This window comes from Microlunatus sagamiharensis (genome assembly GCF_900105785.1).
Classification (GTDB): Bacteria; Actinomycetota; Actinomycetes; order Propionibacteriales; family Propionibacteriaceae; genus Microlunatus; species Microlunatus sagamiharensis.
On record NZ_LT629799.1, the window covers coordinates 57,334 to 113,615 of the forward strand.

56 protein-coding genes, 1 tRNA gene and 1 riboswitch (2 of these 58 only partly in view) are annotated in these 56,282 nt (G+C 71.4%); of the genes, 28 read left to right on the forward strand and 29 right to left on the reverse strand.

The features are described 5' to 3' along the window. The 3 genes from BLU42_RS00260 to BLU42_RS00270 all read right to left on the reverse strand — a co-directional run. Positions 1-1,347, reverse strand: partial view of a solute symporter family protein gene (locus tag BLU42_RS00260; RefSeq protein ID WP_091072072.1) — the 5' portion only. It extends 288 nt beyond the left edge of the window; the window shows 1,347 of its 1,635 coding nt (coding positions 1-1,347); its start codon is at positions 1,345-1,347; its stop codon lies beyond the left edge, outside the window. Continuing rightward, on the reverse strand, positions 1,344-1,709 hold the full coding sequence (locus BLU42_RS00265) for a DUF485 domain-containing protein (RefSeq protein WP_091072075.1): 366 nt from the start codon (positions 1,707-1,709) through the stop codon (positions 1,344-1,346). The genes BLU42_RS00260 and BLU42_RS00265 overlap by 4 nt, the downstream gene beginning before the upstream one ends. A 99-nt stretch (positions 1,710-1,808) precedes the next feature. Beyond that, a complete protein-coding gene (locus BLU42_RS00270; RefSeq protein WP_091072078.1) occupies positions 1,809-2,633 on the reverse strand; it encodes an alpha/beta fold hydrolase in 825 nt (274 codons plus the stop codon). Positions 2,634-2,714: 81 nt separating this feature from the next. On the opposite strand from BLU42_RS00270, the gene BLU42_RS00275 reads away from it, so the two are divergent. Next, positions 2,715-3,140 (forward strand): MarR family winged helix-turn-helix transcriptional regulator, encoded by a 426-nt coding sequence (locus BLU42_RS00275; protein WP_091072082.1) that lies wholly within the window; start codon positions 2,715-2,717, stop codon positions 3,138-3,140. Positions 3,141-3,167: 27 nt separating this feature from the next. Here the strand turns inward: BLU42_RS00275 and BLU42_RS00280 are convergent, their stop codons facing one another. Then, the gene (locus BLU42_RS00280) at positions 3,168-4,112 is read right to left on the reverse strand and encodes a DUF808 domain-containing protein (protein WP_091072085.1); all 945 of its coding nucleotides are present in this window, start codon (positions 4,110-4,112) and stop codon (positions 3,168-3,170) included. A gap of 159 nt (positions 4,113-4,271) precedes the next feature. Here BLU42_RS00280 and BLU42_RS20405 point away from each other — a divergent pair, with 159 nt between their 5' ends. Further along, the gene (locus BLU42_RS20405) at positions 4,272-4,436 is read left to right on the forward strand and encodes a hypothetical protein (protein WP_157719697.1); all 165 of its coding nucleotides are present in this window, start codon (positions 4,272-4,274) and stop codon (positions 4,434-4,436) included. Positions 4,437-4,476: 40 nt separating this feature from the next. Here BLU42_RS20405 and BLU42_RS00285 read toward each other — a convergent pair whose 3' ends face one another. Further along, on the reverse strand, positions 4,477-6,024 hold the full coding sequence (locus BLU42_RS00285) for a glycoside hydrolase family 31 protein (RefSeq protein WP_231918363.1): 1,548 nt from the start codon (positions 6,022-6,024) through the stop codon (positions 4,477-4,479). A gap of 178 nt (positions 6,025-6,202) precedes the next feature. Here BLU42_RS00285 and BLU42_RS00290 point away from each other — a divergent pair, with 178 nt between their 5' ends. Continuing rightward, positions 6,203-6,688 carry a mycothiol transferase gene (locus tag BLU42_RS00290; protein ID WP_091072088.1) on the forward strand — a complete coding sequence of 162 codons (486 nt, stop codon included), beginning with the start codon at positions 6,203-6,205 and terminating at the stop codon, positions 6,686-6,688. A 13-nt stretch (positions 6,689-6,701) separates the two neighbouring features. Here the strand turns inward: BLU42_RS00290 and BLU42_RS00295 are convergent, their stop codons facing one another. Together BLU42_RS00295 and BLU42_RS00300 are read right to left on the reverse strand one after the other, a co-directional pair. Beyond that, positions 6,702-7,013, reverse strand: a complete 312-nt coding sequence (locus BLU42_RS00295; protein WP_091072090.1) for an EthD family reductase — start codon at positions 7,011-7,013, stop codon at positions 6,702-6,704. Positions 7,014-7,043: 30 nt separating this feature from the next. Then, entirely contained in the window at positions 7,044-7,661 is a 618-nt protein-coding gene (locus BLU42_RS00300) for a TetR/AcrR family transcriptional regulator (RefSeq protein ID WP_091072092.1), read from the reverse strand. A gap of 99 nt (positions 7,662-7,760) precedes the next feature. Here BLU42_RS00300 and BLU42_RS20960 point away from each other — a divergent pair, with 99 nt between their 5' ends. Genes BLU42_RS20960 through BLU42_RS00310 form a run of 3 tightly spaced genes read left to right on the forward strand, consistent with a single transcriptional unit; the run spans position 7,761 to position 9,639 of the window. Then, the gene (locus BLU42_RS20960; protein WP_197680555.1) at positions 7,761-8,333 is read left to right on the forward strand and encodes a hypothetical protein; all 573 of its coding nucleotides are present in this window, start codon (positions 7,761-7,763) and stop codon (positions 8,331-8,333) included. Continuing rightward, complete coding sequence (locus tag BLU42_RS20965) at positions 8,330-8,983, forward strand: molybdopterin-dependent oxidoreductase (RefSeq protein WP_197680556.1); 654 nt, start codon at positions 8,330-8,332, stop codon at positions 8,981-8,983. The genes BLU42_RS20960 and BLU42_RS20965 overlap by 4 nt, the downstream gene beginning before the upstream one ends. After that, positions 8,980-9,639, forward strand: a complete 660-nt coding sequence (locus tag BLU42_RS00310) for a hypothetical protein (RefSeq protein ID WP_091072094.1) — start codon at positions 8,980-8,982, stop codon at positions 9,637-9,639. Before BLU42_RS20965 ends, BLU42_RS00310 begins: the two co-directional genes overlap by 4 nt. A 29-nt stretch (positions 9,640-9,668) precedes the next feature. Here BLU42_RS00310 and BLU42_RS00315 read toward each other — a convergent pair whose 3' ends face one another. After that, on the reverse strand, positions 9,669-9,980 hold the full coding sequence (locus tag BLU42_RS00315; protein ID WP_197680557.1) for a cupin domain-containing protein: 312 nt from the start codon (positions 9,978-9,980) through the stop codon (positions 9,669-9,671). A 138-nt stretch (positions 9,981-10,118) separates the two neighbouring features. On the opposite strand from BLU42_RS00315, the gene BLU42_RS00320 reads away from it, so the two are divergent. From BLU42_RS00320 to BLU42_RS00335, 4 genes are all read left to right on the forward strand, one after another. Continuing rightward, positions 10,119-10,751 carry a calcium-binding protein gene (locus BLU42_RS00320; RefSeq protein WP_091072096.1) on the forward strand — a complete coding sequence of 211 codons (633 nt, stop codon included), beginning with the start codon at positions 10,119-10,121 and terminating at the stop codon, positions 10,749-10,751. Between the two features lie 310 nt (positions 10,752-11,061). Further along, complete coding sequence (locus tag BLU42_RS00325; RefSeq protein WP_091072098.1) at positions 11,062-11,772, forward strand: hypothetical protein; 711 nt, start codon at positions 11,062-11,064, stop codon at positions 11,770-11,772. Positions 11,773-11,791: 19 nt separating this feature from the next. Continuing rightward, positions 11,792-12,451, forward strand: a complete 660-nt coding sequence (locus BLU42_RS00330) for a response regulator transcription factor (RefSeq protein ID WP_091072100.1) — start codon at positions 11,792-11,794, stop codon at positions 12,449-12,451. An 11-nt stretch (positions 12,452-12,462) separates the two neighbouring features. Further along, positions 12,463-13,875 carry a HAMP domain-containing sensor histidine kinase gene (locus tag BLU42_RS00335; RefSeq protein WP_172825721.1) on the forward strand — a complete coding sequence of 471 codons (1,413 nt, stop codon included), beginning with the start codon at positions 12,463-12,465 and terminating at the stop codon, positions 13,873-13,875. A gap of 21 nt (positions 13,876-13,896) precedes the next feature. Here BLU42_RS00335 and BLU42_RS20410 read toward each other — a convergent pair whose 3' ends face one another. The 4 genes from BLU42_RS20410 to manA form a co-directional block, all read right to left on the reverse strand. Continuing rightward, complete coding sequence (locus BLU42_RS20410) at positions 13,897-15,000, reverse strand: hypothetical protein (RefSeq protein WP_157719698.1); 1,104 nt, start codon at positions 14,998-15,000, stop codon at positions 13,897-13,899. A 209-nt stretch (positions 15,001-15,209) separates the two neighbouring features. Beyond that, entirely contained in the window at positions 15,210-16,784 is a 1,575-nt protein-coding gene (locus tag BLU42_RS20415; protein WP_157719699.1) for an ATP-binding protein, read from the reverse strand. Between the two features lie 77 nt (positions 16,785-16,861). Beyond that, positions 16,862-16,934 (reverse strand) — tRNA-Thr (locus BLU42_RS00340). A 45-nt stretch (positions 16,935-16,979) separates the two neighbouring features. Next, positions 16,980-18,170 carry a mannose-6-phosphate isomerase, class I gene (gene manA / locus BLU42_RS00345; RefSeq protein WP_091072106.1) on the reverse strand — a complete coding sequence of 397 codons (1,191 nt, stop codon included), beginning with the start codon at positions 18,168-18,170 and terminating at the stop codon, positions 16,980-16,982. A 101-nt stretch (positions 18,171-18,271) separates the two neighbouring features. Here manA and BLU42_RS00350 point away from each other — a divergent pair, with 101 nt between their 5' ends. The 6 genes from BLU42_RS00350 (at position 18,272) to BLU42_RS00375 (ending at position 26,137) form a co-directional block, all read left to right on the forward strand. Beyond that, a complete protein-coding gene (locus tag BLU42_RS00350) occupies positions 18,272-18,571 on the forward strand; it encodes a DUF3263 domain-containing protein (protein ID WP_091072109.1) in 300 nt (99 codons plus the stop codon). A gap of 55 nt (positions 18,572-18,626) precedes the next feature. Continuing rightward, complete coding sequence (locus BLU42_RS00355; RefSeq protein WP_091072113.1) at positions 18,627-19,214, forward strand: TetR/AcrR family transcriptional regulator; 588 nt, start codon at positions 18,627-18,629, stop codon at positions 19,212-19,214. Continuing rightward, positions 19,211-20,380 carry an SGNH/GDSL hydrolase family protein gene (locus tag BLU42_RS00360; RefSeq protein WP_091072115.1) on the forward strand — a complete coding sequence of 390 codons (1,170 nt, stop codon included), beginning with the start codon at positions 19,211-19,213 and terminating at the stop codon, positions 20,378-20,380. Before BLU42_RS00355 ends, BLU42_RS00360 begins: the two co-directional genes overlap by 4 nt. A 169-nt stretch (positions 20,381-20,549) precedes the next feature. Continuing rightward, positions 20,550-20,963 carry a YciI family protein gene (locus BLU42_RS00365; protein ID WP_091072118.1) on the forward strand — a complete coding sequence of 138 codons (414 nt, stop codon included), beginning with the start codon at positions 20,550-20,552 and terminating at the stop codon, positions 20,961-20,963. Next, positions 20,960-22,165, forward strand: a complete 1,206-nt coding sequence (locus tag BLU42_RS00370) for an RNA polymerase sigma factor (protein ID WP_231918364.1) — start codon at positions 20,960-20,962, stop codon at positions 22,163-22,165. Before BLU42_RS00365 ends, BLU42_RS00370 begins: the two co-directional genes overlap by 4 nt. A 165-nt stretch (positions 22,166-22,330) precedes the next feature. Further along, positions 22,331-26,137, forward strand: a complete 3,807-nt coding sequence (locus tag BLU42_RS00375) for an ExeM/NucH family extracellular endonuclease (RefSeq protein ID WP_091072121.1) — start codon at positions 22,331-22,333, stop codon at positions 26,135-26,137. Between the two features lie 92 nt (positions 26,138-26,229). Here BLU42_RS00375 and BLU42_RS00380 read toward each other — a convergent pair whose 3' ends face one another. The 5 genes from BLU42_RS00380 to BLU42_RS00400 form a co-directional block, all read right to left on the reverse strand. Then, positions 26,230-26,649, reverse strand: coding sequence for a hypothetical protein (locus BLU42_RS00380; protein WP_091072125.1), 420 nt, complete (start codon positions 26,647-26,649; stop codon positions 26,230-26,232). 51 nt (positions 26,650-26,700) lie between these two features. Next, on the reverse strand, positions 26,701-27,573 hold the full coding sequence (locus BLU42_RS00385) for a DUF350 domain-containing protein (RefSeq protein WP_091072128.1): 873 nt from the start codon (positions 27,571-27,573) through the stop codon (positions 26,701-26,703). 34 nt (positions 27,574-27,607) lie between these two features. Further along, on the reverse strand, positions 27,608-28,966 hold the full coding sequence (locus BLU42_RS00390; protein WP_091072132.1) for a glutathionylspermidine synthase family protein: 1,359 nt from the start codon (positions 28,964-28,966) through the stop codon (positions 27,608-27,610). Positions 28,967-29,129: 163 nt separating this feature from the next. Next, entirely contained in the window at positions 29,130-29,585 is a 456-nt protein-coding gene (locus BLU42_RS00395; protein ID WP_091072135.1) for a hypothetical protein, read from the reverse strand. A 91-nt stretch (positions 29,586-29,676) separates the two neighbouring features. Then, positions 29,677-30,180, reverse strand: a complete 504-nt coding sequence (locus BLU42_RS00400) for a hypothetical protein (RefSeq protein ID WP_231918365.1) — start codon at positions 30,178-30,180, stop codon at positions 29,677-29,679. A gap of 113 nt (positions 30,181-30,293) precedes the next feature. Beyond that, positions 30,294-30,408: riboswitch (SAM riboswitch) on the forward strand. 16 nt (positions 30,409-30,424) lie between these two features. Here BLU42_RS00400 and thrC point away from each other — a divergent pair. Further along, positions 30,425-31,711 carry a threonine synthase gene (gene thrC, locus BLU42_RS00405; RefSeq protein WP_091072138.1) on the forward strand — a complete coding sequence of 429 codons (1,287 nt, stop codon included), beginning with the start codon at positions 30,425-30,427 and terminating at the stop codon, positions 31,709-31,711. After that, positions 31,708-31,983, forward strand: a complete 276-nt coding sequence (locus tag BLU42_RS00410) for a MoaD/ThiS family protein (protein ID WP_091072142.1) — start codon at positions 31,708-31,710, stop codon at positions 31,981-31,983. The genes thrC and BLU42_RS00410 overlap by 4 nt, the downstream gene beginning before the upstream one ends. A gap of 45 nt (positions 31,984-32,028) precedes the next feature. Here the strand turns inward: BLU42_RS00410 and BLU42_RS00415 are convergent, their stop codons facing one another. Beyond that, positions 32,029-32,931, reverse strand: coding sequence for a GRP family sugar transporter (locus BLU42_RS00415; RefSeq protein ID WP_157719700.1), 903 nt, complete (start codon positions 32,929-32,931; stop codon positions 32,029-32,031). 128 nt (positions 32,932-33,059) lie between these two features. Here BLU42_RS00415 and BLU42_RS00420 point away from each other — a divergent pair, with 128 nt between their 5' ends. After that, positions 33,060-34,178 carry an ROK family protein gene (locus BLU42_RS00420; protein ID WP_091072148.1) on the forward strand — a complete coding sequence of 373 codons (1,119 nt, stop codon included), beginning with the start codon at positions 33,060-33,062 and terminating at the stop codon, positions 34,176-34,178. Between the two features lie 15 nt (positions 34,179-34,193). Here BLU42_RS00420 and BLU42_RS00425 read toward each other — a convergent pair whose 3' ends face one another. Beyond that, positions 34,194-34,988, reverse strand: a complete 795-nt coding sequence (locus BLU42_RS00425; RefSeq protein WP_091072152.1) for an oxygenase MpaB family protein — start codon at positions 34,986-34,988, stop codon at positions 34,194-34,196. Positions 34,989-35,062: 74 nt separating this feature from the next. Continuing rightward, positions 35,063-35,566 (reverse strand): pyridoxamine 5'-phosphate oxidase family protein, encoded by a 504-nt coding sequence (locus tag BLU42_RS00430; protein ID WP_091072156.1) that lies wholly within the window; start codon positions 35,564-35,566, stop codon positions 35,063-35,065. 204 nt (positions 35,567-35,770) lie between these two features. On the opposite strand from BLU42_RS00430, the gene BLU42_RS00435 reads away from it, so the two are divergent. Next, positions 35,771-37,834, forward strand: coding sequence for a RecQ family ATP-dependent DNA helicase (locus BLU42_RS00435; protein ID WP_091072158.1), 2,064 nt, complete (start codon positions 35,771-35,773; stop codon positions 37,832-37,834). A 63-nt stretch (positions 37,835-37,897) separates the two neighbouring features. Here BLU42_RS00435 and BLU42_RS00440 read toward each other — a convergent pair whose 3' ends face one another. Both BLU42_RS00440 and BLU42_RS00445 read right to left on the reverse strand, forming a co-directional pair. Then, positions 37,898-39,370 (reverse strand): glucose-6-phosphate dehydrogenase, encoded by a 1,473-nt coding sequence (locus BLU42_RS00440; protein WP_197680558.1) that lies wholly within the window; start codon positions 39,368-39,370, stop codon positions 37,898-37,900. 81 nt (positions 39,371-39,451) lie between these two features. Further along, positions 39,452-40,954 (reverse strand): MFS transporter, encoded by a 1,503-nt coding sequence (locus BLU42_RS00445; RefSeq protein WP_197680559.1) that lies wholly within the window; start codon positions 40,952-40,954, stop codon positions 39,452-39,454. Between the two features lie 33 nt (positions 40,955-40,987). Here BLU42_RS00445 and BLU42_RS00450 point away from each other — a divergent pair, with 33 nt between their 5' ends. Next, positions 40,988-41,434, forward strand: a complete 447-nt coding sequence (locus tag BLU42_RS00450; protein WP_091072163.1) for a DUF1810 domain-containing protein — start codon at positions 40,988-40,990, stop codon at positions 41,432-41,434. A 13-nt stretch (positions 41,435-41,447) separates the two neighbouring features. Here the strand turns inward: BLU42_RS00450 and BLU42_RS00455 are convergent, their stop codons facing one another. Both BLU42_RS00455 and BLU42_RS20970 read right to left on the reverse strand, forming a co-directional pair. Next, complete coding sequence (locus BLU42_RS00455) at positions 41,448-42,575, reverse strand: LLM class flavin-dependent oxidoreductase (protein ID WP_197680560.1); 1,128 nt, start codon at positions 42,573-42,575, stop codon at positions 41,448-41,450. 42 nt (positions 42,576-42,617) lie between these two features. Beyond that, on the reverse strand, positions 42,618-42,965 hold the full coding sequence (locus BLU42_RS20970) for an AAA family ATPase (protein ID WP_197680561.1): 348 nt from the start codon (positions 42,963-42,965) through the stop codon (positions 42,618-42,620). A gap of 70 nt (positions 42,966-43,035) precedes the next feature. On the opposite strand from BLU42_RS20970, the gene BLU42_RS00460 reads away from it, so the two are divergent. Beyond that, a complete protein-coding gene (locus tag BLU42_RS00460; protein WP_231918366.1) occupies positions 43,036-43,320 on the forward strand; it encodes a VOC family protein in 285 nt (94 codons plus the stop codon). A 109-nt stretch (positions 43,321-43,429) separates the two neighbouring features. On the opposite strand, the gene BLU42_RS00465 is transcribed toward BLU42_RS00460, so the two are convergent. Further along, entirely contained in the window at positions 43,430-43,690 is a 261-nt protein-coding gene (locus BLU42_RS00465) for a hypothetical protein (protein WP_091072167.1), read from the reverse strand. 73 nt (positions 43,691-43,763) lie between these two features. On the opposite strand from BLU42_RS00465, the gene BLU42_RS00470 reads away from it, so the two are divergent. Then, positions 43,764-44,564, forward strand: a complete 801-nt coding sequence (locus BLU42_RS00470; protein ID WP_091072171.1) for an HAD-IIA family hydrolase — start codon at positions 43,764-43,766, stop codon at positions 44,562-44,564. On the opposite strand, the gene BLU42_RS00475 is transcribed toward BLU42_RS00470, so the two are convergent. Next, positions 44,489-45,718: an MFS transporter gene (locus BLU42_RS00475; RefSeq protein WP_091072175.1), complete on the reverse strand. Its 1,230-nt coding sequence runs from the start codon at positions 45,716-45,718 to the stop codon at positions 44,489-44,491. The genes BLU42_RS00470 and BLU42_RS00475 overlap by 76 nt on opposite strands. 2 nt (positions 45,719-45,720) lie before the next feature. Further along, the gene (locus tag BLU42_RS00480; RefSeq protein ID WP_231918367.1) at positions 45,721-47,148 is read right to left on the reverse strand and encodes an MDR family MFS transporter; all 1,428 of its coding nucleotides are present in this window, start codon (positions 47,146-47,148) and stop codon (positions 45,721-45,723) included. A gap of 381 nt (positions 47,149-47,529) precedes the next feature. Between BLU42_RS00480 and groL the strand changes: the two genes are divergently transcribed. Then, positions 47,530-49,152: a chaperonin GroEL gene (gene groL, locus BLU42_RS00485; RefSeq protein WP_091072182.1), complete on the forward strand. Its 1,623-nt coding sequence runs from the start codon at positions 47,530-47,532 to the stop codon at positions 49,150-49,152. A 131-nt stretch (positions 49,153-49,283) separates the two neighbouring features. Here groL and BLU42_RS00490 read toward each other — a convergent pair whose 3' ends face one another. Continuing rightward, entirely contained in the window at positions 49,284-50,492 is a 1,209-nt protein-coding gene (locus BLU42_RS00490) for an MFS transporter (RefSeq protein WP_157719701.1), read from the reverse strand. 203 nt (positions 50,493-50,695) lie between these two features. Here BLU42_RS00490 and BLU42_RS00495 point away from each other — a divergent pair, with 203 nt between their 5' ends. After that, on the forward strand, positions 50,696-52,192 hold the full coding sequence (locus BLU42_RS00495; RefSeq protein ID WP_091072191.1) for a right-handed parallel beta-helix repeat-containing protein: 1,497 nt from the start codon (positions 50,696-50,698) through the stop codon (positions 52,190-52,192). 111 nt (positions 52,193-52,303) lie between these two features. On the opposite strand, the gene BLU42_RS00500 is transcribed toward BLU42_RS00495, so the two are convergent. Then, a complete protein-coding gene (locus BLU42_RS00500) occupies positions 52,304-53,056 on the reverse strand; it encodes a DeoR/GlpR family DNA-binding transcription regulator (protein ID WP_197680562.1) in 753 nt (250 codons plus the stop codon). Between the two features lie 229 nt (positions 53,057-53,285). On the opposite strand from BLU42_RS00500, the gene BLU42_RS00505 reads away from it, so the two are divergent. The 3 genes in view from BLU42_RS00505 to BLU42_RS00515 are tightly spaced (each overlapping or abutting the next) and all read left to right on the forward strand, a layout consistent with a single transcriptional unit that may run on beyond the window. Then, positions 53,286-54,626 (forward strand): ABC transporter substrate-binding protein, encoded by a 1,341-nt coding sequence (locus BLU42_RS00505; RefSeq protein ID WP_157719702.1) that lies wholly within the window; start codon positions 53,286-53,288, stop codon positions 54,624-54,626. Next, complete coding sequence (locus BLU42_RS00510; RefSeq protein ID WP_091072198.1) at positions 54,623-55,603, forward strand: carbohydrate ABC transporter permease; 981 nt, start codon at positions 54,623-54,625, stop codon at positions 55,601-55,603. Before BLU42_RS00505 ends, BLU42_RS00510 begins: the two co-directional genes overlap by 4 nt. After that, positions 55,600-56,282 carry the 5' portion of a carbohydrate ABC transporter permease gene (locus BLU42_RS00515; RefSeq protein ID WP_091072202.1) on the forward strand. The gene runs 208 nt beyond the window's last position, so 683 of the gene's 891 nt are visible here — the first part of the coding sequence; the start codon lies at positions 55,600-55,602; its stop codon lies beyond the right edge, outside the window. Before BLU42_RS00510 ends, BLU42_RS00515 begins: the two co-directional genes overlap by 4 nt.

Genomic DNA, 56,282 nt, shown 5'->3' on the forward strand with positions numbered 1-56,282 from the left:
GCGGCGCCAGAAGAGGTTGAAGAGCAGCGCGGGGAGGTTCGCCGACGCCGCAACCGCGAAGGCCAGGGCGACGAGGAAGGCGATGTTCAGCCGTTGCGCCGGGATGGCCAGCGCGATGGCGACCGCGCCGATGCCGAAGGCGGCGATCCGCACGACGACCATCTCGCTGCGCTCCGACGCCTTGCCCTTCTTGATCACGCTCGCGTAGATGTCGTGCGCGACCGACGAGGCGGAGGTGAGCGTGAGCCCGGCGACCACCGCGAGGATCGTCGCGAAGGCGACCGCCGAGATCAGCGCCAGCAGCACCGCGCCGCCGAGCGTCCCGTCCCCGCCGCCGACCGCCTGGGCGAGCAGCGGCGAGGCCGCGTTCCCCGACGACGTCTGGATCGGGCTGCCCTTGGCCGTGTCGACGAGGGCCGCGGCGCCGAAGCCGAGGACCAGCGTCATCAGGTAGAAGGCGCCGATGAGCCCGATGGCCCACAGCACCGACTTGCGGGCGGCCTGTGCCGTCGGGGTCGTGTAGAAGCGGATGAGGATGTGGGGCAGGCCGGCGGTGCCGAGCACCAGCGCCAGCCCGAGCGAGAGGAAGTCGAACTTGCCGACGAGGTCCTTGCCGTAGAGCTGGCCGGGCTGCAGGAACGCCTCGCCCTTGCCCGAGCGCTCCGCCGCGGCCCCGAGCAGCTCGGAGAGGTTGAAGTGGAACTGGGCCAGCACCAGGATCGTGATCAGCAGCGTGCCGATGATCAGCAGCACGGCCTTGACGATCTGCACCCAGGTGGTGCCCTTCATGCCGCCGAGCGTCACGTAGACGATCATCAGGATGCCGACGCCGACGATCACCAGGTTCTTGACGCTCGGGTCGCTGACGCCGAGGAGCAGGCCGACGAGGCTGCCGGCGCCGACCATCTGCGCGAGCAGGTAGAAGATCGACACGACGATCGTCGAGGACGCGGCCGCGCTGCGGACGGGCACCTGGCGCATCCGGTACGCGAGCTGGTCGGCCATCGTGTAGCGCCCGGAGTTGCGCAGCAGCTCGGCCACGAGCAGCAGGGCGACGAGCCAGGCGACGAGGAAGCCGATCGAGTAGAGGAAGCCGTCGTAGCCGTACAGCGCGATCGAGCCGGAGATGCCGAGGAACGACGCCGCCGACATGTAATCGCCGCCGATGGCCAGGCCGTTCTGGAAGCCGGTGAACGAGCGCCCACCGGCGTAGTAGTCGGCGGCGCTCTTGTTCTGCCGCGAGGCCCAGAAGGTGATGCCGAGCGTCACGGCGACGACGGCCAGGAAGAGCCCGATCGTCAGGCCGCGGTTGTCCCCGGCGGCGAGCGGGGCGAGCAGGGGGCTCATCGCCCGGTCTCGCTCTCGAAGCGCTCACGCAGCTGCGTGGCCAGCGGGTCGAGCTCGCGGCCGGCGTGGCGCGCGTACAGGGCGGCGATCACGAACGTCGACACGAACTGCAGCAGCCCGAAGACCACGGCGACGTTGACGTGCCCGACCACCGGGGTGTCCATGAAGCCGCGCGCCCAGTTGTTGCAGACGACGTAGGTGACGTACCAGACCAGGAACGCGATCGTCGCCGGGATGGCGAAGCGGCGGTAGTTCTTGCGGAGCTGCGCGAAGCCCGGGTCGGCCGCCAGGTCGGCGTACGCCTGCTCGCTGCTCTTGCCCTCGTGCTGCGGGGCCTTCTGCCCCCGTCGTGCGCGTGCCATCCCAGACCTCCGTTGGTCGCCGATGACGGCAGACCATACCTATGACTGGTCTGGTGCGTGGAGAGGCACGCGTCGGAGCGGGAACGTTCCCGGTGAACCTCAGCGCGCCAGCACCCGCAGCAACGCCTCCGGCGTCTCGATCTGGGGAAGGTGGCCGGTCTCGGGCAGCAGCTCGAACTGCGCGCCCGGGATCAGGGCCGCATACGCCCGCCCGACCTCGGCGTCGACGATCCGATCAGCCGTACCCGTGACGACGGTGGTGGGGACGTCGATGCTGGGCAGCCGCTCCGCCAACGTCGGGTCGGTCATCGTCGAGCCGCCGTAGACCGCGAGCGCGGCCCGGTTGCCGGGCATCGACTCGCGCACCTCGGGTAGCAGCGCTTCCGGGTCGAGGCGGAACCGGTCGGGCTCGTGGTAGCTGAGGTCGGCGACCTCGTCGAGGGTGAGGGCGAAGAAGTCGGCGGGCAGGTGGCCCTCCACCGCCAGACCGACCGCGCCGACCAGCGTCAGGTCCCGCCAGCGGGCTCGGGCGGGCCCGTGGCCGGCCAGGGCCGCGAGCTCGGCGGCCACCCAGCCTCCGACGGAGTTGCCGACCACGCTGAGGTCGGCCAGGTCGAGCTGCTCGACCAGGGCCGCGTACGTCGCCGCGAGGGCACGGGCGCTGCTGAGGCCGGCTGGACGTGGAGTCCCGGCAAAGCCGGGGTGCACGGGCGTGAGCACCCGTACGCCGAGCGTCGACGCCAGGAGCCCGGCGAACGCGGTCACCGACTGGGGGCCCGCCCCGCCGTGCAGGAGGAGGAACGGACGGCCCGTCCCCTGATCGTCGACGGTGATCGGGACGACCCCGACGCCGGGCACGTCCAGGTCGGACGTGCTCGTGCGCGTCGTCGCGGCGGGTTGGGTGGTTGTGCTCGGGTCGGTCATCAAGGCGCTCCTCGGTCGGCTTCAGTGCCTATATAAGCACACTTATATAAGGTGACTGAGGAAGTACCGTACGATCGGGTCATGGCGACGTTGCAGGAGGTCGGTCTGGCCGTGAAGCGGCTCCAGTGGCGGCACCACCGGGCGGCGAACCAGGGGTTGGCGACGCTCGGGCTTTCGCTGGTCCAGTGGGACGTGCTGCGCCACCTCGACGCGCAGCCGGAGGCGTCGCTCCACGACCTCGCTCAGCTGACGTTCCAGACGGACCAGTCGATGGGTGCCCTGGCCGTACGGATGGTCGAGCGCGGTCTGCTGGAGCGCGTGGGAGGGCCGGGCCGCGCCGTGCGGCACCGCCTCACCGGGCGCGGGGAGGAGGTTCGCGGCGCGGGAAGCGCGGTGCTGGACGAGGTCCTGCGGGAGTCGTTCGGCGGTCTCGCGCCGGACCAGCTCGACCGGCTGCACGACCTGCTGTCCCAGGCGCTGGCCACGGCGGGCGCGAGCGCGCGCTGATCGGACGGTCAGGTCGGGGCCGGCGCCTCAGTGCTGCGCGGCACCCTTCCGCTTCGGCAGCACGTGCAGGACGGCGACGACGACCGCGCCGACGACGATCCCGATGATCGCGGAGGCAAGCGTGTTGGCGAGCCAGCCGAGGACCCCGCCGATCCCGGGGACGCCGTGCACAGCCTCCTCGAGATGGTGCACGAGCGCGTACGGGGCGTGCCAGCCGAGCTCGTCGGTGCCGACGAGCAGGATGTGGCCGCCGACCCAGAGCATCGCGACCATGCCGACGGTGGACAGCACGGCGAGGAGCTTCGGCATCCCGCGGACGAGCAGCCCGCCGAGCCTCTGCGCCCCCTCGGAGTCACGGCGGGTCAGGTGCAGCCCGACGTCGTCCATCTTGACGATCAGCGCGACGACGCCGTAGACGAGCGCGGTGATCGCGATGCCGACCACGACGAGGATGACCGCCCGTGAGACCAGACCCTCGTCGGCGACCTCGTTGAGCGAGATGACCATGATCTCGGCCGACAGGATGAAGTCGGTGCGGATGGCCCCGCTGACCATCGTCTTCTCCTGGTCGGGGCCCTGCGCGGCCGCGGGCGCCTCCTCCTTGGCCGGGTGGTGCCCGCTGACCTTCTCCCAGATCTTCTCCGCGCCCTCGAAGGAGAGGTAGACGCCGCCGACCATGAGGATCGGAGTCAGCGCCCACGGCAGAAACTGGCTGAGCAGCAGGATCGCCGGGAGGATGATCAGGAGCTTGTTGCGCAGCGAGCCGATCGCGATCTTCCTGATCATCGGCAGCTCGCGGTCGGCGGTGAAGCCGGTGACGTAGCGCGGGGTGACCGCGGTGTCGTCGACCACGACCCCCGCCGCCTTGACGCTCGCCCGTCCCGCGGCCGCACCGACGTCGTCGACCGACGCCGCCGCGAGCCGGGCCAGGGCGGCCACGTCGTCGAGCAGGGCCGCCAGGCCGCCGCTCATCGGGCGGTTCCCGCTCGCTCGATCATGGGGTGAACGGTAACGGCTCGAGGGCCTTCCTCCGAGGTCGTCGATGTCGGCGCGCGGCTCACGGCTCGTCGCACTGCTCGCCGACCCGGTGCCCGTGTACCGTCCGAGGCCCCGCACCGAAAGCAGGTCTGCGTGAACGACATCGACATCACCGGTTACGTCGTGCTGGCCCTCATGGTGCTCGGCGTCTGGTTCGTCCTGACCGTCCAGCGCCAACTCAAGCAGATCGCCGCTGACGTCCGTGCGATCCGGGAGGCCGCGGGTCATCAGCCCGCCCAGCCTCCGTCGGCCCCGTAGACGGGTCTCGACGGACGATCCGGCCTCGCGCGGCAGCTCCTCAAACCCGGCGCCACCACGGCAGCGTCGACAGCCCGACCTCGAGGTCGAGCTCGGTCGGCCCCTCGACCACAAAACCGTCCTCCGCCTGCCAGCGCCCCTCCGGAACCTGCACTCGCCGCCCACGCGCGCCCGCCTCGACCACCGGGGCGACCAGCAGGTCCTCGCCGAGCAGGAACTGGTCGGTCACCCGCTCGTAGCCCGCGTGGTGGAAGGCCAGCGGCCGCAGGACCGGGTCGCCGGTCGCCGCCGCGTGGTCGACGAGCGCGAGGATCTCGGGCAGGAGCCGCTCGCGGAGGGCGAGCGCGGCGCGGACGGCGGCCAGGTGCTCGTCGTCGAGGACGCGCCACGGCGCGAGCGAGAACTGCACCATCGGCATCAGCACCGACACCTGCGCCCACCGCACGAACAGCTCCTGGTCGAGCGCGTGACCCTCGCCGAACTCTCCGCCGAACCCGCCGAGCTCACCGCCGCCGACCATGTCCGGGCAGCCGTACGGGTGCCCGATCAGCCCCTGCGCGACGACGTCGGGGATCAGCGAACCCAGCCCGTCGGCACCCCAGATCGGCTGCTTGTCGTGCAGCCGCTGCGCGAGCGGCTGCCCGCCGGAGCGCCAGCAGGCCCGCAGTTCGTTGAAGCCGAACTCGGACGCGAACCGCGCCCAGGCCTCGGTCTGCTGCGTGGGCACGAGGGGCCCGGTGCCGGCGTGGGTCACGTCGGTGCTGCGGTAGTCGCGCAGGTCGCCCGCGTCGAGCTTGAAGCCGTCGACGCCGTACGCCTCCTGCAGCTCGTGCAGGCGGTCCCGCAGCCAGCCGACGGCGTCGGGGTGGGTGAGGTCGAGGACGGTGCTGAAGCCGTTCCACCACTCGCGGACCGCCGGGCGCCCGTCAGGGTCGCGGACGAGCCAGCCCCGGCCGGCGAGGTAGCGCGAGTTCGAGCTGTCCGGGCTCACGAAGGGGACGAGCCAGACCATGACCGTGAAGCCCCAGTCGTGCAGCTGCGCGGTCATCGCGGCCGGGTCGGGGAAGCGCGTCGGGTCGAAGCGCCAGTCGCCGTAGTCCTCCGACCACCGGTCGTCGATCATCAGCAGCCCCGGCGGGAAGCCGGCGTCGAGCACGCCGCGGGCGTACGCGAGCACGCCCTCCTGCGTCGGCAGGTAGGGCATCTCGATCCAGGTGTTGTACTGCGGCGCGCTGAACATCCGCCGGTCCGGCGTACGCCCGCTCGCCGGGAAGTGCTCGGCGGCCGCCGCTCGGAAGCCATCAGCCAGCAACGACCCCTGAGCTTGTCGAAGGGCCGCTGTTCCGTGGACCTCGAGCCCGCCCGACCCGTCGAACGCGAACGTGAACGGCTCGTCGGACCAGACGTGGCGGCCGTGGCTGGAGACGAGCAGGGGAGCGGACTGGTTCGCGCCGCCGGTGGGGTCGTCGAGGAAGCCGGCGTTGGTCGCGAGCTCGCGCCGGTGCGGCTCGGCGCCGAACGGCATCTGCGTCCCGTCGGCGACCGCGCCGCCCCACCACCACTCGCCCTGCTCCACCTCGATGCGCACGCGCTCATCCTGCCGTCGGGCCGAGTCGGACGGGCCGACCGGCACACCCGCTGGTTTTCTTACCCGCACCGTCGCGAGGACGTGATGTGAACGCTCTCAGCGCCGATGAGGGTAAGAAAACCGGCGCGAGGTTTGGAGAACTGGCCGCGTCGCCGTGGTCACGTCCTAGCGTGCCGTCGTGACCGGCTGGACCGACGACCTGCGCACGCGGCTCGACGAGCTCCTCGACGAGTACCGCGCGGCCCTCCTCGGCTCGCTCGACGGGCTGAGCGAGGAGGAGGCGCGGGCTCGGCTGGTGCCCTCGAAGACCACGCTCCTCGGCCTGGTCAAGCACGTGACGTTCGTCGAGGGCGTCTGGTTCGACCAGGCGCTGACCGGTCGCTCGTACGCGGACATCGGCATTGCGACGACGCCGGACCGGTCGTTCACGCTGACGCAGGCCGACACGATCGGCTCGATCCGGGCGGCGTACGAGGCCCGCGCCGAGGCGTCACGGGCCGCGACCGCGCAGCTCGCGCTCGACGCCCGCGTCGACGGCCGCGGGGAGCGCGCGATGTGGGCGCTGCACCTGCAGGTCCTCCGCGAGCTGGCCCAGCACGCCGGGCACGCCGACATCCTCCGCGAGCAGGTGCTGGCCCGGCGCGAGGCTGGTCAGGACCGCTGAGCAGCGGCAACCGTCAGGAAGACTCCTCGACGTCGAAGAAGATCGCCTTGAACCCCGCCGTCCCCAGCCGCTGCACGTCGCCGAACCATGCGCCCGCCTCGGGTGTCGTCACCGCCGCGCTCGCGGAGTCGTAGTCGGTGAAGTAGAGGTCGACGATCCGGTACGCCGGGGTCGGCGACCCGTCCTCCTTCGGCCAGACCTTGGCGGCCTCGAGCCGCTGCAGCCCGGGCAGTGCACGGGCGAGGTCGAGGTGCCCGGCGTACGCCTCCTCGAAGGCCTGCGGGTCGACCGGGTTGTCGAAGAGCACGGTGATCTTGGTGGGCATGCGTTCCTCCTGCGGGTGGGCGGCTGTCGGCTACGTGGCGTGGCTCCGGATGAGGGCGATCGCCCCGTCGAGGGCGACCTCGAGCGGTTCGGGGCTGTGGCGGGTCTGCGTGAGGACGAGGCCGCCCTGCAGGGAGGCGAGGACGGCCAGCGCCAGCCTCGCCGGGTCGGCGTCGGCGCGCAGCAGGCCCCGCTCCCGCATCGACGTCAGCCCGACCGCGATCGCGTCGCTCCAGCGGCGGAAGCTCTCGTCCAGCTCGCGCCGCGCGCTGTCGTCGACGTCGGCGAGCTCGCCGACCAGCGACCCGAGCGGGCAGCCGCCGACGCCGTGCTGGCGCCGCTGGTTGGCGACGACCGCGTCGCGCCACGCCTCCAGCGCCACGAAGGAGTCCAGGCGGGTCACGCTCGCGTCGTCGGCGCCGAGGACGGCCTCCGTGTTGTGGCGGATGACGGCGCGCACGAGCGCCTGCTTGTCGTCGAAGTAGTGGTACAGCTGCGAGTTGCTGATGCCGGCCGCGTCGCGGACCTGCTCGAGGCTGGTGCCGGCCACGCCGTTCTCGTAGACGAGGCGGGCGGCCACGGCCACGATCCGCGCGCGCGTCGCGGCACCTTTCGCGGTCAGGGTGCGTCCCTCGGTCACCACGCTCACGAATCGTGACGGTACTCGTTCTGGCCTTGACGAGCCAGTCTCCGTGGCCTTGAATGGCTCAGGCAAGCCACTTCGGGTGGCCGCGACGGACGGAGGGCGATGAGCCTGCTGACGGAGCTCGTGCAGCGGGTCGGGCAGGACCAGTCCGCCCGGCTGCAGGCACGCCTGGCGACCCCGGCGCGCACGACCCGCGTCACGGTGGTCATCGGGCGGGTCCTTGGAGCGGCATTCCTGCTCTGCTTCGCGACCGGGCTCTACAGCCACTTCCTGCAGAACCCGCTGCCCGGCATGCGGTTCCCGACCCGCCCGGTGAACCTGTACGCGATCACCCAGGGCGTGCACGTGATCACCGGCGTCGCCTGCATCCCGCTGCTGCTGGCCAAGCTGTGGACGGTCTACCCGCAGCTCTTCGCCTTCCCGCCCTTCAAGGGGCTCGCGCAGCTGGCCGAGCGGCTCTCGATCGCCGTGCTCGTGTCGGCCTCGCTCGTGCAGCTCGCGATGGGCCTGCTGAACACCTACCAGTGGTACCCGTGGTCGCCGTTCTTCGCCTTCCGTGACGTCCACTACGCGCTGGCGTGGGTGATCATCGGCTCGGTCGGGCTGCACGTAGCGGTCAAGCTGCCGCTGATCGTGCGCCACTGGCGCCGCGGCGGCGACGGGGAGGTGCGGTGACGGGCGACCGGACCCCTCAGCCCCCTCAGGACCAGGAGGCGGGCAGCACGCAGCGGGAGGCGACGACCAGCCGGCGCCGCTTCGTCGCCACCGTCGGCGTGGCCGCGGTCGGTCTGACCGCCGTCACGGCTGGGCAGAGCATCGGGGTGCTCGACGGCCTCAACCTCTTCGGGCCGCGTACGCAGAAGGGCGCCCCGCAGCAGGTCCCGGTCAACCGCACCGCGGCGGCCGCCGCCGTCGAAGCCTCCGCGAACGATCCCGCCTGGTCCCTGCGGCTGGCCGGCGCGCGCAGCGTCGCGCTCAGCCGGACGGACCTGCTCGCCCTGCCGCAGACCACCGTCCGCCTGCCGATCGCCTGCGTCGAGGGCTGGAGCGTCCACGCGGACTGGACCGGCGTCCGCATGCGCGACCTCATGGACCTGGTCGGGACCTCCGGGGCAGCCGTCCGCGTGACCAGCCTCGAGCCGCAGGGCGTCTACCGGGAGACCCAGCTCGGACGCGAGTTCGTCGCGGCGCCCACCACGCTCGTCGCCCTCGCGCTCAACGGCGAGACCCTCGACCTCGACCACGGCTACCCGGCCCGGCTGATCGCGCCCAACCGGCCCGGCGTCCTGCAGACCAAGTGGCTCAGCACGATCGAGGCGCTGTGAACCCGCTGCGGCTCGTCGGGCTGCTGTTCGGGCTCGTGTCGGCCGCCGTCATCCTGATCGGCACGGCCTTTGCAACCCGGTCGGTGACGCACTACCTCGCGCAGACCCCTCTCGACGCAGCCCCCGAACCGGTGCCGGCCACGGCCGAAGCAGCCCCCGCGACCGAGGGGCGGTCGTCGGCGGTCCTCGTGACGCGGGTCGTCCTCGGCGCCGTCGGCGTCGGCGTGCTGGTCGTCGGGGTGTGGAAGGTGCTGCACGCCGTCCACCCCGAGAACTACCTCTGGCTCCTGCTCTGGCTCGCCGCGGCGGTCGTGCTGCACGACGGCGTCCTCGACCCCCTGATCACCCTCGTGCGCTCGGCCTCCCACCGCGGCCTGCGGCGTTTCCCCGACGCGGCGCTGACCGTGGTCAAGGGCGGCCTCGTCCTCGGCGGGCTGCTCGTGCTCGTTGTGGTCCCGATGGTCTACGCGAAGCACCTCGGCCCGCTCAACCCGACGATTCTGCCGGGCGACTACGGCGCTCGGCTCGTGGCGAGCCTGGTCGTGATCGCCGTCTTCACCGCGCTGGCGGCGGCGCTGGTCGCCGTGCGCGCACGGAAGCGGTCACGAGCCCAGCCTCGTCCGCAGTCGCCGTCAGTCGAGCTCGCGCAGGGCTGAGGTCATCGGGCCGCCCGCGTCGCCCGTGTTCACCGTGCCGCGGGACTCGATGAGCAGCGCGTGAACCTCGGCCTCGGCCCTGGGGAGTGCTCGACCCCACGCGGGACGACGAAGACGTCCCGCTCGCCCAGCACCACGTCGCGGTCCCGCAGCTGGATCGTCAGCTCGCCGGCCAGGACGAGGAAGAGCTCGTCGGTGTCGGGATGGGTGTGCCACACGAACTCGCCCTGGAGCTTGACGACCTTGACGTCGTGGTCGTTGACGCTCGTGAGCCGGTGCGGCTGCCAGTGCTCGGTGATGCTCTGCAGCGCCTGCTGGATGTTGCGGACCTCGGTCTCCACGCAGCCGAGCGTAAGTACGCCGCAGGCCGCTCGACGAACCTGACAGGACTGTCATCTGCCTGACAGGGACGCGTCAGCGCCGCTCGATGAAGTAGGGGACGTCGGAGAGACCGACCGTGAACCCCAGGAGCAGCCGCCATGACCAGCACCGCCCCCTTCGCCTCCCGCTTCAGCACCGCCAAGCGCGTTACCGCCCTGACCGGCGCGGGCCTGCTCACCGCGGTCGGCCTCGCCTTCGCCGTCCCGACCTCTGCCTCGGCCGCGACGTACACCTGCAACGGCAAGGTCGCCACGATCGTCGGCACCGAGGGCGCCGACGAGATCGAGGGCACCCGCGGCGACGACGTCATCGTCGGCCTCGGCGGTAACGACGAGATCGACGGCAACGGCGGCAACGACACCATCTGCGGCAACGCCGGCAACGACGAGATCGACGGCGGTTCGGGCAACGACTGGCTGCAGGGCGGCACCGGCAACGACGAGATCGACGGCGACACCGGCAACGACCGCGTCTACGGCTCCTCGGGCCACGACGACCTCGAGGGCGGCAGTGGCAACGACGTCGTCGACGGCTACTCCGGCAACGACCAGCTCGAGGGTGGCAGCGGCAACGACACCCTCCGCGGCGACGCCGGCAACGACCTGCTCGAGGGCAACTCCGGCAGCGACAAGCTCTCCGGCGGCGCCGGCTCCGACATCACCCGCCAGGGCAGCGCCTCCGACTCCGTCGAGGACCGCTGGGAGCGTCAGTACCGCGGCGACGACGACTGAGCTCCGCGTCAAGCGCTGAGCCCAGCCGCGACCCCTGAACTTGTCGAAGGGCGCTGGGCTCGCCGGGTCCGGGGAGCCCAGCCACGATCCCTGCGCTTGTCGAAGGGCGCTGGGTGCGCTGGGCCCAGCCACGACCCCTGAGCTCGTCGAAGGGCGCTCGGCTCGCTGGTTCCGCTGGGCCCAGACACGATTCCTGAGCCTGTCGAAGGGCCAGGGCGCAGCGAACCCGCACCAACCCACCGGCGGGGCCGTCCACGCGGACGGCCCCGCTGGTCCGCACCCGGACAATGAACCCCACGAGGAGGACCCGATGACCACCGCAGCGCCCCCGAACCCGACCCGTCGCCGCCTGACCACGGCCGCGCTGGTCGCCGTCGGCGTGGTCGTGCTCGCCGTCCTCGTCTGGCTGCTGACCCGGCCCGACCCGTCCGAGGCCGTCGCGCCCGTCGTCGTCGACGAGGTCAGCGCCGCACCCCCGGTCACCGGTGCGGCCGCTGGTCCGTCGCAGGAGCAGGTGCAGGCCCTCACCACGCTCAGCGGCGTCCTCGAGCACGGCGGGGACACTGCCGAGTTCGTCCTCGACAACGTCGAGCTCGATTTCGGGCCCGACGCCTGGGTGATCACCGCGCCGGCCACCGCGAATTTTGACGGCGACGGCACCACCGAACCTCTCCTCACCGAGCTCGAGGGCCTCGTCGGCCAGGAGGTCGTCGCCAACGTCCGCCTCGACGAGGACGGTGACGACGCCGACGTCTTCGTGCTGAACGACCGCACCTACCGAGACAGCGCCGGCGGCACGCCGCCGTGGCAGCCCCCGACGACCGACACCACCGGGGTGTCCGCGGACGTCGTCCGCGCCAACGCGATCGAGGCCGTCGGCCCGGGCTCGAACGTGACCGAGCTCGAGCGCGTACGCGCCGGCAACGTCGCCTGGGAAGCCACCGTCGTCGACGCCCAGGGCGCCGAGTTCAACGTGCTGCTCAGCGCCGACGGCACCGTCCTCGACCAGCGCCGCGACTGAGACGGAGAGGGAGCAGCACGTGGCGCTGGTCGTCGTGATCGAGGACGAGGTCGGGATCTCCGACTTCGTCCGCCGCGGCCTGGAGTCGGCCGGCTTCACCGTCGTCGTGGCCGCCGACGGGCTGAGCGGCCTGCAGCTCGCGCAGCACGAGGACGTCGAGCTCGTCATCCTCGACCTCGGGCTGCCCGGCCTGCCCGGCGAGCAGGTGCTGACCCGGCTCCGCTCCGTACGTCCCGCGCTCCCGATCATCGTCCTCACCGCGAAGGGCGCCATCAGCGACCGCGTGACCAACCTCGAGGCTGGCGCGAACGACTACGTCGTCAAGCCGTTCAGCTTCAGCGAGCTGCTCGCCCGCGTCCGCGTCCAGCTGCGCCGGCCCGACCAGGCCTCGCCCGTCCTGCTCGAGGGCGGCGGGCTCACCCTCGACGTCCGCACCCGCGAGGTGCGCGTCGACGGGAAGACGGCGACGCTGTCGTCGCGGGAGTTCACGCTGCTGGAGGTGCTGCTGCGCCACCCCGGGCAGGTGCTGTCGCAGACGCAGCTGCTCGACCAGGTGTGGGGCTACGGCTTCGAGGGCGCGTCGAACGTCGTCGAGACCTACGTACGCCACCTGCGCCGCAAGATCGGCGCGGACCGGATCCAGACCGTGCGCCGCGCCGGCTACCGGCTGGTGACGTAATGCTGGGGTCGTTGAAGGGGTCGCTGTTCCTGCGCATCGCGGCGATCGCGATCGCGACTCTCGCCGTCACGATGCTTGCGGCCGCACTGCTGACCGCTCAGCTCATCCGCGTCGAGCAGCGCCAGGACCTCGACTCCGTCCTGCGGCGTGAGGTGAGCGCGCTGGCGCTCGGGCTCCCGGACCAGCTATCCGCTGCGGCTGGCTCCGACGGGACCGCCGATGCGGCCCAGGTCGACCGGGCGGTCCAGCAGTACCTCGCCCTGCATCCCGGCAGTCAGCAGCACCTGACCGTCATCACCCTCGGTTCGCGCACGATCAGCACGCAGGACGGTCCGCCCGAGCTGGTCGAGCTGAACCGCTCTGGTGCGCTGCCCGCTGGTGTCGACGGACGGCTGCTGACCGTCTCTTCGAAGGCGGGGCCGTTGCGCGTCCTCCGCACCCCGGTGGTCAGCAGGGGAGCGCAGGTCGCCGTCGTTTCCGTGTACGGTCCGCTCGCGCCTGGGCTCGACCAGGCGCGGCAGGCGTTCGTGCGCATCGGCCTGGCTAGCGCGGTCGGGCTTGTCCTCGGCGGGGTTGTCCTCCTGCTTGCGCTGCGCAAGGCGCTGCGACCGGTGCACGAGCTGGCCGACGCGGCTCGCTCGGTCGACCTGCGCGACCTCAGTAGCCGTGTTCCAGAGCCGGGTGGAAACGACGAGGTCGCAGCGATGGCCGCCGAGTTCAACCGCATGCTCGACCGCATTCACGCGGACGAGCAGAAGCGCACCGAGCTCCTAGCCGCGATCTCGCACGAGCTGCGTACGCCGTTGGCCGTGGCGCGCGGGCACCTCGAGCTGTTGGAGACGCTGGGTCCGGAGGAGGGGAAGACGGCGGCTGACACGGCAGCGGTCGCACGCCGTGAGCTCGACCGGCTGGGTCGCATCGTCGACGACCTGACGGCGCTGAACGCTGGGGCCGACAGCGCCGAGGTCGAGATCGGACCCGTGTTCGCGCCCGACGTGATCGATGCTCTGCGTGACCGCGTTGCGGGACTTGCTTATGCGGACGTCGAGATCCGCGATGCGCCGCCCATCATCGTGCTGGGTGACGAGGACCGGTTAACGCAAGCCTTGCTCGCCCTTGTCGTCAACGCGCGGACCCATACGCCCCAAGGCACTCCTACTTCGGTTCAGGTGGAGTCGGTGAAGGACCACGTCGAGTTCCGCGTGTTAGACGCGGGTCCAGGTCTGGATCCTGAGGTCGCCCAACGTGCGTTCGACCCATTCGTTACAACTAAGAGTCTTGGGACCACGCGGACCAGCGGACTAGGCCTGAGCGTGGTGAAGGCACTTACTGAAGCCCAGGGAGGCACCATCATTCTTCACACGGGTGCCTCCGGCACGTCGGTCACCGTCATGCTGCCGCAAGCCTTGGATTCGCATCCCTAGAAATGCCCTTGCCTCGCCGAGTCACTTGGGCCAGGCCTGCCTCAGGCGCCCGATGCGTCTTATGTCGCCACGTTGCTCAGCTGCGAGGATGCGTAGCTGCAATAACTTAACGGCCGATCGAACGGTTTCGAGATCACGCAAACGACTGATTCTCATGTGTGCGAATCGATTACGTATTGATACAACCTGGAAGCGTAAATTACTCCACTGGTCGCGGGTCATGCCAACGAGCCCAGGAAGAGAGATCACTTGTTCCTCGCCCAACTCGAGTAGCGACTCGAGCGTCAGCCAATCGAGCGGTGAACGAACGTCGTTGAGGGAAGTGGCATGCGGGCTCACGTCCCGACGCACCTGCGCGAGAATCGATTCCGTTCGACTCTCGAGCACCTGGCCTGCCCAGACGTCTCCGTACTCTGCCCGAAAACTCGCGGCAAGCGCCTGGCGTAGCAAGCGCTCCAATGTGAAGATCTCGCCCGCAAGCTGACGCCAGGATTCCAGCGGGTCGATGCACTGCTCCAGGAAGTCGCCGAGCGCTGCTTCCCAGACTTCTCGCGAACTTCTCGGAAGCAGTTCGATTTGATCGGATGGCCCGACTGTAACTCTAGCAATTCCCGCACCTAGAAGAGCTTCACTAACTTCTGGCGGAACTTCCGATTGCGTGCATGAGAACGCTCGTTGCTCAAACACCATCGACTCTAACCAGGCGCAGACCTCCGGTCCAACCTCCTTGAATGCAGAGATTGCTACCGAGTAAATGGCCGAAGTGGCTCTCTCGCGCTTCTGGTTGCCAGAACCCTCCGACGTCTCAATCTCCGAGAAGGTTTCTAGGAGTGCTGCAGAACCGTCAGCGTGTTGATGTAGACGAGCTTGCGCGTCCAATTCACTGATACCGCGGCGGTCTAGAAATGCCCGAGCGTGCTCAATACTGTACGTCGTGACCGATATATTCTGACAATCGTGGACGATCGAATTACCGCTCACGCGGGGAAAACGGCTGGCTGGGTAACGCGATATGAGAAGAACTCGTGCTCCCGCTTCTCGATAGACGTTTATCGCAGGCCGCAGTCGCGTTAAAGTTTCTTCGTCACCTTCCGCGGCAATCACCTCGAACTCGTCAATCATCACGAGGGACTGAGGGGATAGATGCTCTGAGGGATAGTCGAGGGCCCGGCGATGATCCACAGGAATGACGTCAATACCGCCATGCTCCGAAGTCTCGTCTACGAGCAACGAATGGAAGCTGCTCGTGCGTTGAAGTGCGCCGACATGTGCGAAGACTAGGCTGTGGGGGTACCTGAGTGCAGCAACGAGTTCGGGAAACAAGGTACCCGTGCTCACAGTTGCTGGAACTGAGAGAGGAGTTGAGGCAGAGGTCCCAGGATCGTTCCGGTGGCCTCGTCGCGCAGTAGATCTAACTCGTACAGGTGGTTAATCTCGTCCAGGTAGTAGTTGCTCAGCTCCGTGAAGGTTGCCGGATCTGAAGCGAACGTCTCAAGCATCTCTACTTCGACCGGATAATGACGTCTTGTGCTGGCGATCATCTCTCGGACTCGCGGAACGATCTTTCGCTGCCAGCGGGGTATGGCAGAAGCCACATCCTCTGCGGTCACAACTCGCGAGCGGCTCACGCTATCCGAGGTGCTGACTTCGGCGGCCAGCGTTCGGTGCAAAAAGATATTTCCGCGACAAGTCTCATGCATGACGGTGTGGGCTGAGGAAGACCAACGGAGAGCCATCCGGCTACCGATTTGTACTGTCAAGCGCTCGATCTCGTCGGGCTTCATTCCGCCGACGTAGAAGGGTTTTGCCCAGGAGAACAGCGGGTTCTCTCGACCATACAGTTGGCCGCGCTCAACCGTTGCGTCAGTTATGCCGGCTAGGATCGCGTTGAAGTTGTCGTACTCCTGAACGAGACTTCTAATCGCGCCGAGGAATTCAGGGACGTAGGCCCGATCTTCAGAAGCAAGCGCCTTGGCGTCCCCAACCAAGGATTCGACTTCGTCAAGAGCTAGTACGACTTGGACCTGTCGGTGCCTACAATCGCTCAGGCTGGCCTCGAGAGCTCGACGGAATGGTCCTATCTCGTTCGAGTCTAGATTCGCGAGTTCGTGTGTCCGTATGCCTCGCTCGCGGAATCCAACTAGAAAGGACGCGCGTAAGTCTGAGATCAGTCGAGATTCAACTAAACTCGGGTCGGTCGGTAGTGTCTCCATGTCGCGTAAGACGAATATCCGAGCGCCGGAGTCCTCGCCTTGGAAACGACGGCCCAACTCTTTAATGATGGACGTCTTGCCGGATTTTCGTAGCCCGAACACTCCGCAGACGTTTCGTTGCCGAAGCTCGAAGATCAGTTGCCGAAGTATATCCTCTCGCCCATAGAAGTCCATGCCAGTCACGGCCAGTGACTCTTCGTACAAATTACGGGACGAGAGTCGGCTAACCAAACCAGCGATCAGGCGCTCGGCAATCTCCTCGATCGTGCCGACGGACGAGAGGCGGACGGCTGAGAAGCCGAGACTGGGGCTCCAGGACTCTAACTTCGCGTCAGCGTCTGGGTCGGGACAATGAATAAGGAGTAGTTGCTTGTCCGCTAGGCGCCCTGCGGGCAGGGAGCTTTTGTAAGCGTCAAGGGCAGAAAGGATACGCGGCTGAAGGTCGTAGTACGGAACGTAGAGGATCAGAACCTCATTAGTTATACCAAATCGCCGTTCTATGTTGCGACCGAAACGTACTAGCCCAAGCCAGAGACGCCCGTCCCAAGACGCCGCGTATGAGAAATCTGACTTAAGAACCCAGAGTGCTTCGCGCTGCCTTTTCGCTGTGGGGAACGCAAGCTGCAGCCGTTCGAGGTGCCGAAGCGTCCCTGCGTCCCGGAGTCTGTACTCCTCAAGCTGGTCACTCTCGGCCATGCATTCTCCTTGGCGATCGTCCTATACAAGCTGCCTAGACGCCTATTGCTCATCGAAAGGTCGGTCGCGACGAATCGAGCTGACGGTCGGACTCGAACCGACAACCGCCTGTTTACAAGACAGGTGCGCTACCAATTGCGCCACGCCAGCAGGGTGAGGACAGGGTACCGAAGCGAAGCCTGACCAGGTGAAGCGTCAGAGACCAGGGCCGGCGAGGAAGCCCGTGCCGTCGCCCGAGGCGGCCGCCGCGGTGGCCGCCTCGACGAACGCCGCCTGTCCGCGCTCGACGGTGATTTCCGAGCCCTCGGACGACAGAGTGATCGAACCTTCGACCATGACGAGCGCGCGCCCGGACTCGGTCGCCGGCACGTCGACCGAGGAGCCGGACGGCGACACGCGCCACAGCGCGAACTCCGTCGCCGGCGTCGGGTACCGGACGACGCCGGGGGAGACGGGCTCAGGCTCGATGCGGTCGTCGGCGATCGGGCGGAAGTCCAGGATGGAGACGAGCTCCTCGACGTCGACGTGCTTGCTGGTCAGCCCGCCGCGCAGGACGTTGTCGGAGTTGGCCATGATCTCGATGCCGGCGCCGTGCAGGTAGGCGTGCAGGTTGCCCGCGTCGAGGAACATCGCCTCGCCGGGCTGCAGCTTCACCCGGTTCATGAGCAGTGCGGCCAGGACGCCGGGGTCGGCTGGGTAGGGGTCGGACAGCCGCCGCACGGTGTCGGCAAGTAGCGCGACATCGGCGTCAGACGAGCCCGCGTCGAGCGAGTTGGCCGCGGTGCGGAGCTCCGACACGTACGACTCCGGGTCCTCGAGCCGCATCACCTTAGAGAAGACCTGCTCGATGCGCTCGGGCTCCGGCACCGACTCGTCGGCGAGCGGCGCGAGCAGCTCACGCGTCCGGAAGGCGCCGAGCTGAGCGACGAGGGCGTACGTCGTGCTGGGGGAGCGGAAGCCGCACAGCGCCTCGGACTCGATGAGCGCGCAGAGCAGCTCGGGCTTGGGCCAGTCGTCCTTGAAGAGCCGGTCCTTGGCGTCACGGGCGACGCCGGCCTTCTCCTCGCGGGCGTAGCCCTCCTCGGCCTGTTGGCGCGAGGGGTGCGCCTGGAGCGACAGCGGCTCGTCGGCGGCCAGGACCTTGAGCAGGTAGGACAGCCGCGGCCCGAACTCCTCGACCGAAGCCTTGCCCAGCACGCCCTCGGGGTCGGCGGCGATGACCTCGTCGATCGAGCGGCCGTCGAGGGTCGCGGGCGCGCTCGGGTGCGCGCCCAGCCAGAGCTCGGCCTGCGGCTCGTCGGTCGGCTCGGTGCCGAGCAGCTCGGGGAGGAAGGTCTTCGAGCCCCAGGCGTACGGCTGCACGACGCCCTTCATGCGCAGGATCACGTGGGAAGCGTAGGAGAATGCTTGCAGATCGACGCGTTTCGCGGCTTAGAACTTGGCGGGGCGAATGACACGAGTGTCATTCGCTGCGTACGCTGCGACTCATGGCGATTCCCGACCAGCAGACGCAGACGACGGCGCACGCGCCCGGGCTGAGCGACCGCGACGCGGAGATCCTCGCCTTCGAGCGGCAGTGGTGGAAGTTCGCCGGCGCCAAGGAGCAGGCCGTCCGGGAGAAGTTCCAGATGTCGGCCACGCGCTACTACCAGGTGCTCAACGCCCTCATCGACAAGCCCGAGGCCCTCGCTGTCGACCCGCTGCTGGTCAAGCGCCTCCGCCGCCTGCGCGAGACGCGGCAGCGGGCACGTTCGGCCAAGCGGCTGGGGTTCGACCTCAACCGCTGAGGCCACGCGTTACCTACGACTTGTAGGCACAAACTAAGGCTGTTAGTTTCGAGGTATGCCTCGAGCAAACCTCTCCTCGCACGTCGTCGTCTCGGCGGCGGCGGAGCTGGCCGACGAGGTCGGGTTCGAGGAGGTCACGCTCTCGGCCGTCGCCCGGCGGCTCGGGGTGCAGACGGCGAGCCTCTACAACCACGTGCGGGACCGTAGCGAGCTCCTCGCCGGGCTCCACGAGTTCGCCCTCGTCGAGCTGGCTGACGAGATCGCCGACGGCGTCGCGGGCAAGGCCGGACGGGACGCGCTCGTCGGGCTGGCCGAGGCGCAGCGAACCTTCGCCCGCAAGCACCCGGGACGCTGGGCGGCTCTGCAGCAGCCGGCGTCGTCGACGACGGCGACCTCGGCCGGTGCTGTCCGCGTCGCCACGCTGACCATGGCCGTGCTGCGCGGCTACGACGTCCCCGAGGCCGAGCTCGTGCACGTCACGCGCTTCCTCGGCGCGACCGTCAACGGCTTCCTCGCGCTCGAGCGCTCGGGCGGGTTCGCGCACCGCGACCCCGGCACCGACGTCTCCTGGCAGCGAGCCCTCACCGCGCTGGACGCCGTCGTCTGCGCCTGGCCGACCACTCCCGATGGAGCACCAGCATGATCACCACGCCGATCACCGAGGCGTACGTCCGCGGCGTCGCCGAGCTCGAACCCACCGCCCGCGGCGTACGGCTCCACCGGCTGCCGGCGTGGGTGCGCGAGCAGTTCCCCGACGGTCAGCTGCTGGCGATGGAGGCGCAGCCGGCCGGGGCGCGGCTCGTGCTGCGGACGACCGCGATGATGGTCGAGCTCGTGTCGCACCCGACGCGGGTGGCGTACCGGGGCGCATACCGGGCGCGCGGCTGCTTCGACTTCTACGTCGACGGTGCCTTCGTGGCGCGCGACGTGCTCGACGGTGGCGACACGGTCATGGTCGACCTGCAGACCGGCTCGACGGCGTACGAGCCGGGAGAGTCGCACACGACGGTGCTGCGGGACCTGCCGGAGGGCGACAAGACGGTCGAGCTCTGGCTGCCGCACAACGAGGGGCTGGAGCTCGTCGCGCTGCGGACCGACGCGCCGGCCGAGCCGGTCGTCGAGACGCGGCCGCGCTGGGTCCACCACGGCAGCTCGATCAGCCACGGCTCGAACGCCGTGGCTCCGAGCGAGACATGGGTCGCCGTGGCGGCCAGGCGGGCAGACGTCGACCTCGTCAACCTCGGGCTCGGCGGCAGTGCGCTGGTCGACCCGTTCCTCGCGCGGGTCGTCCGCGACACCGAGGCCGACGTCATCAGCGTCAAGCTCGGCATCAATGTCGTGAACCTCGACGCGATGCGGCTGCGGGCCTTCGTGCCGGCGGTGCACGGCTTCCTCGACACGATCCGCGACGGGCACCCGGACACGCCGATGCTGCTCGTCTCGCCGATCTTCTGCGGCATCCACGAGGCGACGCCCGGGCCGGGTTCGTTCGACCCGACGACGTTGGGGACAGCTCAGGTCACGTTCGTCGCCACCGGAAACCCGGCCGAGGTCGCGCAGGGCAGGCTCACGCTCGAGGTGATCCGGCGGGAGCTGGCCTCGCTGGTCGAGCGGCGGTCGGGCGATGCGAACCTGCACTACCTCGACGGGCGCGCGCTGTACGGCCCGCAGGACGCGGAGGAGCTGCCGCTCCCCGACGCGCTGCACCCGGGGCCGGAGGCGCACGTGCTGATGGGGGAGAGATTCGCTGAGCTGGCGTTCGGGGAGGGTGGGGTGTTCGGGTTCGCTGCTCGCGGCGGAGAACGCTGACCTCTTCGAGGCCCTTCGACAGGCTCAGGGAGCGTTCTCGCGTCTGCTTCTCGGCAGGCTCAGAAGGCGTTCTCGAAAGTTCTGCCCTAGCGTGTCGAGAACGCTGAACCGGCTCCGTCTCCGTGACGAAGGGCCGCGAGAGGCGCGGCCAGCACGAAGGAACAACGCGATGCCCAAGTACCTGCTGCTCAAGCACTACCGCGGCGGCCCCGAGCTGCCGTACCCCTGCCCGCCGATGCCGGAGTGGGACCCGGCCGACATCGAGGCGCACATGGCCTTCCTCGAGCACGTCAACGTCGTGCTCAAGGAGAACGGCGAGTGGCTCGACGCCCAGGGGCTGTCGATGGACCAGGAGTGGATTCGCTACGGCGGTCCCGACGCCGCGCCGGTCCGCAGCGACGGGCCGCACCCGGAGACCGGTGACCTCGTCGCCGGCTGGTACGCGATCGACGTCGAGTCGTACGAGCGGGCGGTCGAGCTCGCCGCGTGGGTCTCGTCCGAACCCGGCCCGGGCGGGAAGCCCCTCTACGAGTGGATCCAGATCCGCCAGATCATGGAGGCACCGCCGTCGTTCGCGGAGTGACGGAGCCGATGGACGAGGGCCTGCTGCGGGCCCTCGTCCCGCAGGTGATCACGGCGCTGCTGCGCCGGGGTGCGGACTTCGCGAGCGCGGAGGACGCGGTGCAGGAGGCGCTGATCGACGCGCTGCGGACCTGGCCGACGGACCCGCCGCGCGACCCGCGGGCCTGGCTCACCACCGCGGCCGTGCACCGGCTGACCGACGCCGCCCGCAGCGAGGTCGCTCGGCGCCGGCGGGAGGAGCGCGTCGACGAGGAGCCCGAACCGGGACCGACCGAGCAGGCCGACGACACGCTGCTGCTGCTCTTCCTCTGCGCGAGCCCGGAGCTGTCGCCGACCTCGGCGGTCGCGCTCACGCTCCGGGCCGTCGCCGGGCTGACGACCAGGGAGATCGCGGACGCGTTCCTGGTGCCCGAGGCGACGATGGCGCAGCGGATCAGCCGGGCGAAGGCCACGCTCCGGGACCGTCGCCTCGACGCCCCGGCCGACGTCGCCGTCGTGCTGCACGTCCTCCACCTCGCCTACACGACCGGGCACCAGGGCAGCGACGAGCGGCACGACCTGGCGCGCGAGGCGATCCGGCTGACCCGGCAGCTGGTGCTGGCGAGCCCGGAGCCGGAGGTGCGCGGGCTGCTCGCGCTGATGCTGCTGCACCACGCGCGGCACCGGGCGCGCGTCGTCGACGGGCGGCTGGTGCCGCTCGACGAGCAGGACCGCGCCCTCTGGGACCGCGCCGAGGTCGCCGAGGGCGTACGGATCTTGCAGGGCGCGCTCGGCGAGCACCGGCGGGGAAGGTTCCAGGTGGAGGCGGCCATCGCCGCGTTGCACGACGACGCGGCGACGTCGGGGGAGACGGACTGGCCGCAGATCCTGTCCTGGTACGACGAGCTGCTCGCCCTCAGCGTCGACCCGGTCCGAGACGACCCCGCCGCGGTGCTGAGCCGGGCGGTGGCCGTGGGCCACGTCCTCGGGGCGTCGGCGGGCCTCCTCGAGGTCGAGCGGGTGGGACCCGAGCTCAAGGGCCGGCACCGCGTCGACGCGACGCGGGCGTACCTGCTGCGGCTCGCCGGCGACCTGCCCGCGGCGGCGGAGGCGTACGCCCGTGCGGCTGAGCGCTGCACGAGCACGCTCGAGCGTGACCACCTCGTCCGGCAGGCCGCCCTGGCCCAGGCCGCAGGACCTGCGGGCCACGTGAACGGGACGTGACGATCCTGAGGCACACCCCAAGAGGGGGTTGAGTTTTGTCAGTGGCTCGGGAGACAGTGTCCGCGCCCCCGACCCACACCCCGAGGTCAGGGCGACCCCACGAGCCAGGAGATCCCGTTGCCCGAAGGTCCTGACCGCCTCACCTCTTCGCGGAGGCGGCCCCTCATGAGGCACGGCGCCGCCGCCGTCGCCGCTGCTGCCCTCGCGGGCGGCCTCCTCGTCGCGGTGCCGAGCACCGCGTCGGCCGCCACGCCGCTGCCCATCGCCACGATCCAGGGCACCGGCCGCTTCTCGCCCTATGTCGGCAAGAACGTGACCACGACCCCGTCGGTCGTCACCGCGGCCTACCCGACGGGCGGCCTCAACGGCTTCGTCATCCAGACGCCGGGCACCGGTGGCAAGAAGCGCAGCCTCAAGAAGGCCTCTGACGCGGTCTTCGTCTTCACGGGCAAGGCCGGGTTCGACGTGAAGGTCGGCGACCTCGTCACGGTCAGCGGGACGGTCGAGGAGTACCCGGACAGCACGGACCCCGACGCGGACAGCCTCACCGAGATCGGCGGCAAGGTCAGCGTCACGAAGTCCGACGCGTCGTACAAGAAGGTGCAGCCGGTCAGCGGGGTCAGCTGGGCCTCGACCTACGACCGCCGCGAGAACCTCGAGTCGATGCTCTTCTCCAGCACGGAGAAGTGGACGGTCAACGACACCTACGACCTGGGCACCTTCGGCGCGCTGGGCCTCGCCACCGGCGGCCGGCTGGTGCAGCCGACCGACCTCGCGCCCTACGGCAGCAAGGCCGAGCGCAAGCAGGCCGACCGCAACGCCGAGCGTCAGGTCGTGCTCGACGACGGCCAGTCGACCCGGTTCGACTCGACCACCAACCGCGGCACGCCGCCATACATCACGCGCAGCAAGGACGTCCGGATCGGCGACACCGCCAAGCTCGCCGAGCCGGTGGTCGTCGACTACCGCAACGGCGCCTGGACGCTCAACCCGACCCGGCCGACGGCGGCGGGCGACGAGGTCGCCACGCTGACGCGCAAGAGCGTCGAGAAGGTCCCGAACGTCAAGGGCGACGTCTCCGTCGCCTCCTTCAACGTCCTCAACTACTTCACGACGCTGGGGAAGGCGAACGCCTCCTGCAAGGCCAACCCGGTCAGCAGCGACGGCACCCCGAACACGGTGGCCAGCGGCTGCGACCAGCGCGGTGCCTGGGACTCCGCCGACCTCGGCCGGCAGCAGGACAAGATCGTCGACGCGATCAACCAGCTGGACTCCTCGGTCACCGGCCTGATGGAGATCGAGAACTCGGCCAAGCTCGGCGAGACCGCGGACGAGGCGACCAAGACCCTTGTCGGCGCGCTCAACAAGGCGGCCGGGCGGGCCAAGTGGGACTACGTGCCCTCCTCCGACCAGCTGCAGCCGGTCGCCGACCAGGACGTGATCACCAACGCGATCATCTTCCAGCCCGCCGAGGTGACGTGGGCGGGCAAGGCCTACGCCGACGGCAAGGACGCGACCGACGAGGGTGCGTTCTCCAACGCGCGCACGCCGATCGCGGCCAAGTTCACGCCCGTCGGCGGCGGTGCCCCGATGCTCGTCGTGGTCAACCACTTCAAGTCCAAGGGCTCCGCGCCCAGCGACCCGGCCGACCCGAACGCCGACCAGGGGCAGGGCGCCTGGAACGCGGCCCGCGTCGCGCAGTCCAACGCGCTGCTCGCGTGGCTCCCGGGGGTGCAGGCCGACGCCCGCACCGACGCCGTGGCCATGGTGGGTGACTTCAACTCTTACACCCGCGAGGACCCGCTCGAGACCCTCTACGACGCCGGCTGGAGCAACGCAGGCAGCCAGAAGGACTACAGCTACAACTTCGACGGCCTCTCCGGTTCGCTCGACCACGTGCTGCTCAACCCGGCCGCCAAGAAGCGCCTGACGGGCAGCGGCGTCTGGAACATCAACTCGATCGAACCGATCGTGCGCGAGTACAGCCGCTACAAGTCCACCGCGGTCGACTTCTTCCTCGACTCCAACCCCTACCGCGCCAGCGACCACGACCCGGTCAAGGTCGGGCTCAAGCGCGGCAAGGCCAGCGAGGTAACGCTGACGCTGCTCAACTTCAACGACTTCCACGGCCGGATCTCGGGCGCCTCGCCCAGCACGGTCCAGTTCTTCGGGGCGGTCGAGCAGCAGCGGGCGGCGGGCGGCGAGGACAAGACCCTCCTGCTGTCGGCCGGGGACAGCGTCGGCGCGTCGCTCTTCGCGTCGTCGGTGCAGCAGGACCAGCCGACGATCGACGTGCTCAACGCGGCCGACCTCGACGTGTCGGCGGTCGGCAACCACGAGTTCGACCGCGGCTTCGCCGACCTGGACGGCCGCATCCGCAAGGCGGCCGACTGGACCTACCTCGGGGCGAACGTCTACGAGAAGGGCACGACCAAGCCGGCCCTGCCCTCGTACGCCATCGTCGACCGCGGCGGCCTCAAGGTCGGCGTGGTCGGCGCGGTGACGCAGGAGACCTCGACGCTCGTGTCCCCGGCGGGGATCTCGGGGGTCGAGTTCGGTGACCCGGTGGAGGCGGTCAACCGCGTGACCAAGCAGCTGACGGACGGCAAGAAGTCCAACGGCGAGGCGGACGTCGTGGTCGCGGAGTACCACGAGGGAGCGGCGCTCGCGGGCCTCGGGACGAAGGGCGAGGCGCTCGCCTCGCTCGCCGACCAGGAGGCGGCCAGCCCGGTCTTCACCCACATCGTCAACGACACCTCGCCCAAGGTCGCGGCGATCTTCACCGCCCACACCCACCAGCGCTACGTCTACGACGCGCCGGTCCCGGGGGTGGCGGGCGCGACGCGTCCGGTCACGCAGAGCGGCTCGTACGCGCAGTACCTGGCGAAGGTGACCCTGACGGTCGACCTCAAGACCAAGAAGGTGCTCGCCCACACCCAGTCCGACATCGACACCTACACGACCACGCCGTCGAACGACGAGCTCATCGCCTCCTACCCGCGGGTGCGGCGGATCGCGAACATCGTCGACGCGGCGCTCGACCGCGCCGACGAGCTGGGCTCGGTCAAGATCGGTGAGGCCACGCACGAGCTGACGCGGGCCTTCGTCGGCGCGACCGACTCCCGTGCGAAGGAGTCGACGCTCAGCGACCTCGTCGCCGAGATGTACCGCTCCTCGACCTCGTCGCCCGAGCGCGGCTCGGCCCAGATCGGGGTGCAGAACCCCGGGGGCGTGCGGACCGACCTCGACGAGGGCGACATCACCTTCGGCGAGGCGGCCTCGGTGCTGCCGTTCGCGAACTCGCTCTTCACCGTCGACCTGACGGGGGCGCAGTTCAAGACGCTGCTCGAGCAGCAGTGGCAGCGCGACGCGAGCGGCAACGTGCCGACCCGTCCCTACCTCCAGCTGGGCCTGTCGAAGAACGTCACCTACAGCTACGACGAGTCGCTGGCCGAGGGCTCGCGGATCACGTCGATCACGGTGGACGGCAAGGCGATCGACCCGGCGGCGACCTACCGGGTGGCGACGAACAGCTTCCTGGCGGCGGGCGGGGACAACTTCCGCGTCTTCGCCGAGGGGAAGAACAGCAAGGACACCGGCCTGTCGGACCTCGACTCCTGGACCGACTACATCAAGGCCCAGACCCCGGTCAGCCCGTCCTTCGCCAAGCAGGCCGTCCAGGTGTCGCCGCTGCCCAGCACGCTGACCGCGGGGCAGACGACGACGTTCACGCTGTCGTCGTTCGACTTCACCAGCCGGCCCGGGGCCGACGGCGCGTACACGGGGACCGACCCCACGACGACCGCCTTCACGGCCACGCTCAACGGCGCTGAGGTCGGGACGTTCACGGCGTCGGAGGGTTCGGCGACGATCGCCCTGGCCGTGCCGGCCGACGCCGCCCAGGGCGCGGGGACGCTCGTGCTCGAGGGCAGCACGGGCACCACGGTGACCATTCCGGTGACCGTCGGCTGACGCCCACCCGCACGACCCGGACGGCCCGGTCTGACCTCGGTCAGGCCGGGCCGTCCGGCGTCCGGGGGCCTTGCGCCAGCACGACCGAGGCGTCAGCCGCGCGCGATCAGGCCGATCGCGTTGACGACCGTCACGAGGACGCCGATGCCGCCGAGGACGTAGGGCCAGTAGCGCACCGGGACGAAGAACAGGCTCGAGCGCGGCTGCACGTAGACGGGCCGTCCGGTCTGCGGGTGGATCACCGGCACCGGCCGGTGGGTCTGGTTGCCGACGCGCTGGGGGAGCGGCTCCAGCATGAACTGCTGCTGCGGCTTGTCGAGGTGCGGGGTGAGGACGAAGCGGTCCAGCAGGTAGGTGTAGACCGCCGCGGCCATCAGCCCGATCCCCACGAACATCCCGAAGGCCGTGTCAGCGCGGTCACGGAAGACGAGCGCGTCGAGCAGGGCGCCGGTCCCGATGCCGAGACCGATGCAGACGAAGACGAGTATTCCCCAGCGGGACCAGATGATCACGGAGCAGGACCATAGCCGGGCTCAGGGTCAGAGGCGCCTTGCCCGAGGAGGTCAGAGCTGCGTGCGGACGACCGCCGCGACCGAGATCGCCACGACGACGAGCAGGACGGCGCTGAAGGCCGAGGCGGTGGTCCGCTGCTGCTCCTGGATCTGGCGCAGGGTCCACGACCGGAGGATCAGCCGGTTGGTCACCCAGCGGAACAGGTAGAGCATCACGACGGCGAAGAGGGTCGTGGCGGCGAAGGCGACGAGCCCGTCGGTCCAGCCGGTGAAGTCGCCGGCGACCCCCTCGCGCACGACGATCCCGACCGCGGTCAGCAGACCGCCCGCCTCGAAGGCGGCGGTGAGGCTCCGGTCGCGGACCAGCTGCCGCACCGACCATGGCGTCACCGCCTCGTGCAGCCAGAACACGCCGACGACGACCGCGAGTCCGAGCAGGCCGAAGACGACGGTGCTGGCCAGGCTGAGCCCGAAGGTCTCGGCCGAGCCGGTCAGCGAACCGTTGAGCACGAAGCCGAAACCGAGGTAGAAGCCGGCCTCCAGGACGCCGAGGGCGGTGTTGCCCGCGAGGAGCTCCTCGGTGTTCCGCTCACGCAGCAGGACGGCGTCGACGAGGTAGCGCGCGCCGAGCAGGGCGACGAAGACCCAGGCGAGCTGCGCGGCCTGGAGGGGGAGCGTGTTCCAGGGGTGGTCGCCGTCGCCGCGCGTGATGGTCGGCAGCGCGGCGATCCCGAACGCGAGCACCAGCGCCACGCGCTGGACGAGGTAGGCGACGCTGCCCTGCTCGAAGAGGACCTCGCGGTCGTCGAAGTGGGTGAGCGCGTTGTGGGTGACCCACAGCAGGCCCCCGACGACGAGGGCGAGCAGCAGGCTGACCGCGGCGGCTGGCCAGCTCAAGGCCATCGCGTACAGGTAGTCGAACATCGGGACGTCCTCGGGCTGGGGGTGGAGGAGCGGGTCAGGAGCGGACGACGTGCGGCACGCACACGCTGAGGTTGTCCACGACGACGGTCTGGTTCTCGCGGATGTCGAGGCCGGCCGGCTCGCCGTCGACGACGAAGATGCCCAGCGTGGCGTAGTTGTCGCCCTCGAAGCCGACGAAGTCCGGGCTCGGCGCGTAGAGCTGGATGACGCCCGGCTCGTCGCCGTACGGGCCGGGGGTGTCGAGGACGGTCTGGCCGTCGACGACGACGCGGACGTTCGCTCCCTCGCGGCCGAGGATCGGCTTGCGGACGTAGCTCTCGAGCCCGTCGGGCTGCTCGCCCTCGAACCAGGCCGGGATCAGCAGCCGGCTCCGTTCCGGGTCGCGGCCGTAGAGCTGCCACAGCACCGGCAGCAGGCCCTTGTTGGACCAGAGCATCTTGTACGGCGGCTCGATCCAGACGGTCCCGCCCGCGCGGCGCATGTCCTCGAACACGGCCGGGCCGAACTCCTCGGCGACCATGTGCTCCCAGGGGTAGAGCTTGAAGACGATGTCGAGGTGGTCGCCCGCGACCCCGCTGGTGCCGTCGTAGAAGCGGCCGTCCTCGCCGAGGTGGATCTTCTCGACGTAGAGCCAGCGGGTCTCGTAGCCGGCGTCGGTGCAGGCCTGCTGCATGACGCGCAGGTTCTGCAGGTCCTCGTACGAGCTGCCCTCGACCCGGACGTCGCCGCGCTGCTCCGGCGGCACCAGGTGCGCGAGCTCGGGCAGCAGGTTGTCCTGCCAGGTGCACGCGAAGTGGACGACCGGCTTGTGGCCGAGCGCCTCCTCGGCCTCGGCGAGGTTGCGCCGCCACGCGGCGACGAGCATCTCGTAGATCTCGTTCCACTGGTCGTCGCCCTGGCGGGTCTGGTCGAACCAGGCCCACTGGATCACCGCGGCCTCGAGCAGCGAGGTGGGGGTGTCGGCGTTGAACTCGTAGAGCCGGATCCGCCCGAGCGCCTCGTCAGCGCCGTCCTGGAGGTCCGTGCAGGCCGGGTCGAGCAGCCGGTTGCCCCCGTAGACGACGTCGAAGCGGCCGTAGACGCTGCCCCACTCCGGCGTGCGGTTCCAGGTGGCGGAGATGGCGGGCAGCGCCCAGCGCGGGATGCCCATCTTGTCGGTCGTCTCGGGGTGGGCGAGCATCCAGTCACCGGCGCTCACGCACATCTCGAAGAGCGTCGTCGCGTCGGCGTGCATCTGCTCGACCTCGGCGGCCGAGAACGCGTAGTGCGCGGCCTCGCTCCAGTAGGAGCGGGTGCGGCCGTCGGGCAGCTGCGTCTGCCAGTAGGTCAGGCCCTGGTCGGCGACGAGCTGGGGCCAGTTGTCGCGGGTCTTGCCGGTGGGTCGACGTTCCACGGGAGGTCGTGTCTCCTCAGGTCCGGCTCGTGCAGGCGTGGCATCCGCGCCCGGTGCGGCACGTCGGGGGAACGAGAGCGCAGCGGGCTGCGCCGAGTGAGCCTGGCGCAGCCGGTCGGGATGCGGGGCCACGCCTGCGCCCGTCGGAATGAGGAGGCACGACCTAGCTCCCGGTCCCGCCCTGGGAGCCGCCGAAGCCGCCGCCCTTGGACGTGCCGGCCTTGGTCCCGCCCGACTTGCCCGAGGCCGAGCGGGACCGCGTCACGGTCCCGCCGAGCCCGCCGGAGCCGGTGACGCGCCCCGTCCGCGGGAGCCCGGCGCGCTCACGGGCGACCGGGTCGTTGTAGGGGACGACCGAGGTGCGCTGGCTGACCGGCAGCTGATAGCCCAGGCCGCGGCCCCCACCGAAGCCGCCGATCCAGATGAAGCCGGGGAAGCCGCCGCGGTAGCCGTCGTCGCAGCGCGACTCGTCGACCACCTTGCCGTCGGCGTCGGCGCAGTAGACGTCCTCGGTGACCTGGTCGTCCTGCGCGCTGCAGGCGGTGAGGATCCCGGACGCGGCCAGCGCCGTCGACAGCGCCAGCGCTGACAGCCGGGGGACGCGGGACCTGGGCACCATCGAGGGGACTCCTTGCGCACGGGCGGGGCGCGGGCGCCCCGGGGAAGGTCTCAAGGATGCGGGTAGAGGGGTCAACTTCGCTGGGCCGCGCTCAGCCGGCGCGCCCCCGACCGGCTCCATGGCGTCGACGACGGCGTCGCAGCGACCGGACGGGACGCTCGACGTAGCCGCCCGCGACCAGCCCGGCGCGGCGCTCGAAGACGTTGCCCGACGCGCGGTCGCCGGTCCGCACGACCGACCAGCCCATCGCCAGGACGTAGAGGCCGAGGTAGGGCAGGCCGAGGCAGCGGGCGTACTGGCGGGCGTGGAGCTCCTCGTGGCGCAGCAGGTCCGGTGTGCGCCGCAGCAGCGCGTCGAAGGAGCGGGCCGTGATGATCACGTCACCGACGGTGAAGGCGCCGGCGACGGGGAAGCGGAACCGGTAGCCCTCGGCCAGCACCAGCCCGTACGGCCCCGGACGCCGGCGGGCACCGCCGAGGCGGGCGACGAGCAGGCCGAGCGGGGTCGAGAGGTTCGCCCGGTTGGCCCGCCGGCGGCGGCGCTCGGCCGGGGTCAGCGGCGCTCCCGCGTCCTGGCCCGAGCGATCCTGCGGCATGCGCCGAGCGTAGATCACGCGCTCTGTCTCGCACTCTGGTCAGCCGGATCAGCATGCGGACCAGAACGTGACCGCGCACCGGTTCTCCGGGCCGGGCGTCCTAGAGTTGTCCACGTTCATCCAGAGGGGGACGAGGGACCGGCCCTGTGACTCCCCGGCAACCGGCTGACAGCCAGACACGGTGCCACTTCCGGCTTCGGGCGAAAGTCGCCCGAGGACAGATGATGCGTGAGGACGAATCGTCATGACCGCGGTGCTCGACACCCAGGTACCCCCGCCCGCCGGCGTCCGTGAAGGTGCCTTCGGCAACGCCACCCACCTCGTGTGCCGGGCCTGCGGGGAGAAGTCCCCGCTCGGCCCCTTCTACGCGTGCATGGAGTGCTTCGGCCCGCTCGAGGTCGGCTACGACTTCCCGCGGGTCACCCGTGAGCAGATCGAGGCGGGCCCGAAGAGCATCTGGCGCTACGCGCCGCTGCTGCCGGTGCCCTCCGACATCACCACCTTCCGCTCGACCGACCCCGGCTTCACCCGCCTCGTCGACGCGGGCAACCTGGCCGCCGACCTCGGCGTGCGCAAGCTCTGGGTCAAGGACGACTCCGGCAACCCGACGCACTCCTTCAAGGACCGCGTCGTCGCCGTCGCCCTCTCGGCGGCCCGCGAGCTCGGCCTGACCGTGCTGGCCTGTCCCTCGACGGGCAACCTGGCCAACGCGGTGGCCGCCGCCGCGGCGCGCGCCGGCATCCGCTCCGTGGTGATGGTCCCGTCCAACCTCGAGCAGCAGAAGATCATCGCCTCCGCGGTCTACGACACGACCCTGATCGCGATCGACGGCAACTACGACGACGTGAACAAGCTCGCGAGCGAGATCGCCGGCGAGGAGGAGGGCTGGGCGTTCGTCAACGTCAACGTCCGCCCCTACTACGCCGAGGGCTCCAAGACGCTGGCCTTCGAGATCGCCGAGCAGCTCGGCTGGCGCCTGCCCGACCAGGTCGTCGTGCCGGTCGCCTCGGGCTCGCAGCTGACCAAGATCGACAAGGGCTTCGGCGAGCTGGTCAAGCTCGGGCTGGTCGAGGACAAGCCGGTCAAGATCTTCGGCGCGCAGGCCACGGGCTGCTCGCCGGTCGTGCAGGCGTACGAGGCCGGCCAGGACGTGGTCGCGCCCGTGCGGCCCGACACGATCGCCAAGTCGCTGGCCATCGGCAACCCGGCCGACGGGCCGTACGTGCTCGACGTGGTGCGCCGCACCGGCGGCCGCATCGCCGACGTCGACGACGAGACCGTCGTGCGCAACATCGTGCGGCTGGCCCGCACCGAGGGCATCTTCGGCGAGACCGCCGGCGGCGTGACCCTCGGCGTGACGGCCCGCCTGCTCGCCGAGGGCGACCTCGACCCGGACGCGGAGACCGTGTTCATCAACTCCGGCGACGGGCTCAAGACCCTCGACGCCGTGTCCTCGCACGTCGGGCCCAAGACGACGATCCCGCCGCGCTACGAGGCGTTCACCGACTTCTGGAGGAGCTACAGCGCATGAGCGCCCACGTCCGCATCCCCACCATCCTGCGCACCTTCACCGGCGGGCAGAACGAGGTCGAGGCCAGCGGCCACACCGTGGCCCACGTGCTGGAGTCCCTCGACGCCGACTACCCCGGCATCAAGGACCGCATCGTCGACGGCGAGGGCAAGCTGCGCCGGTTCGTGAACGTCTACGTCGGTGACGACGACGTGCGGTTCGTCGGCGGGCTCGAGGCCGAGGTCGCCGACGGCGCCAAGGTCTCGATCATCCCGGCGGTCGCGGGAGGCTAGACCCGACCTCGTCGTGGGACGCGGCGGGCCTGCGTCCCACGGACCTCACCGCATCGCGGCGATGACGGCGCCGCCGACCCCGGCCACCGCGATCCCGGCGAGCACCCGCCGGGCCTGGCTGGTGCCGGGGCGGGGGACGCGGAACACCCAGATGCCGATCGCGGCGTTCACCGCGAGGCTGAGCTGGGCGATCGTGAAGCCCGTCCCCGTGCCCACCCGGGCGACCAGGGCCAGCAGCAGCAGGTTGCCGACGCCGAAGACCACGCCCGCGCCGACCTGGGTGGCGGCGACCCTCGGCGCGAGGCGCACGGGCGCCCGCGCCGTGAGGGCCAGCACGAGCGCGCCGACGAGGATGCCCAGCGCGAGGGGCAGGTTGCTCGCCTGCGCCGACGTCGCCGCCCACTGGGCCGGGATGAAGTAGCTCCCCCAGAGCACGCCCGCCGCCACGGCCCACAGGAGGCCGGGCGACCGGAGCCGCGTGGTGCGTGCGCCGGGACCGGTCGCCCCGGCCGTACGCGCCTGCGAGCCCGAGATCAGGAGCACCCCGACCACCACGGCGACGAAGGCGAGCCCGAGCAGCGCGAGGCGGTCGGGGGTGAAGCCGTCGAGCTCGCCGAAGAGGAGCGCGCCCCAGGCGAAGGCCACCACGATGTTCAGCGGCGTCCAGGTGCCTGCGGCGCGGGCGAGCCCGATGGTGGCGGAGGCCCGGAAGACGCAGTAGTTACCGGCGGCCCACACCACGCCGCCGAGCAGCGGGAGCCAGAAGCCGCGCCAGCCGAAGGACAGGCCGCTGCCGCCAGCGATCAGGAATGCGACGCCCGCGAACGCGGCGTTGCCCACCGCCACGTGCACGAGGCGGGTGCGGTCGGGCACGCCCGGACGGAGCTGGGCGAGCGGGATCCAGGTCCCGAAGGCGAGGACCAGGGCGGCGGCCAGGAGGACGCTCACCTCCACGCCCGTGCGCGGGTGGAAGCCGCGCCGGTGCGCGGGAGGACGCGGCGTCGCCGCTCTGCGAGGGTGGGTGCAGGCACTCCTGCATAATAGACTCTGAATTAGAGTAAAAGGAAGGGCGGACCGTGGCGACCCGTGCGACCGACCTGCTCGCCGTCGTCCACGCCCGTCCGGGCGTGACGCGCTCGGCGGCGGCGAAGGTGGTCGGCATCGGCACCGGGGCGTCCACCGAGCTCGTGGCCAGGCTCGTCGAGGCCTCCCTGCTGAGCGAGACCGCGGCTCCTCCCAGCGGCGCCCGCGGGAGGCCCACGACCGTCCTCACCGCGCACCCGCGGGGCCCGCTCGTCCTCGCCGCGGAGGTCACGAACGCGTCCTGGCGCGTGGACGCCGTCGAGCTCGGGGCCGGCGCGGTCGACCAGGCCGGCGGCTCGCTCGACGACCCGGGCTGGGCGTCGGTGTCGGCCGCGCTGTCGGAGGCCGTCGCCGGGCTCCGCGCGCGGCACGGGGAGCGCGTCCGGGCCCTCGGCGTGGCGGTGCCGGGGACCGTGTCGCGCGCGCTCCGGGTGACCTCGTCGCCGCTCGGCTGGGACGGCGTCGACCTGCGCGCGGTGTGGCCGGACGCACCGCTGCTGGTGGCCGGCAACGACGCGACCCTGGCCGCGGCCGCGGAGTCGCGTCGCGGCGCGGCCGCGGACGCCGCGGTGGTGCTGCACCTGCGGGTGGAGTCGGGCCTCGGCGGTGCCGTCGTCGACCACGGCGTCGCGCTGACGGGGGCGACGGGTGCGGCGGGGGAGTTCGGTCACATGCCGCTGGGCGACCCCGAGGTGCTGTGCCCCTGCGGGGCGCGCGGCTGCTGGGGCACCGCGGTCGACGGCTCGGCGCTGGCCTTACTGCTGGGTCGGCCGGTGCCGGCGGACCCGGTCGCGTTCGGCCGCGAGCTGCTGGGACGAGAGCGTCTGGACCGCCAGGAGCACGACGCCGTGCTCGTCGTCGCCGCGGCCCTCGGGCGTGGGGCGGCCGGGCTGGTCAACGGGCTGGACGCCGACGTCGTCACCCTCGGCGGCCTGGCCGCCGACCTGCTGCGCGCCGCGCCGGACGCGCTGCACGAGGCGTACGCGGGCGGGCTCATGGCCTACCGGCGCAGCAGCCCGCCGCCGCTGGTGCCCGCTGCCCTCGGCGAGGACGGTCCCGTCGTCGGCGCCGCAGACCTGGCGTGGGACGCGCTGCTGCCGACCCTCGCGTGAGGGCGGACGGCGGCGTCAGGCCGCCCGCAGCCCCCGGGTCCGCCGCAGCGCCGCGCCGTACATCGGGTTGCCGGAGACGACGAGGGGGAGGGTTCCGAGGACGCGGCGCAGCGCGAACCCGTTGAGGGTCGCCAAGGCGTCGGAACCGGGCAGCGCGGGCAGGCCGTAGAGGCGGCGGGCCCACGGCGGGAGCATGGCGATGCCGAGCGTCACCAGTCCGGCCCAGGCCGGGCGGGCCGGCGTCGTCACCCGCACCCAGCGCGGCATCTGCGGGCGCATGAACTTCAGCGTGTTGCGCCGGGCCACCTCGGTGACGTGCAGCTGGGGGCGGACGTCGGCGTAGTAGTCCTCGACGTCGGCCTCGCTGGCCGGGACCGTGCTCGGGTCGATGCCCACGAGGCGCGCGCTCTCGCGCATCTCGTCGACGTAGCGGTCGCCGTCGCCAGGACGCAGGACGCCGCCGCAGCGCCGGTAGGTCGAGAGGAACGACTCGGTCTCGGTCACGTGGACCCAGGTGAGCAGCGCGGGGTCGTCGACCTTGTACGCGAGCCCCGTCTCCGGCTCGACGCCCGGCGGCAGGGCCGCGTGGACGCTGCGCAGGATCTTGCCCGCCCGCTCGGCCTCGCGGGTGGTGCCGTAGGTGACGGTTCCGACCCATTCACCGGTGCGCTGCAGCCGGCCCCACATGTCCTCGAACCACACGGTGTTGTCGTCGAAGCCCGCCATGACGAGCGGGTGGACGGCCTGCAGGGACAGCGCGCGGAAGCCCGCGAGCGCCATCGACTGGTCGCCGTGGATGCGCCAGGTCACCGACCCCGGGCCGAAGAGCCCCGGATCCCCCTGCTCGGGCTGCTCGGGCTGGTCGGCCCGCTCGGCCTGGGTGGTCAGCTGTCCGCCCCCAGCTCGACCTTCTCGTTGTCCCCGCCGGAGTAGCGCTCGCCGGTGACCTTGGCCTTGACCAGGCTCAGGACCGTGGCGACGCGGCCGCCGGGGGTGTCCCAGTACTCGGCGGTCTCGCCGCTGACCTTGATCAGGACGATCGAGTCGTCCTCGGGGCCCTGCGGGAACCAGGCCTCCATGCCGGCGGACCAGAGGTCCTTGGCCTTCTGCACGTCCTCGACCACCTCGGCGGAGCCGTTGATCGACACCCAGCTGCTCGTCGAGGCCAGCGTCACGGCGACGTGCGGGTTGGCCCGGACGTGGGAGACCTTGCGGGAGTCGCGGGAGGAGAAGAACCACAGGTCGCCGTCGCCCTCCACCTCCTGGTGCTGCATCGGGCGGCTCACGAGCTCGCCGTCGGCGTCGACGGTGGTGAGCATCGCGAACTTGATGTCGGAGGTGAGGTCCGCGACCTTGGCCTGGCCGTCGCTGTCGCTGCTGGGGGTCATGAATCTTGTTTGCCCCGCGCGGCCGTTCCGGACGCCTCCGAGCGCGGATTCACGGTGAGTTCACAGGTCGGAGAGCGTCCGCGGGCCGCAGGTCGTGGGCCGAAGGCGTGCCGGTCGTCCACAGGGCGAGCCCGGTACGCCGCTCGTCGTCCACAGCGTCCGCGTCGAGCGGCACATCCGGGTCCCGACGACGACAGTGACAGCATGAGCACGATGACCACGGACCGGACGACCAGCACCGCCGCCTCCGTCCTCGAGCGCGTGATCGCGGCGATGGCGGGACCGGACGCACGACCACGCGCCGACCAGGTGCGGGCGGTCGAGGAGCTCGTCGAGCACCACCGGCGGGTCCTCGTCGTGCAGGCCACCGGGTGGGGCAAGTCGGCGGTCTACTGGGCCGCCACCGCCGCGCTGCGCGAGCAGGGCGCGGGACCGACGCTCGTCGTCTCGCCGCTGCTGGCCTTGATGCGCGACCAGATCGCCGCGGCCGAGCGCGCCGGTCTCAGGGCCGCGACGATCAACTCCACCAACCTCGACGCCTGGTCGCAGGTGCTCACCGACGTCCGCGACGGCACGATCGACGTGCTCCTGATCTCCCCGGAGCGCCTGGCCAACCCGGCCTTCGCCGCCCAGCTGCCCGACCTGCTGCACACGGTGGGCCTGCTGGTGATCGACGAGGCGCACTGCGTCTCGGACTGGGGCTTCGACTTCCGCCCCGACTACCAGCGGCTGACCCGCAGCATGCTCGGCCTCGCTCCCGGCACACCGGTCCTGGCGACCACGGCGACCGCCAACGAGCGGGTCACCGCCGACGTCGCCACGCAGCTCGGAGACGACACGGTGACCCTGCGCGGTTCGCTGGCCCGGGCGTCGCTGACCCTCGCCGTCGTGCCGAGCATGTCGGTCCTCGAGCGGTACGCCTGGGTCGCCGAGGCGCTGCGCTCCATGCCCGGTTCCGGGATCGTCTACGTCCTGACCGTGGCCGAGACGCAGCGGGTCACGTCGTTCCTCACCGAGCAGGGGCTCGACGTGGCGGCGTACTCGGGCCAGACCGAGAACCGCGAGGAGCTGGAGGACCGGCTCCGCGACAACGAGGTCAAGGCGCTCGTGGCCACGTCGGCGCTGGGGATGGGCTACGACAAGCCCGACCTCGCCTTCTGCATCCACCTCGGCTCGCCGAGCTCGCCCGTCGCGTACTATCAGCAGGTCGGGCGCGCGGGTCGTGCGCTCGACGACGCCGTGGCCGTGCTGGTGCCGGCCGAGTCCGACGAGCGGATCTGGGACTACTTCGCGACCGCCGGGATCCCCGACGAGCAGCAGGTCGAGCGGGTGCTCGACGTCCTCAACGCCGAGCCGCAGTCGCTCCCGACGATCGAGTCGGCGACGGGCATGCGGCGCGGCCGCCTCGAGGGGCTGCTCAAGATCCTCGCCGTCGACGAGGCGGTCGAGCGCCGGGCCGGCGGCTGGGTCTCGACGGGCAGGCCCTGGTACTACGACGACGCCAAGTGGACGTCGCTGCGCCAGGTCCGGGCCGCTGAGGCCGACCTGATGCGTTCGTACGCCCACGGCGAGGGCTGCCTCATGCAGTTCCTGCAGCAGGCGCTCGACGACCCCGACCCGCACCGCTGCGGCCGCTGCTCGGTGTGCACCGGGCGTCTGCCCGCGCCCGGGGCACGGCCGTCGGAGGAGACGGTCGCCTCGGCCCGCGCCTTCTTCCGCGGGCAGGACGTCGTGGTCGAGCCGCGCAAGCTCTGGCCCAGCGGGGTCGAGCGCAAGGGCCGGATCGGCTTCCTCCAGTCCGGTCGTGCGCTGGCCTTCGCCGACGACCCGGCCTGGAGCACCGAGCTGGCGCGGCTGTGGCAGCAGGACCAGGCCGCGCCGCCGGCCGTCCTCGAGGGCGCGGTCGAGGTGCTCAAGCGCTGGTCGAAGAGCTGGGACCGTCCGGTGGCGGTGGTGGCCATGCCGTCGCGGCGCTTCCCGCGGCTCGTCACCTCGGTGGCGGAGCACCTCGCGCGGATCGGGCGCCTGCCGCTGGTCGACGCCCTCGAGGTCGGCGGCCCACCGCCGAGCGTCGACGCGAGCTCGGCCACCCGCGTGCGTGACCTGCTGGTGCGGACGCGGCTGCGGCCCGAGGTGTCCTTCGACGGGCCCGTGCTGCTGGTCGACGACACGATCCGCAGCCGCTGGACGCTCACCGTGGCCGGGGCGCTCCTCGCCGACGCCGGAGCCACCCAGGTCCTGCCGCTGGCCCTGCACCAACTGCCCTGAGCGTGGTCGAGGCGACCGGAGCAGGTGCTCCGGCCGCCTCGGTGCCGCGCGGGTGGTGCGGGTTCAGCTGATCGGCGGGCTGACCTTCTTCTCGAGGAGCCAGCCGACGCCGTCGGTGAGCGCCTCGGCGGCCTCCGGGCCCCAGGAGCCGCCCTCGTAGATCTCGATCTTCGGCCGCGCGTCGGTGAGCATCGGCTGGAACGCCTCGAACGCCGACTGCAGACCCGCCGAGCTCGTGAAGAGCATCCGGTTGCCCGAGAGGACGTCGTGGATCAGCGAGGTGTAGGGAGCCATGGCGCCGTCGGCGACGTTCTGCAGCTTGAGCGACGTGGCGCTGGCCGCCGGCACGGCGTCCGGGCCGGGCTTCTTGACCGTGAGCTGCACGTCGATCGCGCCGTTGCCCTTGAGGTCGAAGACGATGGCGTTGGCGTTGGCGGGCACGTGCTTGAGCGGGCCCTCCGCGGCCTTGAGCACCAGGCTGACGCGCTGGGCGCTCGTGCCCATCATCTTGCCGGTGCGCAGCAGGAAGGGGACGCCCTGCCAGCGGTCGGTGTCGACCCACAGCTTGGCGGCCACGAAGGTCTCGGTCTGCGAGTCGTCGGGCACACCGTCGATGTCGGTGTAGCCGCGGTACTGGCCGAGCACGACCTCGTCGGGCGACAGCGGGCGGAAGGCGGCGATGACGGACTCGCGGGCGTTCTGCACGTCCTCGTCGGCCATGCTGACCGGCGGCTCCAGGGCGACCTCGGCCGCGACCTGGAAGAGGTGCGTGACGAGCATGTCGAGCATCGCGCCGGTCGCGTCGTAGAAGTCGGCGCGATCGGCGACGTCGAGGGTCTCGGGGACGTCGATCTGGACCTGGGCGATGCTGTCGCGGCACCAGACGTCGCCGAAGAGGCGGTTGGCGAAGCGCGTCAGGTAGAGGTTCTGGGTCGCCTCCTTCCCGAGGAAGTGGTCGATCCGGTAGACCTGCTCCTCCTCGAAGACCGAGTGCACCAGGTCGTCGAGCTCGTGGAAGCTCTTGAGCGACTCGCCGTACGGCTTCTCGTAGACCGCCTTGGCGTTCTTGGCGAGGTCGTGGGCCTTGACGGCCTTCGTCGTCGCCTCGAAGGCATGCGGCGGGATCGCCATGTAGTGCACGAGGTGCACGCTCGCCCCGAGCTCCTTCTCGGCCTCCTCGATCACGTCGAGGAGGCTGCCCGGGTTGTCCTCGCGGAAGCCGCCGCCGGCGAAGCGCACGTTCGCCGCGAAGCCCTTGAACTCGTCCTCGTCCGGCGTCTCGGCGAACTCGGTGAGCACGTCGTGGATGTGGGCGGTGAAGTCCTCGTGCGAGACGTCGCCGCGGCCGTTGCCGATCAGCCGGAACTGCTTGGGCAGCAGGCCGCGGGTGTACAGCTCGTAGATGGCCGGCAGCACCATGCGCTTGGCCAGGTCACCGGTGCCTCCGTAGAGGATGATCGCGGTGGGCTCGTCGATGGGGTCGGGCTGCTGGTCCTGCGAGGTCTCGGACTCGGGCGCGTCAGGCGTGTTCGGCACACCTCAGTCTCTCCCTTGGCGCTGCTGCCGCGCAGGGAGGCCCCGGACCCGAGACAGGTCCGGCGACGGCCGGCTCCGGCGTCAGGCCGCGTGCCGCGGGACCGCCTCCTCCGCCGCGTGCTGCGGCTCGGGGTGGTGCTCCTTGCGGTTGCGGCGCAGCAGGTCCGCGAGCGCGAAGAGCAGGGCCACGACGACCGCCGCGATCGTGGTCCGCAGCGACACCGACAGGGCCTCGGCGTAGTCGCCCCTGGTGCTGCCCAGGGTCGAGAAGAACTGCGCCAGGATCACCGCCACGCCGATGGCCGACCCCACGCGCTGCGCGGTCTGCAGCATCCCGCCGCCCGAGCCCGCCTCGGCCGGGTCGACCTCGGCGAGGGTCAGCGTGACGTTCGGGGTGATGACGAACCCGCCGCCGAAGCCGGCCACGAGGAAGGCCGGCGCGAGCTTGAGCCCGACCATCCCGGACAGGTGCGGCACGAGCAGGTCGATGGCCAGCAGGCCGACGCTCACGGTCACCAGGCCGAACACGGCCAGCCAGCGCCCGAAGCGCTCGACGAGCCGGCCGCTGAGCAGCGCGGCTATGGCCCCGGCGACGGCGAAGGGCGTCGTGGTGAGCCCGGCCTCCAGCGCGCTGTAGCCGAGGCCGACCTGCAGGTAGAGCGTGACGACCAGGAAGATCGCGGTGAAGCCGGCGAAGTAGAAGGTGCCGAGGCTGAGCCCGAAGACGTACGCGGGCACCTTGAGCAGGCGCAGGTTGATCAGCGTCTCCTTGCCGCGACCGCCCCACGAGCGCTCCCACAGCACGAAGGCGATGCCGAGGACGGCGGCGACCCCGAGCAGCCACCAGGGACGGCTCGACAGCGGGGTGCCCTGGGAGCCCTCGACGAGGGGCCACAGCACGAGCAGCACGGCGGCGGCGAAGAGCAGGACGCCGACGGGGTCGAGGCTCTGCCCGCGCTTGGTCGGGGCGCTCGCGGGCAGCAGCCTGCGGGCGAGGAGCACGACGGCGATGCCGATCGGCACGTTGACGTAGAAGACCAGGCGCCAGCCGAAGTCGGGCCCGCCGAGCTGGACGAGCAGGCCGCCGAGCAGCGGGCCCGCCGCGGTCGACAGGCCGATGGTCGCGCCGAAGATCGAGAACGCCTTGGCGCGGTCCCGGCCCTGGAAGAGGTTCTGGATGAAGCCCGACACCTGCGGGGTGATGATGCCGCCGCCGATGCCCTGCACCACCCGGGCGACGGAGATCGTCGTCGGGTTGGGGGCCAGACCGGCCGCGGCGCTGGCCAGGGTGAAGAGGGCGACGCCCGCCATGAACACCGCCCGGCGGCTGCGCGCGTCGCCCAGGCGGCCCATCGGGACGAGCACGATGCCGAAGGCGAGGGCGTAGCCGGCGACGATCCACTGCACGTCGCTGTCGTCGGCCTGCAGACCCTCCCGTAGCGTCGGGAGGGCCACGTTCACGATGCTGACGTCGAGCAGCGTCATCGCACCCGCGGCCATGACGACGGCCAGCGCACGCCACCGCGACCGGTCGGGCTGCGCCTCGTCGGCGCGGGCGGGATCAGACGTGGGCGCGGATGTCACAGGAGGTTTGTACCCAGCGGCAGGGGGTCTCGGATGCAGAGGTCAGATATCGATCGCCCCGACCTGGACCGGTTCGTCGCGGCGCAGGACGCGGGCGGCACGTACGCCGCGGCCCTGCGGGAGCTCCGGGCCGGGCGCAAGACGTCGCACTGGATGTGGTTCGTCTTCCCCCAGCTCGCCGGCCTCGGGCGGAGCAGCACCGCGCAGGCGTACGCGGTCGGTTCGCTCGCCGAGGCGCGGGACTACCTGGCCCACCCGGTGCTGGGACCGCGGCTGCGGGAGTGCGCCGCAGCCCTCCTGACGCACGCCGACCGCAGCGCGGAGACGGTCCTCGGAGGCATCGACGCGCTCAAGCTGCGCTCCTCGATGACGCTCTTCGCCCGGGCCGTGCCGGAGGAGGAGGTCTTCCAGCGGGTGCTCGACGCCTTCTACGCCGGCGAGCCGGACGCGCGCACCGACGCGCTGCTCGGTCTCGGCTGAGGGCCGGCGGCACTCAGCGCAGCCGGGCGACCACGGGCTCGAGGCGGCGCAGGTCGTCGGCGTCGACGAGGTCGGGCAGCGCGACGAAGACCGTGCCGGCCTCGGCCTCGGCCAGCCCGGCGTAGCGGGCCGCGTGGTCGGCGGCGGTGCCGGCGTGGTGCTGCCGGGCGTACGCGGTCGCCGGCACCCGGCCTCGCAGGCGCTCGACGCGCCGGGCGACGTCCTCGCGGTCGGTGCCAAGGACCGGGACGTCGAGGACGGTGACCTCGACGTCGTCGGGGTCGCGGCCGAGCTCGGCGCAGTGCCCGCGCAGCACGGCCCGGCGCCGGGCGAGGCGGGCCTCGTCGGAGCTGGGCAGGTTCCAGGCGTCGGCCTGCTCGGCCACGACGCGCAGCAGCCGGTCGCCCGAGCCGCCGACGACGATCGGCACCTGCCCGACGGGGCGCGGGTAGCAGGTCGTCTCGGGCAGGTGGACGTAGCGGCCTGCGTACGCCTTGGTGCCCGGCGCCCACAGCGCGCGCATCGTCTCGATCGCCGTCTGCAGCTGGCCGATCCGCGTCCCGGGGGCGGGCAGGTCGAGCCCGAACGTCTGGTGCTCGCGCAGCCACCAGCCGGCGCCGAGCCCGCAGAAGGCGCGGCCGCCGCTCAAGGCGTCGAGCGTCGCCACCGCCTTGGCCACGATCCCGGGAGCCCGGAACGTGACGGGGCTGACCAGGGTGCCGAGCCGCAGCCGCGTCTCGAGCCCGGCCAGCAGGCCGAGAGCGACGTACGGCTCAGGGATCGGCTCCCAGGCGCGGTCGACCTGGGGGATCTGCACCAGGTGGTCCATCAGCGCGATGCCGTCGAGCCCGATCGCGTCCGCGGCCCTCGCGAGGTCGGTGAGCCAGCGGGTCGGGTCCCCGACGTCCTCGCCCCACGGGAAGCGGGACACCTGCAGCACCAGCCGCGGGCCACCGTGGGCAGGCGTCGAGGCCGGGTCCTCCTCGGCGAGGTTCGGCGCGGGCGTCCGGTCGTCGCTCTGGCGGACTACGACGACCGCGTCCCAGTCCTCGCGCTCGGCCCCCTCGTCGGCCGGCCGCCAGCGTTCCGGGTCGTGGGCGTCGACGAGCGCCCGGGCGCGGCGCAGCTGCTCGGTGACCACGCGGGCGGGGACCGGGCGGTCGCGGGCGCTGTTCCGCGCCCGTCAGAGCGCGGGGGCGGTGTCGAGGACGACGAGCACGGCCGGGAGGTCGGCGGCCCGGGCGAGGGCGAGGTGGTGGGCGCGGCGCCGCGCGTCGAGGCCGAGGGTGTCGACGACGACGGTCAGCCCGCGCCGCAGCCGCGCCGCGACGACCTGGTCGAGCAGGGCGAAGGCGTCGTCGGTCGCGTCGAGGTCGTAGGGGCCGCTCCCGACCGCGGCCCGCAGCGCGTCGGACGAGGCGACCTCGCTGGCCCGGTAGCGCTGCGCGGCCCAGGTCGACTTGCCCGACCCCGCCGCGCCCGCGAGGACGACCAGCGCGGGCCCGTCCCACACCGGCGCCGTGTCCTCCACGGGCGCGAGTCTGGCAGCATCGCCGGCACGGACCGCGGGGTCACCGGGACGCCGGGCGGAGGGGGGACGCGTGACGGACGCACGACCGGGGCTGCACCTGCGCGGCCTCGTCCTGGACACGCCCGACCCGCCGGCGCTGGCGCGCTTCTACGCGCGGCTGCTCGGTTTCACGGCGACGACGGACGAGCCGGAGTGGGTCGTCCTGGCGAACCCGGACGGCGGCCCGGGGCTGCACTTCCAGCGCGAGGAGCACTACCGGCCGCCGGTCTGGCCCGCGGGGCCCGACGACGTGGCGATGATGGCCCACCTCGACGTCGAGGTGGACGACCTCGACGCAGCCGCGGCGTGGGCCTAGGAGTGCGGGGCGCGGGTGGCCGGCTTCCAGCCGCAGGAGCACGTCCGCGTCTGCCTCGATCCCGACGGGCACCCGCTCTGCCTCTACGTGGAGCTCTGAACCCTTCCGGTCAGCGCGGGAAGTCCTCGACGCGCACGGTCTTGACCGTCCCGCCGTCGAGGTAGCGCACCGTCAGGCCGTCGCTGCCCGTGGTGCTGCTGCCGACCTGCACGCCGCCGCTGGCCGGTGCGGCGGCGGGGGTGGCCGGGGCTGCGGGAGCGGTCGGCGCGGGGTCGGCCGGGGCCGGGTCGCTGCAGCCCGAGAGCGCCAGCGCGAGCACGGCGGCGGCTGGGAGGCCGAGCTGGAGCGGGCGGAGGAGACGGGTGCGCATGTCGTCTCCCAGCGTACGGAGCGCGGGCAAGACCCCGTGGCGACGACGGCGAGGCGGCTGCCAGCCTGGAGCCATGAGCGAACACCACCCCGTGCGCACGTGGCTGACCGACATGGACGGCGTCCTGGTCCACGAGGAGCAGGCGCTGCCGGGGGCGGCCGAGTTCATCGCCGCGCTGCAGGAGAACGCGGTGCGCTTCCTCGTCCTGACCAACAACTCGATCTACACCGCGCGTGACCTGCGCGCGCGGCTGCTGCGCAGCGGCATCGACCTGCCCGAGGAGGCCATCTGGACTTCGGCGCTGGCGACCGCGCAGTTCCTGAGCGAGCAGATGCCGGGCGGGTCGGCGTACGTGATCGGCGAGGCGGGGATGACCACCGCCCTGCACGACGTGGGCTTCGTCATGACCGAGCGCGACCCGGACTACGTGGTGCTGGGAGAGACGCGCACCTACTCCTTCGAGGCGATCACGCGGGCGATCCGCCTCATCGAGCGCGGGGCGCGGTTCATCGCCACGAACCCGGACGTCACGGGCCCCTCGCCCGAGGGGCCGCTGCCGGCGACGGGGTCGGTGGCCGCGATGATCCGCCAGGCGACGGGCATCAAGCCCTACTTCGTCGGCAAGCCCAACCCGTTGATGATGCGCTCGGCGCTGAACCGGCTCGAGGCGCACTCGGAGTCGACGGTGATGATCGGCGACCGCATGGACACCGACATCGTCGCGGGCATGGAGGCGGGGCTGCGGACCGTGCTCGTCCTCACCGGCTCGACCCGGCGGAGCCAGATCGAGGGCTACCCCTACCGTCCGACGCGCGTGGAGGACTCCATCGCCGACGTCGTGCCGCTGGTCTCCGAGCTGGCGCCGAGCGCCTGACGCCGCCGCGCGCGGAACCCGAGCTGGAAGGCCAGCAGGGCCAGGGCGGTCGCGGCCGCCCCGGCGAGCGGGAGCGCGACGGGACCCACGGCGAGAGCGGCCGCGCCGAGCAGCGGCGCGACGGCGATGCCGACGTACATGGCGGTGGAGTACCAGCCGAGGGTCAGCCCGGCGATCGACGGGTCGACGCCGACGAGGCGGTGCTGCAGCGGGACGACGGCGGCGAACGCCACCACGCCCCAGACGCCGAACAGGATCGCGAGCGCGACGTACGAGCGCTCCTCGACGGCCAGGAGCACGAACACCGCGACGAGCGCACCCGTGGCGACGGCGGCCGTCACCCGGTTGCCGAACCGGTCCGTGACGGGCCCGGCGAGGGCCGTGCCGACCACGCCGCCGGCGCCGTAGAGCAGCAGGAGCAGGGCCAGCAGCCGCCCGTCCCCGCCGGTCGCGCCCTCGGTGAGCCGGGCGCTGAAGATGTAGACGACGTTGAAGCCGGTCGTGACGAGGGCCGCGGCGAGCAGGACGAGCGAGACCCGCGGGTCGCGCAGCACGCCGACCCGGGCCGCGAGGCTGGTGGCCGCCCCGAGCGGGACCGGGCCGAGGCGCAGCAGGACGGCGACGGCGAGCAGGAGGGCGAGGCCCGCGATGGCGAGCATCGTCACGCGCCAGCCGACGAGGGCGGCGAGCGCGGTCCCGAGCGGCGAGCCGACGGCGGAGGCGAGGGTGAACCCCAGCCCGGTCGCGGCCAGGGCGAGGCCGCGCTGCTCGGGGCGCAGCATGGCCGGGGCGGCGGCCGTCGCCGTCGGGACCAGCGCGGCCCCGCCGAACGCGGCCAGCACCCGACCGGCGATGAAGACGAGGAGGCCGGGTGCGAGGGCCGCCACGACGGTGCCCCCGGCGACGAGCACCAGCCCGACGGCGATCAGGGCCGTGCGCGGGACCCAGGGGAGCAGCACCCCGACCAGCGGGGAGGCGATCGCGACCACTGCCGCGTACCAGGTGATCGAGGAGGCCACCGCGGTCTGCGGGGCGTGCAGCTCGCCCGCGATCGAGGGCAGGACGCCGGCGATGACGAAGGCGTTGGTGCCGACGACGAACAGCCCGGCGGCGAGGAGCGCGAGGCGCTCCGCCGTGCGTACGCGGCCGCGCATCCTCAGGCGACCGTCGTGACGCGGCGCGGCATGCAGAGCACGGCGACGAGCATCACCGCCGCGCCGACGACCGAGGCGAGGAAGACGTTCTGCAGCGCCGCGGCCATGACGGCCGGGGCGATCGAGCTGGCCGTGCTCGCGTGCGTGCCCACGGTGGTGCCGAGCCCGGCGTTGGCGATGGCGCCGAAGACGGCGATGCCGAGGGCGCTGCCCATCGAGCGGGCGAACATCGAGGTGCCGGTGACGACGCCGCGCACGCTCCAGTCCACGGAGGACTGCGCGGCGACCAGGATCGGGGCCGCGACGAAGCCCATGCCGATGCCGATGACGAAGCAGGTGGCCCCGACCTGCCCGATCGAGGTGGTGGGGCGCAGCAGCGTCAGGCCGGCGACGCCGACCAGCCCGATGAGGGTGCCGAGCAGCGCGGTCGCCCGGAAGCCGATCCGCAGGTAGACCCGCCCGGACATGGACGCGGCGATCGGCCAGCCCAGGGTCAGCGCGGCGAGCGCGAAGCCGGCGACGAGCGCGTTGTGGCCGAGCACGTTCTGGGCGTAGAGGGGGACGTAGGAGGTCAGCCCGATGAGGACCGCGCCGATGGCGAGGCTGGCGATGCTGGTGCTCACGAGCAGCCGGTTGCGGAAGACCCAGGTCGGCAGGATCGGCTCGGCGGCGCGCCGCTCGACGAAGCCGAACGCGACGACCAGCACCAGGCCCGCGGCCGGGACCCCGATTCCCGGCAGCGTGAGCCAGGACCACAGGACGCCGCCCTCGAGCAGGCCGAGGATCAGCAGCGAGGCGCCGAGGGTCAGCAGGACGGCTCCGGCGACGTCGACCTGGTGCTTCACCCGCTCGACCTTCTCGTGGAAGCGGCGCGAGATCATCCAGAAGGCCACGGCGGCCAGCGGGATGTTGATGAAGAAGATCCAGCGCCAGTCGAGCGTCTCGACGAAGACCCCGCCGAGCGTCGGGCCGACGACCGACGAGATCGCCCAGACGCTGGCGAGGTAGCCCTGGACCTTGGCCCGCTCCTGCAGCGTGTAGATGTCGCCGACGATCGTCATGCACGTCGGCTGGATCGCGCCGGCGCCGAGGCCCTGGAGCGCCCGGAAGGCGATCAGCGCGGGCATGCTCCACGCGACGCCGCAGAGCACGGACGCGACGCCGAAGACGGCGATGCCGGCCAGGACGACGGGCTTGCGCCCGTAGGAGTCGCTGAGCTTGGCGAAGATCGGCACGGTCACGGCCTGCGTGAGCAGGAAGATCGAGAACAGCCACGGGAACTGCGAGAAGCCGCCGAGGTCGTTCACGACCGAGGGGACCGCGGTGGCGAGGATCGTCGCGTCGATCGCGATGAGGCCCATGCTGAGCATCACGCCCAGGAGCACGGGGCCGCGCTCGGAGCGGAGGCCGACCGAGGCCCTCGTGATCACGGGTTCCGCGTCGACGGAGGTACGGGTCTGGCTGGCCACGTCCAGTCGGAACACCCGACGGAGCCGATCCATTCCTGCTGAATGTTCTTTCTCGGCCGAGGTCCGGCCTTGTCCCGCAGGGCGGTCGCCGCGCCGTCGACGGGCCGGACGAGGGGGCTCGGAGGAGGGGCCGTACGCGGGGCGGGGGAGTGCGCCGAGGAGTCGCGTCGACGGCCTCGGAAGTGTTTGCACTCACACGGGGCGAGTGCTAAACATGGGGTTAGCACTCGGCAGGTGAGAGTGCCACCTCCTCAGTCGGCGAGGTCCCCATGGACCGTCCGTCGCGGGCGCCGGCCGGGGAGCAGCAGCAACCACTCACGTCCAACAGAGGATTCGCCACACATGCCGAAACTCATCCAGTTCAACACCGAGGCGCGGCGCGGCCTCGAGCGTGGCATGAACACGCTCGCCGACGCCGTGAAGGTGACGCTCGGCCCCAAGGGCCGCAACGTCGTGCTCGAGAAGAAGTGGGGCGCCCCCACGATCACGAACGACGGCGTCTCCATCGCCAAGGAGATCGAGCTCGAGGACCCGTACGAGAAGATCGGTGCCGAGCTCGTCAAGGAGGTCGCCAAGAAGACCGACGACGTCGCGGGTGACGGCACCACCACCGCGACCGTGCTGGCCCAGGCGATGGTCCGCGAGGGCCTGCGCAACGTCACCGCCGGCGCCAACCCGATGAGCCTCAAGCGCGGCATCGACAAGGCCGTCTCGGCCATCGTCGAGCAGCTGCAGGCCGCCTCCGTCGACGTGGAGACCAAGGAGCAGATCGCCGCCACCGCGTCGATCAGCGCCGGTGACTCCACCGTCGGCGAGATCATCGCCGAGGCGATGGACAAGGTCGGCAAGGAAGGCGTCATCACCGTCGACGAGTCGAACACCTTCGGCCTCGAGCTCGAGCTCACCGAGGGCATGCGCTTCGACAAGGGCTACATCTCGCCCTACTTCGTCACGGACACCGAGCGCATGGAGACCGTGCTCGACGACCCGTACATCCTGATCGTCAACAGCAAGGTGTCGGCCCTCAAGGACCTGCTCCCGCTGCTCGAGAAGGTCATCCAGGCCGGCAAGCCGCTGGTCGTCATCGCCGAGGACGTCGACGGCGAGGCCCTGGCCGCGCTGATCGTCAACAAGATCCGCGGCACCTTCAAGTCCGTCGCCGTCAAGGCCCCGGGCTTCGGCGACCGCCGCAAGGCCATGCTCGGTGACATCGCCATCCTCACCGGTGGCCAGGTCATCTCCGAGGAGGTCGGCCTCAAGCTCGACGGCGTCGGGCTCGAGCTGCTCGGCCAGGCCCGTTCGGTCGTCGTCACCAAGGACGAGACCACGATCATCGAGGGCGCCGGGTCGAGCGACCAGATCGCGGGCCGGGTCAGCCAGATCCGCACCGAGATCGACAACTCCGACTCCGACTACGACCGCGAGAAGCTGCAGGAGCGTCTGGCCAAGCTGGCCGGCGGTGTCGCGGTGATCAAGGTCGGCGCGGCCACCGAGGTCGAGCTCAAGGAGCGCAAGCACCGCATCGAGGACGCCGTCCGCAACGCCAAGGCTGCGGTCGAGGAGGGCATCGTCGCCGGCGGCGGCGTGGGCCTGCTCCAGGCGGCCAAGGACGCCAAGGTCGACCTGTCCGGCGACGAGCAGATCGGCGCGGAGATCGTCTTCACCGCGGCCTCGGCCCCGCTGAAGCAGATCGCCTTCAACGCCGGCCTCGAGGGCGGCGTCGTGGCGGAGAAGGTGCGCAACCTCCCCTCCGGCCAGGGCCTCAACGCGGCGACCGGCGAGTACGTCGACCTGGTCAAGACCGGCATCATCGACCCGGTGAAGGTCACCCGCTCGGCGCTGCAGAACGCGGCCTCGATCGCGAGCCTGTTCCTCACCACCGAGGCCGTCATCGCCGACAAGCCGGAGAAGGCCCCGGCCATGCCGGCCGGTGGCGACGGCGGCATGGGCGGCATGGACTTCTGAGTCCCTGCTCCACCTGCACCACCTGCACGAGCTGAGAGGCGGTCCCCTTCGGGGGGCCGCCTCTTGGCGTTCCGTACGTCCCCGCGAGCGGTAGGTTGCCGCGCGAGTTCGGGCGGAAAGAGCGCCGCAACCTACCGCTCGGCGAGGGGGAGGTGAGCGTCGGAGGGCTCGACGGGTGCGACGTGCTCGAGGGGCGTTCTCGCCCAGCGGCTGCAGGCGAGGCCCGCGCCGAGCAGGGCGAGCACGGCGGTGGCGCCGAAGAGCGGCAGCGCGGGGGCGTGGCTGTAGCCGAACCCGCCCAGCGACGCGCCGGCGACCGGGGCGACGCCCATCAGGACCGTCTGGAGCAGGGCCTGGCCCCGGGCGCGCGACCGCGGCGGGAAGGCGGCCCGGACCGCGGTGACCAGCCCGACGTAGACCAGCGCGTAGCCGGCGCCGCGCACGGCGCTGGCCGCGACCAGCACCCACGGCTGCGCGAACGCGCCGTACAGCGTCACCGCCGCCGCGAACAGCAGCCCGCCGAGCAGGACGGTCCGACGAGCCCCGAGCCGGGCGGAGACCGACGCGCTGCTGCGCATCAGCGGGATCTCCGCCGCCGCGCCGACGACGGCGCTGACGCCGACCACCCACACCGCGCCGCCGGCGTCGACGATGCGCAGGGGCAGGACGGTGAAGGCGGTCGCCATCGCGACGCCGAAGACGAGCACCCCGCCCAGCAGCACCAGGACCGGACGGGTGAGGAGCCGGCCGGTCGGCTCCGCGCCCGGGGAGTCGAGCGGCCCGAGCGCGTGGACGGGCGACATCCCCCGCGTGCTCAGCGCGGCCACGACGAGGGTCGCCGGGTACGCGAGGAGCACGAGCCCGAGGCCGGTGCGCTCAAGCGCGAGTCCCCAGACCCCGACCGTCACCGCGAACCCGGCGCTGGCCCACATCCGGACGCGACCGTAGTCGGACGAGCCGCCCGCGGCGCTGACCGCGAGGGCGTCGGCCAGGGCCTCGCCCGGCGCGCGGGCGGCCGCGAGCAGCAGCGCGCAGAGCACGAGCGCGGGCACGACCCGGTCGGCGGCGAGGAGCGCGAGGGAGGCCACGCCGGCGAGCGCGCAGGACAACTGCAGCGCCCGCGTGACCCCGACCGGGCCGTCGGCCAGCCGGCCCCACAGCGGGATGACCAGGACCCCGACCGCCGACATCAGCCCCACGACGAGGCCGGCGCCGGTCGCCGTGAGGCCGCGGTCGGTCAGGTAGAGCACGAGGTAGGGCAGCAGCGTGCCGATGCCGCCGCCGACCGCCGCGTACAGCACGCGCAGGCGGCGCCCCTCGGGATCGGCGTCCGGGGTCACGACGCACCACGCTAGGAAGGCGGGCCCGGACGCGGCAAGGAGCCGGTCAGCCGCGCTGAGCGGTTCGGCGAAGCGCTCAGCGCCGGTGAGCACTTGGCGTCGAGCGGCGACATCGGCGTCCGCCCGCCGCAGCATGAACCCGAGCCCGGACTTCCGCCCCGACGGGGTGGCGCGACCCGTCCCCGGGCCGGGAGGAGTCCCCGATGCAGGACGTACGGACGTACCGGACCCCGCGGGCCCGCCGGCTCCGGCGCGGCGCCGCCGCAGGGGTGGCGCTGCTCGTCGCCCTCGGCACCGGCGCCGCCGTCTCCCTCCCGGCCTCGGCCGACCCCGGCCGTACGGCGGCTGCGGCTAAGAGCCGCACGCTCGTCGTCGCGGCGAACGGTGACGACCGCGCCGCCGGGACGGCCCGCCGCCCGCTGGCCACGGTGCAGGCCGCCGTCGACCGGCTGCCGCAGGGCGGGACGGTCGAGCTGCGCGGCGGTCGCTACGCCCAGCGCGTGAGCCTCGGCGCCTCGGTGCACGACCTCACGATCCGCCCGTACGGTCGCGAGCACCCGGTGCTCGACGGCGCCGGCCTGGACGTGCCCGACGGGCGCAGCGCGATGGTCGAGGTCGATGGCAGCCGTCGGGTGACGGTCCGGGGTTTGGAGGTCACCGGCTACCGCACGACGGCGATCGACGCGATGCCCATCGGGGTCTACGTCCACGGCCCGGCGCGCGACGTGACGGTGGAGGACCTCCACGTGCACCACCTGGGCAACGACAACGGCACGCTCGGCAGCTTCGACCTCAACGCCCACGGCATCGCCGTCTACGGCGACTCCGTCGAGCACCCGATCACCGGGCTGCGGATCGAGGGCAACGAGGTCGACCACCTCGTGCTCGGCGCGAGCGAGGCCGTCGTGGTCAACGGCAACGTCGACGGCTGGCGGGTCAGCCGGAACTTCGTGCACGACAACAACAACATCGGCATCGACGCCATTGGCTACGAGCCGACGCTGCCCGAGCCCTACCGCTACACCGACCGCAACCGCGCCCGCAACGGCGTGATCAGCGACAACGTCGTCCGCAACACGATCTCCAAGGGCAACCCCTCGTACTACGAGGACGGCGAGTGGTGCAACTGCGCCGACGGCATCTACGTCGACGGCGGGACCAGGATCACGATCGAGCGGAACGCGCTCTCGGGCAACGACATCGGCGTCGAGGTCGCGGCCGAGAACGCGCGGGGGAGCGCGGACCACGTGCTCGTGTCGCGCAACGTGATCACGCGCAGCGCGTACGTCGGGATCGCCACGGGCGGCTACTGCAACGGTTCCGAGGCCTGCGGCGGGGAGCAGACCGGGCGGGCCCACGACAACCGCTTCGAGCGCAACACCCTGTACGCCAACAACCGGCTGGACGACGGCTCGCCGGAGGTGCTCGTCCAGTACTACGCCTACCGCACGAGCTTCACCCGCAACCGCGTGTGGGCGACGAACGACGCCCGCGCCGTGATCGGGACGGTGGACGGCGCCGGGTCCGACGGCCTCAGCACGCCGCTGAAGGCCGACCGGAACACCTACTGGGCGACGGGCGGCACACGGACGGCGACGTTCGGGTCGCTGGGGACGACGTACACCGGCTTCGAGACGTACCGGAAGGCCACCGGCCAGGACCGGCACAGCCGGTTCGCGAAGTTCCGCCTGCCGCGCTGAGGAGCAACGCTCCCTGAGCTTGTCGAAGGGCCTCGAAGAGGTTGGCGTTGTTTGCAGGGCAGAAGAACGCCAACCCGTTCCGGGCCCGCTGACGAGCTCAGGGAGCGGTCGTCAGACCGCGATGACCGCGACGCCGGCCTGGCGGACGGGCTCGAGGGCCTCGGGGGCCGCGCCGCGGTCGGTGACCAGGTCGGTGAGGCCGGAGAGCGGGCTGATCCGGGCGAAGGTGACACGGCCGATCTTGGAGCTGTCGGCGACCACGAGGCGGCGGCGGGCCTGGGCCAGGAAGGCCGCGTCCGTCGTCGCCTCCATCTCGTCGTAGGTCGTGCAGCCCTCGGCCGACAGCCCGTCGACGCCGATGAAGGCCAGGTCGAGGTGGTAGTTGGCCAGCATCGTCTCGGCCGCGGGCCCGACGAGCTCGCGCGAGCGGCGCACGATGCCGCCGATCATCACGAGCCGGATGCCGGGGCGCCCTGCGAGCTCGGAGGCGACGTCGATCGAGTTGGTGACGACGGTGAGGCCGCGCCGTTCCCTCAGCACCCGGGCCAGCTCCAGGGTCGTCGAACCGCCCGTCAGCCCCACCACCGCGCCCTCGCCGACGAGCGCGGCCGCCGCGCGGGCGATGCGGCGCTTCTCGGGCTGGCGGAGCACGGCCTTGACCTGCGCCGGCACCTCGTCCTCGGCCGCCTGCGACACGGCGCCACCGTGGGTGCGGACCAGGAGCTGGCTGCGGCTCAGCGCCTGCAGGTCGCGGCGCACGGTCGCGCCCGACACACCCAGCCGCTCGGCGAGGGCGGCCACGTCGACCCGCCCGGCCGAACCCACCTGCTCGAGGATCGCGTCGAGCCGCTCGGTGCGCTGCACGGCCGTGAGCCTAGCAACACGACCGTTACCGATTCGGCAGCTGGGACTGCGCACTCGATCATTCTCGTGCGCATTTGCTCGGAACTGTTGACCTGCAGATGTGCGAATGCTTGATTCTGCTCCACGGCTGCGCAGTCCTCCACGAACTGCGCAGCACCGTGCAGTCGCTCGACCACCACCCAGCACACAGGACGCTGACCCCGAGAAGCACCGGACACGGAGGCACGACATGACCAGGAGCGCACGAGGGGCGCGGACGACGCTTCGGCTCGCGGCAGGGCTCGGCTCGGCCGTCCTGCTGCTCGCGGGGTGCGGCGGGGGAGGCGGCGGCCAGGCGGGCGGCGGCTCGACCCAGACCAGCGGCGTGACGATCACCGTCGCCCTGGCCGCCGACCCGCCGCCGAAGGCCGCGCTGGACGACTTCACCAAGCAGACCGGCATCACGGTCAACTGGGTGAACATCGACTGGGACAGCCTGCAGACCAAGATCAGCGCGGCGGCGACCGCCAAGACCTACTTCGCCGACGCCACCGACGTCGACTGGTCCCGCGTCGGCCAGCTGGGCAAGCTCGGCTGGTTCTACCCGATGGGCGACTACGTCGACGTCGAGTCGATGAAGGCCGACATGCCGCAGCTCGCGTCCTTCACCAGCGACGGCAAGGTCGTCGGGATCCCGTACGACGCCTCGTTCATGGTCACGACCTACAACAAGAAGCTCTTCGACGCCGCCGGCGTGACGAAGGAGCCGACGACGATGACCGAGTACACCGACGCCCTGACGAAGGTGAAGGCCAAGGGCGACGTCGAGCACCCGCTGGACATCCCCTTCGCCGCGGCCGAGGGCCTGTCGACCTACTGGTACCAGACCACCAACGCGTTCGGCGGGAGCGTGCTCGACGACGCGGGCAAGCCGCAGTTCACCGACCCGGGCTCGGCCGGCTACAAGGCCGCGCAGTGGATGGTCGACGCGATGAAGAACGGCCTCGTGCCGCCCGGCAACATCAACGTCACCGACAGCCAGGGCCAGCAGACGCTGATGGCCAAGGGCGAGGTCGCCAGCATCTTCTCCGACTACTCCGGCACCGTCGGCACCCTCTACGACGTGCCCGACCAGTCGTCGGTCAAGGGCCAGGTGCGCTACCTCAAGACCCCGGGCGTCACGGGGACGACGGCCAACCTCAGCAACCCCGACGGCGTCGGCATCCCCAAGGAGGCCAAGTACCCGCAGGCGGCGGCGAAGTTCATCGAGTGGTTCACCTCGGAGTCGCAGCAGGTCGACTTCGCCGGGGTGAACGGCCCGGAGAAGGCCTTCACCGCCTTCCCGATCCCGTCCCGGCTGTCGGCGGTCGAGAAGATGACCTCGAGCGGCAACCTCGTCTACGGCAAGGAGCTGGAGCAGATGCTCTCGGGCTCCAAGCCGGTCTTCCCGGGCGGCGCCCCGACCTGGTACCCGCAGTTCTCCAACGCCGTCTACACGAACCTGCACGCGGCGGCCACCGGCTCGATGAGCGTCGACGACGCCATCAAGGCCATGGGTGACACCGCGACCAAGCTGTCGAGCGGTCAGTGAGCTCGACGCGACCCACGAGCCGGACCGGGGCCGCCGGGGTCGTCGAGGCATCGCGCGCGGGGCACGTCGGGGACGGCACCACGCCGTCCCCGGCGGGGCGACGGCGGCACAGCACGGACGCGGGACCGCTGCCGTACGTGCTGGTGGCGCCGGTGATCATCTTCATCGCCGGCCTCGCCTTCGTGCCGGCGGTCTTCACGATCGTGCAGTCCTTCTTCACGGTCAACGCGCTCGACCCGCCCACGCGCTTCTCGGGGCTGTCGAACTTCAGGAACCTCCTCGAGAGCGACGCGATCCGCAGCAGCGCGGCGAACACCGCGCTCTACGTCGTCGTCGGCGTCACGCTCTCGACGGTGCTCGGCGTCGCGATGGCGATCCTGCTGCAGCGCCCGTTCCGCGGCCGCAGCCTGGTGATCGCGGTCCTGATCCTGCCGTGGGCGCTGCCGGGCGTGGTCGAGGGCATCCTGTGGAGCGGCATCTTCGACCCGAACGCGGGCCTCGTCACCAGCGTGCTGGGTGACCTCGGGCTCGGCGGCGGACAGGTCCTCCTCGGGCCGAACCGGGTGCTGACCATCGTCCTCATCGAGCTGGTGCAGGTCTGGCAGATCACGCCGCTCTCGGTGCTGCTCGTGCTCGCCGCGCTCCAGCTCATCCCCGACGAGCTCTACGAGGCCGCGCAGATCGACGGCTGCAGCCGCTGGGGCGCGATCCGCCAGATCACCCTGCCGCTCGCCCGGCCGGGCATCGCGGTCTGCATGGTGCAGGCGCTCGTCGCCACGCTCAACGTCTTCGACCAGCCGTACGTGCTCAACGGGGCCGCGGCCACCGGCGCGACGGTGACGATGCAGACGTACTTCGTGAGCTTCCAGAACCTCGACTTCGGGCAGGGCTACGCGCTCAGCCTCCTGATCACGGTGGTGACGCTGGTGGGTTCGTTGCTGATCGTCAAGGCCGTCTACCGCAAGGTCGAGCTGTGAGCGCCGCGGTGGGGGCGACCCCCCGCGTCGCCGCCGGACGGCGCCGTCACCGGACCGGGCGGATGCCGGTGGGCCGGGTCATCGGGATCGTCCTGGCCGTGCTCTGGTCGGTCGTGCCGATCTACTGGGCCGTCAAGACCAGCCTGCAGACCGAGGCGGACGCCCGCTCGACCGACACCCAGTACGTGCCTCTGCGCCCCACGCTGCAGAACTACGCGCGCCTGCTGACCGACGACAGCGACGTGCCGGCCCAGATCCGCCGCTCGACGCTGAACATCGTCGTCGAGTGCGGCCTGGCCACGATCGTCACGGTCGTGCTCGCGACGCTGGCCGCGTACGCCTTCGCGCGGTTCCGCTTCCGCGCCCGCACCGTCCTCTTCTACGCGGTGCTGGCGACGATGGCCTTCCCGCCGTACACGACGCTCATCCCGCTCTACCGGATCATGAGCCTCTTCGGGCTGGTCAACACCTACGCCGGCATCGTGCTGGTCTACGTCTCCGGCTTCCTGCCGCTGGCGACCTGGGTGCTGCACAACTACTTCGCCTCGATCCCGCAGGGCATCGAGGAGGCGGGGCTGATCGACGGCGCCGGACGGCTGCAGGTGCTGCGCCACCTGCTGCTCCCGCTCGCCGTGCCCGGGATCATCTCGACGGCGTTGATCACGTTCCTCTTCGCCTG

Coding starts and splice junctions, on each gene's coding strand:
- BLU42_RS00265 (WP_091072075.1), bottom strand. CDS start 1,709: ATGGCACGCGCACGACGGGGGCAGAAGGCCCCGCAGCACGAGGGCAAG.
- BLU42_RS00270 (WP_091072078.1), bottom strand. CDS start 2,633: ATGACCGACCCGAGCACAACCACCCAACCCGCCGCGACGACGCGCACG.
- BLU42_RS00275 (WP_091072082.1), top strand. CDS start 2,715: ATGGCGACGTTGCAGGAGGTCGGTCTGGCCGTGAAGCGGCTCCAGTGG.
- BLU42_RS00280 (WP_091072085.1), bottom strand. CDS start 4,112: ATGAGCGGCGGCCTGGCGGCCCTGCTCGACGACGTGGCCGCCCTGGCC.
- BLU42_RS00295 (WP_091072090.1), bottom strand. CDS start 7,013: ATGCCCACCAAGATCACCGTGCTCTTCGACAACCCGGTCGACCCGCAG.
- BLU42_RS20960 (WP_197680555.1), top strand. CDS start 7,761: ATGAGCCTGCTGACGGAGCTCGTGCAGCGGGTCGGGCAGGACCAGTCC.
- BLU42_RS00320 (WP_091072096.1), top strand. CDS start 10,119: ATGACCAGCACCGCCCCCTTCGCCTCCCGCTTCAGCACCGCCAAGCGC.
- BLU42_RS00325 (WP_091072098.1), top strand. CDS start 11,062: ATGACCACCGCAGCGCCCCCGAACCCGACCCGTCGCCGCCTGACCACG.
- BLU42_RS20415 (WP_157719699.1), bottom strand. CDS start 16,784: ATGGCCGAGAGTGACCAGCTTGAGGAGTACAGACTCCGGGACGCAGGG.
- BLU42_RS00350 (WP_091072109.1), top strand. CDS start 18,272: ATGGCGATTCCCGACCAGCAGACGCAGACGACGGCGCACGCGCCCGGG.
- BLU42_RS00355 (WP_091072113.1), top strand. CDS start 18,627: ATGCCTCGAGCAAACCTCTCCTCGCACGTCGTCGTCTCGGCGGCGGCG.
- BLU42_RS00360 (WP_091072115.1), top strand. CDS start 19,211: ATGATCACCACGCCGATCACCGAGGCGTACGTCCGCGGCGTCGCCGAG.
- BLU42_RS00365 (WP_091072118.1), top strand. CDS start 20,550: ATGCCCAAGTACCTGCTGCTCAAGCACTACCGCGGCGGCCCCGAGCTG.
- BLU42_RS00375 (WP_091072121.1), top strand. CDS start 22,331: ATGAGGCACGGCGCCGCCGCCGTCGCCGCTGCTGCCCTCGCGGGCGGC.
- BLU42_RS00385 (WP_091072128.1), bottom strand. CDS start 27,573: ATGTTCGACTACCTGTACGCGATGGCCTTGAGCTGGCCAGCCGCCGCG.
- BLU42_RS00395 (WP_091072135.1), bottom strand. CDS start 29,585: ATGGTGCCCAGGTCCCGCGTCCCCCGGCTGTCAGCGCTGGCGCTGTCG.
- BLU42_RS00400 (WP_231918365.1), bottom strand. CDS start 30,180: ATGCCGCAGGATCGCTCGGGCCAGGACGCGGGAGCGCCGCTGACCCCG.
- thrC (WP_091072138.1), top strand. CDS start 30,425: ATGACCGCGGTGCTCGACACCCAGGTACCCCCGCCCGCCGGCGTCCGT.
- BLU42_RS00410 (WP_091072142.1), top strand. CDS start 31,708: ATGAGCGCCCACGTCCGCATCCCCACCATCCTGCGCACCTTCACCGGC.
- BLU42_RS00430 (WP_091072156.1), bottom strand. CDS start 35,566: ATGACCCCCAGCAGCGACAGCGACGGCCAGGCCAAGGTCGCGGACCTC.
- BLU42_RS00435 (WP_091072158.1), top strand. CDS start 35,771: ATGAGCACGATGACCACGGACCGGACGACCAGCACCGCCGCCTCCGTC.
- BLU42_RS00450 (WP_091072163.1), top strand. CDS start 40,988: ATGCAGAGGTCAGATATCGATCGCCCCGACCTGGACCGGTTCGTCGCG.
- BLU42_RS00465 (WP_091072167.1), bottom strand. CDS start 43,690: ATGCGCACCCGTCTCCTCCGCCCGCTCCAGCTCGGCCTCCCAGCCGCC.
- BLU42_RS00470 (WP_091072171.1), top strand. CDS start 43,764: ATGAGCGAACACCACCCCGTGCGCACGTGGCTGACCGACATGGACGGC.
- BLU42_RS00475 (WP_091072175.1), bottom strand. CDS start 45,718: ATGCGCGGCCGCGTACGCACGGCGGAGCGCCTCGCGCTCCTCGCCGCC.
- groL (WP_091072182.1), top strand. CDS start 47,530: ATGCCGAAACTCATCCAGTTCAACACCGAGGCGCGGCGCGGCCTCGAG.
- BLU42_RS00495 (WP_091072191.1), top strand. CDS start 50,696: ATGCAGGACGTACGGACGTACCGGACCCCGCGGGCCCGCCGGCTCCGG.
- BLU42_RS00505 (WP_157719702.1), top strand. CDS start 53,286: ATGACCAGGAGCGCACGAGGGGCGCGGACGACGCTTCGGCTCGCGGCA.